Source organism: Streptomyces sp. NPDC101181 (assembly GCF_044767975.1).
Classification (GTDB): domain Bacteria; phylum Actinomycetota; class Actinomycetes; order Streptomycetales; family Streptomycetaceae; genus Streptomyces.
Genome location: NZ_JBIWOX010000011.1, coordinates 169,478 through 226,474 on the forward strand (window position 1 = coordinate 169,478; position 56,997 = coordinate 226,474).

The 56,997-nt window shown below is 72.2% G+C and carries 45 protein-coding genes and 2 pseudogenes (1 of these 47 running past the window's edge); 22 read left to right on the plus strand and 25 right to left on the minus strand.

All coding sequences use genetic code 11. The features are described from left to right. Positions 1 to 15 precede the first annotated feature (15 nt). Positions 16 to 345: pseudogene (locus ACIRRU_RS18405) on the minus strand (IS701 family transposase); the annotation flags it as partial. A gap of 209 nt (positions 346 to 554) precedes the next feature. Here ACIRRU_RS18405 and ACIRRU_RS18410 point away from each other — a divergent pair. Continuing rightward, entirely contained in the window at positions 555 to 1,058 is a 504-nt protein-coding gene (locus ACIRRU_RS18410) for an NUDIX hydrolase (protein WP_403681543.1), read from the plus strand. Positions 1,059 to 1,186: 128 nt separating this feature from the next. Here the strand turns inward: ACIRRU_RS18410 and ACIRRU_RS18415 are convergent, their stop codons facing one another. Continuing rightward, the gene (locus tag ACIRRU_RS18415; RefSeq protein ID WP_403681546.1) at positions 1,187 to 2,014 is read right to left on the minus strand and encodes a M55 family metallopeptidase; all 828 of its coding nucleotides are present in this window, start codon (positions 2,012 to 2,014) and stop codon (positions 1,187 to 1,189) included. A gap of 143 nt (positions 2,015 to 2,157) precedes the next feature. Next, positions 2,158 to 2,454 carry a hypothetical protein gene (locus tag ACIRRU_RS18420; RefSeq protein WP_363202594.1) on the minus strand — a complete coding sequence of 99 codons (297 nt, stop codon included), beginning with the start codon at positions 2,452 to 2,454 and terminating at the stop codon, positions 2,158 to 2,160. 119 nt (positions 2,455 to 2,573) lie between these two features. On the opposite strand from ACIRRU_RS18420, the gene ACIRRU_RS18425 reads away from it, so the two are divergent. The 3 genes from ACIRRU_RS18425 to ACIRRU_RS18435 all read left to right on the plus strand — a co-directional run bounded on the left by ACIRRU_RS18425 (position 2,574) and on the right by ACIRRU_RS18435 (position 5,525). Next, positions 2,574 to 2,939 (plus strand): arsenate reductase family protein, encoded by a 366-nt coding sequence (locus tag ACIRRU_RS18425; protein ID WP_403681549.1) that lies wholly within the window; start codon positions 2,574 to 2,576, stop codon positions 2,937 to 2,939. A 206-nt stretch (positions 2,940 to 3,145) separates the two neighbouring features. Next, the gene (locus ACIRRU_RS18430; protein WP_403681551.1) at positions 3,146 to 3,706 is read left to right on the plus strand and encodes a putative immunity protein; all 561 of its coding nucleotides are present in this window, start codon (positions 3,146 to 3,148) and stop codon (positions 3,704 to 3,706) included. 298 nt (positions 3,707 to 4,004) lie between these two features. Continuing rightward, on the plus strand, positions 4,005 to 5,525 hold the full coding sequence (locus tag ACIRRU_RS18435) for a PLP-dependent aminotransferase family protein (protein ID WP_403681554.1): 1,521 nt from the start codon (positions 4,005 to 4,007) through the stop codon (positions 5,523 to 5,525). Between the two features lie 45 nt (positions 5,526 to 5,570). Here the strand turns inward: ACIRRU_RS18435 and ACIRRU_RS18440 are convergent, their stop codons facing one another. Further along, the gene (locus tag ACIRRU_RS18440) at positions 5,571 to 6,488 is read right to left on the minus strand and encodes a Gfo/Idh/MocA family protein (RefSeq protein ID WP_403681557.1); all 918 of its coding nucleotides are present in this window, start codon (positions 6,486 to 6,488) and stop codon (positions 5,571 to 5,573) included. Between the two features lie 610 nt (positions 6,489 to 7,098). Between ACIRRU_RS18440 and glnII the strand changes: the two genes are divergently transcribed. From glnII to ACIRRU_RS18460, 4 genes are all read left to right on the plus strand, one after another. After that, the gene (gene glnII / locus ACIRRU_RS18445) at positions 7,099 to 8,133 is read left to right on the plus strand and encodes a glutamine synthetase (protein WP_403681560.1); all 1,035 of its coding nucleotides are present in this window, start codon (positions 7,099 to 7,101) and stop codon (positions 8,131 to 8,133) included. 431 nt (positions 8,134 to 8,564) lie between these two features. Continuing rightward, on the plus strand, positions 8,565 to 9,227 hold the full coding sequence (locus ACIRRU_RS18450) for a winged helix-turn-helix domain-containing protein (RefSeq protein WP_403681563.1): 663 nt from the start codon (positions 8,565 to 8,567) through the stop codon (positions 9,225 to 9,227). A 261-nt stretch (positions 9,228 to 9,488) separates the two neighbouring features. Further along, entirely contained in the window at positions 9,489 to 10,778 is a 1,290-nt protein-coding gene (locus ACIRRU_RS18455; RefSeq protein ID WP_403681566.1) for a sensor histidine kinase, read from the plus strand. Next, on the plus strand, positions 10,763 to 11,410 hold the full coding sequence (locus tag ACIRRU_RS18460; RefSeq protein WP_403681568.1) for a LuxR C-terminal-related transcriptional regulator: 648 nt from the start codon (positions 10,763 to 10,765) through the stop codon (positions 11,408 to 11,410). The genes ACIRRU_RS18455 and ACIRRU_RS18460 overlap by 16 nt, the downstream gene beginning before the upstream one ends. Positions 11,411 to 11,480: 70 nt before the next feature. Here the strand turns inward: ACIRRU_RS18460 and ACIRRU_RS18465 are convergent, their stop codons facing one another. Then, a complete protein-coding gene (locus tag ACIRRU_RS18465; RefSeq protein WP_403681571.1) occupies positions 11,481 to 12,233 on the minus strand; it encodes a class I SAM-dependent methyltransferase in 753 nt (250 codons plus the stop codon). 90 nt (positions 12,234 to 12,323) lie between these two features. Here ACIRRU_RS18465 and ACIRRU_RS18470 point away from each other — a divergent pair, with 90 nt between their 5' ends. From ACIRRU_RS18470 to ACIRRU_RS18480, 3 genes are read left to right on the plus strand one after another with little or no spacing between them, the layout of a single operon-like run. After that, on the plus strand, positions 12,324 to 13,229 hold the full coding sequence (locus ACIRRU_RS18470) for a metal-dependent hydrolase (protein WP_403681574.1): 906 nt from the start codon (positions 12,324 to 12,326) through the stop codon (positions 13,227 to 13,229). 3 nt (positions 13,230 to 13,232) lie between these two features. Then, positions 13,233 to 14,330 (plus strand): PDR/VanB family oxidoreductase, encoded by a 1,098-nt coding sequence (locus tag ACIRRU_RS18475; protein ID WP_403681576.1) that lies wholly within the window; start codon positions 13,233 to 13,235, stop codon positions 14,328 to 14,330. 35 nt (positions 14,331 to 14,365) lie between these two features. Continuing rightward, entirely contained in the window at positions 14,366 to 15,094 is a 729-nt protein-coding gene (locus tag ACIRRU_RS18480) for a TetR/AcrR family transcriptional regulator (RefSeq protein WP_363202614.1), read from the plus strand. A gap of 21 nt (positions 15,095 to 15,115) precedes the next feature. Here ACIRRU_RS18480 and ACIRRU_RS18485 read toward each other — a convergent pair whose 3' ends face one another. The 9 genes from ACIRRU_RS18485 to ACIRRU_RS18525 form a co-directional block, all read right to left on the minus strand. After that, positions 15,116 to 15,820 (minus strand): DUF2470 domain-containing protein, encoded by a 705-nt coding sequence (locus tag ACIRRU_RS18485; protein WP_403681578.1) that lies wholly within the window; start codon positions 15,818 to 15,820, stop codon positions 15,116 to 15,118. Positions 15,821 to 15,962: 142 nt separating this feature from the next. Further along, positions 15,963 to 18,065, minus strand: a complete 2,103-nt coding sequence (locus tag ACIRRU_RS18490; protein ID WP_403681665.1) for an ATP-binding protein — start codon at positions 18,063 to 18,065, stop codon at positions 15,963 to 15,965. Between the two features lie 183 nt (positions 18,066 to 18,248). Then, positions 18,249 to 23,567 (minus strand): pullulanase-type alpha-1,6-glucosidase, encoded by a 5,319-nt coding sequence (gene pulA, locus ACIRRU_RS18495; protein WP_403681580.1) that lies wholly within the window; start codon positions 23,565 to 23,567, stop codon positions 18,249 to 18,251. 244 nt (positions 23,568 to 23,811) lie between these two features. Then, entirely contained in the window at positions 23,812 to 25,533 is a 1,722-nt protein-coding gene (locus tag ACIRRU_RS18500; RefSeq protein WP_403681582.1) for a carbohydrate-binding module family 20 domain-containing protein, read from the minus strand. Positions 25,534 to 25,995: 462 nt separating this feature from the next. Next, complete coding sequence (locus ACIRRU_RS18505; protein ID WP_403681585.1) at positions 25,996 to 27,048, minus strand: LacI family DNA-binding transcriptional regulator; 1,053 nt, start codon at positions 27,046 to 27,048, stop codon at positions 25,996 to 25,998. Then, a complete protein-coding gene (locus ACIRRU_RS18510) occupies positions 27,033 to 28,757 on the minus strand; it encodes a glycoside hydrolase family 13 protein (protein WP_403681587.1) in 1,725 nt (574 codons plus the stop codon). The genes ACIRRU_RS18505 and ACIRRU_RS18510 overlap by 16 nt, the downstream gene beginning before the upstream one ends. Before the next feature lie 108 nt (positions 28,758 to 28,865). Next, the gene (locus ACIRRU_RS18515; protein WP_363202620.1) at positions 28,866 to 29,744 is read right to left on the minus strand and encodes a carbohydrate ABC transporter permease; all 879 of its coding nucleotides are present in this window, start codon (positions 29,742 to 29,744) and stop codon (positions 28,866 to 28,868) included. Beyond that, positions 29,741 to 30,760, minus strand: a complete 1,020-nt coding sequence (locus tag ACIRRU_RS18520; RefSeq protein WP_403681591.1) for a carbohydrate ABC transporter permease — start codon at positions 30,758 to 30,760, stop codon at positions 29,741 to 29,743. Before ACIRRU_RS18520 ends, ACIRRU_RS18515 begins: the two co-directional genes overlap by 4 nt. A 19-nt stretch (positions 30,761 to 30,779) precedes the next feature. Continuing rightward, a complete protein-coding gene (locus ACIRRU_RS18525) occupies positions 30,780 to 32,051 on the minus strand; it encodes an extracellular solute-binding protein (RefSeq protein ID WP_403681593.1) in 1,272 nt (423 codons plus the stop codon). 436 nt (positions 32,052 to 32,487) lie between these two features. Here ACIRRU_RS18525 and ACIRRU_RS18530 point away from each other — a divergent pair, with 436 nt between their 5' ends. Continuing rightward, complete coding sequence (locus ACIRRU_RS18530) at positions 32,488 to 33,546, plus strand: LacI family DNA-binding transcriptional regulator (protein ID WP_363202623.1); 1,059 nt, start codon at positions 32,488 to 32,490, stop codon at positions 33,544 to 33,546. A gap of 76 nt (positions 33,547 to 33,622) precedes the next feature. Next, a complete protein-coding gene (locus ACIRRU_RS18535) occupies positions 33,623 to 34,585 on the plus strand; it encodes a phosphatase PAP2 family protein (protein ID WP_403681597.1) in 963 nt (320 codons plus the stop codon). A gap of 312 nt (positions 34,586 to 34,897) precedes the next feature. On the opposite strand, the gene ACIRRU_RS18540 is transcribed toward ACIRRU_RS18535, so the two are convergent. Further along, positions 34,898 to 35,461, minus strand: a complete 564-nt coding sequence (locus ACIRRU_RS18540; RefSeq protein ID WP_403681600.1) for a TetR/AcrR family transcriptional regulator — start codon at positions 35,459 to 35,461, stop codon at positions 34,898 to 34,900. A 187-nt stretch (positions 35,462 to 35,648) separates the two neighbouring features. Here ACIRRU_RS18540 and ACIRRU_RS18545 point away from each other — a divergent pair. The 3 genes and pseudogenes from ACIRRU_RS18545 to ACIRRU_RS18555 form a co-directional block, all read left to right on the plus strand. Further along, positions 35,649 to 35,816, plus strand: a pseudogene (locus tag ACIRRU_RS18545) (oxidoreductase); the annotation flags it as partial. 202 nt (positions 35,817 to 36,018) lie between these two features. Continuing rightward, the gene (locus tag ACIRRU_RS18550) at positions 36,019 to 37,101 is read left to right on the plus strand and encodes an aldo/keto reductase (RefSeq protein WP_403681603.1); all 1,083 of its coding nucleotides are present in this window, start codon (positions 36,019 to 36,021) and stop codon (positions 37,099 to 37,101) included. 58 nt (positions 37,102 to 37,159) lie between these two features. Further along, positions 37,160 to 37,906, plus strand: a complete 747-nt coding sequence (locus ACIRRU_RS18555) for an SDR family oxidoreductase (protein ID WP_403681604.1) — start codon at positions 37,160 to 37,162, stop codon at positions 37,904 to 37,906. A gap of 557 nt (positions 37,907 to 38,463) precedes the next feature. Here ACIRRU_RS18555 and ACIRRU_RS18560 read toward each other — a convergent pair. The 3 genes from ACIRRU_RS18560 to ACIRRU_RS18570 form a co-directional block, all read right to left on the minus strand. Beyond that, entirely contained in the window at positions 38,464 to 41,460 is a 2,997-nt protein-coding gene (locus ACIRRU_RS18560) for a bifunctional [glutamine synthetase] adenylyltransferase/[glutamine synthetase]-adenylyl-L-tyrosine phosphorylase (protein ID WP_403681606.1), read from the minus strand. A gap of 232 nt (positions 41,461 to 41,692) precedes the next feature. Beyond that, positions 41,693 to 42,463 (minus strand): putative protein N(5)-glutamine methyltransferase, encoded by a 771-nt coding sequence (locus tag ACIRRU_RS18565; protein ID WP_403681608.1) that lies wholly within the window; start codon positions 42,461 to 42,463, stop codon positions 41,693 to 41,695. Between the two features lie 457 nt (positions 42,464 to 42,920). Continuing rightward, on the minus strand, positions 42,921 to 43,685 hold the full coding sequence (locus ACIRRU_RS18570; protein ID WP_403681611.1) for a GntR family transcriptional regulator: 765 nt from the start codon (positions 43,683 to 43,685) through the stop codon (positions 42,921 to 42,923). Positions 43,686 to 43,843: 158 nt separating this feature from the next. Between ACIRRU_RS18570 and ACIRRU_RS18575 the strand changes: the two genes are divergently transcribed. Together ACIRRU_RS18575 and ACIRRU_RS18580 are read left to right on the plus strand one after the other, a co-directional pair. After that, a complete protein-coding gene (locus ACIRRU_RS18575) occupies positions 43,844 to 44,182 on the plus strand; it encodes a hypothetical protein (protein ID WP_403681667.1) in 339 nt (112 codons plus the stop codon). A gap of 146 nt (positions 44,183 to 44,328) precedes the next feature. Further along, a complete protein-coding gene (locus ACIRRU_RS18580; protein WP_403681614.1) occupies positions 44,329 to 44,625 on the plus strand; it encodes a hypothetical protein in 297 nt (98 codons plus the stop codon). A gap of 384 nt (positions 44,626 to 45,009) precedes the next feature. Here the strand turns inward: ACIRRU_RS18580 and ACIRRU_RS18585 are convergent, their stop codons facing one another. The 5 genes from ACIRRU_RS18585 to glnA form a co-directional block, all read right to left on the minus strand. After that, positions 45,010 to 45,207: a ferredoxin gene (locus ACIRRU_RS18585; RefSeq protein ID WP_363202631.1), complete on the minus strand. Its 198-nt coding sequence runs from the start codon at positions 45,205 to 45,207 to the stop codon at positions 45,010 to 45,012. A gap of 5 nt (positions 45,208 to 45,212) precedes the next feature. Beyond that, the gene (locus ACIRRU_RS18590) at positions 45,213 to 46,490 is read right to left on the minus strand and encodes a cytochrome P450 (RefSeq protein WP_403681616.1); all 1,278 of its coding nucleotides are present in this window, start codon (positions 46,488 to 46,490) and stop codon (positions 45,213 to 45,215) included. A gap of 454 nt (positions 46,491 to 46,944) precedes the next feature. Further along, a complete protein-coding gene (locus tag ACIRRU_RS18595; protein ID WP_403681619.1) occupies positions 46,945 to 47,877 on the minus strand; it encodes a MerR family transcriptional regulator in 933 nt (310 codons plus the stop codon). Between the two features lie 81 nt (positions 47,878 to 47,958). Further along, positions 47,959 to 48,939, minus strand: a complete 981-nt coding sequence (locus ACIRRU_RS18600; protein WP_403681621.1) for an HNH endonuclease — start codon at positions 48,937 to 48,939, stop codon at positions 47,959 to 47,961. Between the two features lie 115 nt (positions 48,940 to 49,054). Beyond that, positions 49,055 to 50,416, minus strand: coding sequence for a type I glutamate--ammonia ligase (gene glnA, locus ACIRRU_RS18605; protein ID WP_363202635.1), 1,362 nt, complete (start codon positions 50,414 to 50,416; stop codon positions 49,055 to 49,057). Positions 50,417 to 50,694: 278 nt separating this feature from the next. Between glnA and ACIRRU_RS18610 the strand changes: the two genes are divergently transcribed. The 4 genes from ACIRRU_RS18610 (at position 50,695) to ACIRRU_RS18625 (ending at position 55,067) form a co-directional block, all read left to right on the plus strand. Further along, positions 50,695 to 51,387 carry a DUF3105 domain-containing protein gene (locus ACIRRU_RS18610; protein ID WP_403681624.1) on the plus strand — a complete coding sequence of 231 codons (693 nt, stop codon included), beginning with the start codon at positions 50,695 to 50,697 and terminating at the stop codon, positions 51,385 to 51,387. Continuing rightward, positions 51,384 to 52,178 (plus strand): DUF305 domain-containing protein, encoded by a 795-nt coding sequence (locus ACIRRU_RS18615; RefSeq protein WP_403681625.1) that lies wholly within the window; start codon positions 51,384 to 51,386, stop codon positions 52,176 to 52,178. The genes ACIRRU_RS18610 and ACIRRU_RS18615 overlap by 4 nt, the downstream gene beginning before the upstream one ends. Positions 52,179 to 52,481: 303 nt before the next feature. Continuing rightward, the gene (locus tag ACIRRU_RS18620) at positions 52,482 to 52,907 is read left to right on the plus strand and encodes a CBS domain-containing protein (protein WP_403681626.1); all 426 of its coding nucleotides are present in this window, start codon (positions 52,482 to 52,484) and stop codon (positions 52,905 to 52,907) included. Between the two features lie 405 nt (positions 52,908 to 53,312). Further along, positions 53,313 to 55,067, plus strand: a complete 1,755-nt coding sequence (locus ACIRRU_RS18625) for an NAD+ synthase (RefSeq protein WP_403681627.1) — start codon at positions 53,313 to 53,315, stop codon at positions 55,065 to 55,067. A 134-nt stretch (positions 55,068 to 55,201) separates the two neighbouring features. Here the strand turns inward: ACIRRU_RS18625 and ACIRRU_RS18630 are convergent, their stop codons facing one another. Next, the gene (locus ACIRRU_RS18630; RefSeq protein WP_403681630.1) at positions 55,202 to 56,512 is read right to left on the minus strand and encodes an MFS transporter; all 1,311 of its coding nucleotides are present in this window, start codon (positions 56,510 to 56,512) and stop codon (positions 55,202 to 55,204) included. 185 nt (positions 56,513 to 56,697) lie between these two features. Beyond that, a protein-coding gene (locus tag ACIRRU_RS18635; protein ID WP_403681631.1) for an endonuclease/exonuclease/phosphatase family protein crosses the window boundary here: on the minus strand, positions 56,698 to 56,997 show its 3' portion. It continues 726 nt past the right edge of the window; 300 of the gene's 1,026 nt are visible here — the last part of the coding sequence; its start codon lies beyond the right edge, outside the window; the stop codon is at positions 56,698 to 56,700.

Here is a 56,997-nt window from a genome sequence, read left to right on the forward strand (position 1 = left end):
TGAGGGCGAGACGAGGGCGGTCGCCGATGTTCTGCGATTGTGGCAGATCAACAGCTGATGGTGGCCCGAGGCTGTCTCGGCGAGGTCGATGACGGACCAGTCGTAGAACCGCTGCCCCTTCGCGCCGCGCCCGGCCGAGAGCTTCTGCCAGGCCCGCTTCGGCACCTTGCGCGCCAGGGCATGTGCGCGGAACGTGCCGAAGCCGGTGCCCACTTCGGCTGAGCAGGCCACCGCGAGGTGGTAGCCCCTGCCTCGTTCCTGCAGAGCCGTGCGGAGTTGCGGGTTGCCGCCGTAGACCTCGTCGCCAGTGACCCGGCCGACGTGGTGTCCGGCGTCCAGGAACCACTGGATCATCGTGCGGGCCAGGTCCGACAGCGGGCCCAGCACCAGCCGGCCCGCGACCGTGGTTCGGCTCGGGCGAACCGGCCCATGGCCACCTCGAACGCCTCCCGCCAACGACCGGGATCTGTGCTGTGGCCTGCGGCCACCGTCGCATCCTCAGTCCGCGGCGGCCCCAGCCACCGACGAACCGGCCATCACGTACGGTCTGCGGCATGACAGCAGAGGATGCGAAGACCCCCGAACCCCGCGTGCAGCTGGTCATCGGCATCATCCGCCAGGGCAACGAGATCCTGCTCGTGCGGGAGGGCCTGGGCGCCGACGGCGAGATGCGCTGGTCGCTGCCCGGCGGCGGAGTCGAGGACGGTGAGCTCATGCACGAAGCACTGCGCCGCGAACTGAGGGAAGAGACCGGGCTGCTGGTGGGCGACCCGGTGCGGACCGCGTTCCTCATGCACATCGACTCCGAGCGGCACCCCTCGGCAGTGGCCGCCGCCTTCGAGATCGGCAAGTGGGCAGGAGAGCTGGCGCCGCAGGACGACGACATCGAACAAGCGGCCTTCTTCCCCCTGCCCGACGCCCTGAAGCTGATCGGTGAACTGGACAGCGCGACACAGCGGGAGCCCATCATCGGCTACCTGTCCGGGACCGTCGCGCCGGGAACCACCTGGCTGTACCGCAACCGGGGCATGGAGGAGACGCTTGTCGGCCGCTGGTGACGCCAGACAGCGGCCACCACATCACCTGGAGTACCAACCTGCACTTCGACATCCAGGACCGCCGCGGGTCAGAGGTGATTTCCCTCCTCAGCTCCGAGGTGCTCGCGGAAACCTTCACCGCGCATGGTTCAGGCGGGCTTGAGCGTGGCGAGTTGCGCGAGCAGCAGGATCAGGCGGTACGCCGTCGCGTAATCCGGGGCCGTGAAGGCGACCGTACGGGCGCCCCCGGTGCGCGAGACGCCCGGGACGAGGGTCGCCAGGTCGACGGTGTGCGGGCTCGCGAGGTCGACCTCGATGTCCAGGGGGCACGGGAGGACCAGGGGCGGGATCTCCGTGCGGCGGGTCACCGCGTCCGCCGCCGCCCGGCGCAGGCGGTCCCGGGCCTCCTCCGGGTGCAGGGTCACGGCGGCCGCCATGCCCAGTGCCTCCTTGACCGGGACGGTGACCGTACCGGGGACCAACGCGGCCGCCTCGGCGCAGGCCGCGTCGTCGCCGCTGAGGAGGACGACCGGTACGCCGAGGTGGCCGGCCATGGCGGCATTGAGCCCGATCTCGCCCAGGGAGCGGCCGGTGATCCGTACGTCGAGGATCTCGCCGTTCATCGTGTGCGCCAGCACACCCGGGCCCTCGCCCGCGCGGACGTGGTAGCCGACGAACAGCGCCGCGTCGGTCTCCTCGTCGAGCCCGGCGAGCATGTTCAGTGCGCGCGGCTTCCCCCGGACCAGGCGGGCGCGGCGGTCGAGTTGCTCCGGCAGGAGGTTGCGGAAGGTGCCGTGCGCGTCCGCGACCAGGACGTCAGCCATGGGCTCGGCGTCCAGGACGCCCGCGATCACGGCGTTCGCCTCGGCCGTCATCAGCTCCCGGCCGCGCTGGTAGTCGTAGCGCTCGGGGTTCGTCTCGGAGGAGTGGACGATCCCCGAGACGCCTTCCATGTCGACCGAGATGAGTGTCTTCATGGGGGTGGGAGCCTACCCCGCGGTTCGGGCGACGCGTGGTCACCGTACGGACCGACGGTCGCCGACCGCTGCCCCCGGACACGTCTCTCGACGGTCCGGGGGCAGTCGTCCGGGCAGTGGCCGGGGGCAGTGGTCGGCAGAGGTCAGCGGCCGTAGCGGATCAGGGCGCGGACCATGCGGCAGGTGGTGTCGGACGGCGGGTGGATGCCCATGCGCTCGGCGGTGATCCGTATCCGGTGGTTGCTGGCGCTGGAAGGCTGGTAGACCCCGCTGTCGAGCAGGGCGATGGCCAGGCGCATGGCCTTGAGGCGGCGGTTGTGCGAGACGTACCACTCGCGGGGGCGGCCCGCGGGCAGTCGCTTCTTCGGGAGAGGGGCGGAGAAGACGGGGAGCGGGAGCTGTCGGTCGAGCGGCTCGGCGGTGACTGCGGCAACGGCCATCGGCATCCTCCTGGCAGCGTGGTGGAACCCTCACGAACTCCCTCCATTTTACCGCCCCCGACTGACAATCGCCCCTGCTCAGAGGCCATTTCAGCAGCCCCTCGCGTACCCTTGGCCCCATGGAGATCTGGATCAATCCCGCCTGTTCCAAGTGCCGCGGCGCGGTGACGGTGCTGGACGCCGAAGGGGCCGACTACACCGTTCGCCGCTACCTGGAGGACGTGCCCTCGCCCGAGGAGATCCGGGACGTGCTGGACCGGCTCGGACTGGAGCCGTGGGACATCACGCGGACGCAGGAGGCGGCGGCGAAGGAGCTCGGGCTCAAGGACTGGCCGCGGGACGCCGGTTCGCGGGAGCGGTGGATCGCCGCCCTGTCCGGGCACCCGAAGCTGATCCAGCGGCCCATCATCACCGCCGATGACGGCAGCGCCGTGGTGGCGCGGAGCGAGGAGGCCGTACGGGAGGCACTGCGGCGCGGTGCCTGAGGGCCCACCATCCCGGCCGTCCCACCGGTTCCTCGGTCCGGGAAGAGTTCGGAGGGGGTCGGGAAGGGTTCGGAGGGGGTCGGGAAGAATTCGGAGGGGGTCGGGAAGGGTTCAAAGGGTCCGAGAGCGCTCGCGGGGGTTTCCGGGAGACGGGGAAAAGCCGCCGACCGGGACGCCCGGGGCCGGCCGGTGGGAGGATCGGCTCCATGGCCGTCGGCTCCGGTGACTTCGTACTGACCATGGACGAACTGCGCGTCGTCGCGGGCTACGTCCTGCACAGCGCGGAGGAGGTCCTTCCGGTGTTCGAGGCCGCCAGACCCGACGATCCCCGGCCCTGGGCCGCCGTCGACGCCGCGCGGGAGTTCGCGGGAGGCGCCAGAAGGACCAGGCTGCAACGGGTCACGTCCCTGGACGCCCACCGGGCCGCGAAAGAGGCACCCACGGAGGCCGCGCGGCTGGCCGCGCGCGCCGCCGGTGACGCCGCCTCCGCGGCCTATCTCCACCCGATCGCGAAGGCCACCCAGGTGGGTCACATCCTGAGAGCCGCCGCGAGCGCGGCGCGCGTCGCAGAGCTGAACGCGGACGGTGATCCCGCCGTCGGGCTCCGGTCGATCGAGCAGGCCCGGCGACGCGCCACCCCCGTCCTGGTCGACGTGCTGCGCAGGTACCCCCCGGCCCCCACGGGCCCGAGCCGCACCGCCCAGCTCATGGCCGCCCTGGACGCGTCGTTGCGCGGCCGTTCCGCGACCCCGCTCCGTCTGCCATGAGGCCGCTTGTGGAGCCGGAGAACCCGCCCGCCGTCCGAGCCTCCCGCGCCGCCGGGTGGCTCTGCCTCGCCGCCCGGCCGTAGACCTCGTCCGGGACCAGTTCCACGAGCGGGGGCTCCAGGCCCTCACGGGCCGCCGCGTCCAGTCCGACGACCGCCCGGAAGACCTCCGGCACCGCCTTCGCGAGATTGCGCCGAGCGGTGGGGCGGGGGCCGTGGTGCGGTCGTTCGTCTTGATCTCCGTCGTCGTCATGGGTACGAATCCAGAAGGACGGGCGACCGGTAACGGGGTGCATTTGATGACGGGTTCATGGGTCAATTCGGCGGAGATCCTGGGCAGTGACCTGCCGTCGGAGCTGTCCGGTGCGGGCAACCGGCGCTCCGTTCTCACCGGCGCCCTGCGCGAGGCCATCAGCGGCGGGCGGCTCGCCCCGGGCACCCGGCTGCCGCCCTACCGTTCTCTCGCCGCCGATCTGGGCCTGGCCCGCAACACCGTCGCCGACGCCTACGCGGAGCTGGTCGCGGAGGGGTGGCTGGCGGCCCGGCAGGGCTCGGGCACCCGGGTCGCCGAGCGGGCCGCCCCCGTCGCCCCGGCGCGGGGAGCGCGTGCCCCCGAGCGCGCCGCCCGCCCGGTCCACGACCTGGTCCAGGGGCGGCCGGACCCCGCCGCGTTCCCGCGTACCGCCTGGCTGGCCTCCGCCCGGCGCGCCCTGGCTACCGCCCCCGACGACGCGTTCGGGCCCGGCGATCCGCACGGGCGGCTTGAGCTGCGGCGGGCGCTCGCCGGGTATCTGGCCCGGGTACGCGGGGTGCGGACCGCGCCGGAGCGCATCGTCCTGTGTTCGGGCACCGCGCACGGGCTGCGGCTGCTGGCGGAGGTGGTGGGCGGCCCCTGGGCGGCGGAGGAGTACGGGCTGCCGTTCCACCGGGGGCTGCTCGCCTCGCACCGGGTCGGCACCCGGGCGGTCGGGGTGGACGGGGACGGCGCCCGGGTCGGCGAACTCACCCGCCGCGACCGGGCCGTTCTGCTCACGCCCGCCCACCAGTTCCCGACGGGCGGGCCGCTGCACCCGGCGCGGCGGGCGGCTGTCGTCGACTGGGCCCGCTCCACCGGCGGGCTCGTCGTCGAGGACGACTACGACGGGGAGTTCCGCTACGACCGGCAGCCCGTGGGGGCCGTTCAGGGACTCGACCCGGAGCATGTGGTGCTGCTGGGGTCGGTCAGCAAGAGCCTCTCCCCCACCCTGCGGATCGGCTGGATGGTGCTGCCCCAGCGGCTGGTGGGACCCGTCGTCGCGGCGAAGGGCGAGCGCGAGCCGTTCTCCAGCGCCACCGAGCAGTTGACTCTCGCGGACTTCGTCGACTCGGGCGCGTACGACCGGCATGTCCGCCGGATGCGGCAGCGCCACCGGCGGCGACGGGACCGGCTGGTGGCCGCGCTGGCCGAACGGGCCCCGCACGTGCGGGTCACCGGGATCGCGGCGGGACTGCACGCGGTGGTGACGCTGCCGCCCGGCACCGAGCGTTCGGTGGTCCGGGAGGCGGCCCGGCAGGGACTCGCGGTCGAGGGCCTCGCCGACTACCGGCACCCGGAGGCCACGGCGCGCGGAGCGGCCACCGCCTACCGGGAAGCCACTGCACGCGGAGCGGCCACCGGCTGCCTGGAGGCCGCCGCGCACGGACGAGCCTCAGCGCACGAGGAGGCCACCGGCGGCGCGGGCGGTGCCCGGGACGGGCTTGTCGTCGGGTACGCCACGCCCGCCGAACACGCCTACCCGGAGGCTCTGGAGGCCCTGTGCCGGGTGCTGCCGCCGGGGTGAGGACCCCTGCCCCGGCACGGCACGGCGCGGTACGTCGTCCGGCCGCTACCGGGTCCGGAGCTGGGTCTCCGCCCGCGCCAGCAGCTCCGTCAGGCGCAGGCCGAAGCGGGCGTCGCAGGCGTGCGGGGTTCCCGTGCGTACCGCGTCCGCCAGGGCGTCCACCGCTCCCCGGAACGCGGTTCGCGCTCCGTCCCAGCCCGGGACGGCGGTCGTGCCCCGCTCGCCCCGGAACTCGATCTCCACGCCCGCCGCGCCCGCCGGGGCGCTCAGGCCGAGGGTCACCGTGCTGGACGCGCCGGAGGTGTGGCGCAGGATCAGGTGGACCGTGTCCACGGGGCCCGGGGCGGCGGTCAGGTGCTCGACGTCGCCCAGGACCGGGATCAGCACCGAGAGCGCGTGCGGGCCGACGTCCCACAGGCCGCCCTTCTCCCGCCGCCACGGCGACTCGGCGTACTCGCTGGTGGAACCGGCGGCGTAGAGCGAGCCGAGCCACTGCGCGCGGGCGGTGAACCAGCCGCCCACCGCAGCCTGTTCGGCGATCCACGCCGAGGTCTCGGGCGCGAAGCGCAGGGTGCAGAAGACCACCGAGGCCACCCCCGCCTCCGCCACCGCGTCGGCCACCTCCCGGGCCCCGTCGACCGTGGTGGCCACCGGCTTGTCCATCAGCAGATGGCGGCCCGCCCGCGCCGCCCGGACCGCGAGCGGGGCCTGTACGTCCGGCGGCAGCGCGAAGGCCACCGCGTCGCTCGCCTCCAGCAGCGCGTCGACACCCTCCTCACCCGTGTACGCCGGGGCCCCGTGGCCCGTCGCGAGCGCCTCGGCCGCCTCCGCCCGGCGACCCCACACCCCGCTCAGTTCGACGCCGGGGTGGGCGGCGAGCGCGGGGGCCTGGGTGTTGCGCGCCCAGGGGCCGGTTCCGAGGAGGCCGATACGCAGCGGAGGGGTGGTGCCGGGAGTCGTCATGGACGTCAGTGTGCCCGGCGCCCGGACGGGGGCGGCAGCACCCCCGGGTGAACGGATCCCGAAGGAAGGGCGGGGACAGCGCCCCTGTGGACGGCTGGGACGGCGGCCCGGCCGGGCTCCCGGGCGAGGTGCCGCGGCTGTGTCGCGGGCGGCCGGCCCCGGCGCGCCGGACGACGACGGTCCACCCCGATCCCGCGCGACCCAGCCCCCGTATACGACGCGGACGGTGCGGACGGTTCCGGTGCGCGGCGGCCGGCGGCGGGGTGTCTCGCGCCGCGTTTCGGCGGTCCGTCGGCCGCCCGGGAGTGGCTCGGGGAGGAGCCGGGAGAGTTGGTGCGGAACGTCCGGGCGGCCGGGACCGGGGGTCCGCTCAAGGGCGGCTGCCGCGTGTGACCGGTCCGGGCGGCGCCCCCCTGCGGCCGGTCATGCCAGGCCACGCGCGACCGGTCCGGCCAGGTCCCGCGCGACCGGTCCGCGCAGGCCTCCGTACACACCGGGGACACCGGGGAAAACCCCGGTAACACGGGGTTCACACTCGGGCAACGGACGGGAAATCGCGTCTTGCCAAGCTGCGCGGCATAGACCGCTGCACCCGCAAAGGATGGCGTCCGTGACGTTCAAGGCTGAGTACATCTGGATCGACGGCACCGAGCCGACCGCCAAGCTTCGCTCGAAGACGAAGATCATGGACGGTGCGCCGTCGGGGGGCGTGGCGGACCTGCCCGTCTGGGGCTTCGACGGCTCCAGCACCAACCAGGCCGAGGGGCACGCCTCCGACCGGGTGCTGAAGCCCGTCTTCAGCTGCCCGGACCCGATCCGCGGCGGCGGCGACATCCTGGTCCTGTGCGAGGTCTTCAACATCGACATGACCCCGCACGAGTCCAACACCCGGGCCGCGCTGCGGCCGGTCGCCGAGCGGTTCGCCGGTCAGGCCCCGGTCTTCGGCATCGAGCAGGAGTACACCTTCTTCGACGGCCACCGCCCGCTCGGCTTCCCCGAGGGCGGCTTCCCGGCCGCGCAGGGCGGCTACTACTGCGGGGTCGGCGCCGACGAGATCTTCGGCCGTCAGATCGTGGAGAAGCACCTCGACAACTGCCTGAAGGCGGGGCTCGGGATCTCCGGCATCAACGCCGAGGTCATGCCCGGCCAGTGGGAGTTCCAGGTGGGCCCGCTGTCCCCGCTGGACGTCTCCGACCAACTGTGGGTGGCCCGGTGGCTGCTCTACCGCACCGCCGAGGACTTCGACGTGTCCGCGACGCTGGACCCGAAGCCGGTCAAGGGCGACTGGAACGGCGCGGGCGCGCACACCAACTTCTCCACCAGGGCGATGCGCGAGGGCTACGACGCGATCATCACCGCGTGCGAGTCGTTGGGTGAGGGCTCCAAGCCGCTGGACCACGTGAAGAACTACGGTGCGGGCATCGACGACCGGCTCACCGGTCTGCACGAGACCGCCCCGTGGAACGAGTACAGCTACGGCGTCTCCAACCGCGGCGCCTCGGTCCGTATCCCCTGGCAGGTCGAGCAGGACCAGAAGGGCTACATCGAGGACCGCCGCCCGAACGCCAACGTCGACCCGTACGTCGTCACGCGGCTGATCGTCGACACCTGCTGCACCGCGCTGGAGAAGGCCGACCAGGTCTGATCGCGCTGCGCACGTCACCGAAGGGCCCGCCGGCCGACCGGACCGGCGGGCCTTGGGGGTTCCGGGGGCCGCGTGGAGTTCCGGGGCTCCGGGGCCGCGTGGAGTTCCGGAGTTCCGGGGGCGCGTGGAGTTCCGGGGGCGCGTCGAGTGAGGAACGTAACGCGCAGGGTCCGTATCGGAGAGTGAGAGGAGTCTGATGCGCGGCCGTGATCTCTGCTTCAATGGGGCCATGGCCAGCTTCCCGCACATCTCATCAGGTCGCAGCGACCTTGAGCCGTTCTGGCCCTCCCGTCAGCACCATGACTTCGACCGGGTGTGTTGCCGCGCGTGGAACGCGCAGGCCCACTAACGCCGCTCACCCCGGCCTTCGGTCCGCGCGCACGACGCACGTCCGTCCCTGACGACTCCTCGCGCGAAAGAGCTGACCCCTCATGGCGAACACCCGTACTCTCTCCGCCGCGTCCGCCGCCACCGCGGCGTCCCCGGCTCCCGCTGCGGCCACCCCCTCCGCCCGCTCCCTCTCCTCCCACCCGAACCGGCACCGGCTGCGCGCCGTCGACCGGGACGAGGTGCCCCGGCCCGCCGACGTGGCGGGTTTCCTGCCGCCCGGGGCCACCTGGCTGCCCGCACCGCCGCACACCCTGCCGACGCTGCCCGGCCAGCCGCCGATGATCGGCTACCTGGTGCTCGTCCCGGCCGACCAGCAGCCCGCGATCGCGGCGCTCGCCGCGGACCGGGCCCGTCCGGGCCACGCGACCCCGTCGCCGTACCCGGCGCACTCCGCGCCGGACCCCGCCGGGGAGGCGGTGGCCGCCGGTCCGGTCCGGATCGACGCGACCCGGCGTACGGCGTCGGTGGACGGGGTCACGCTCGATCTGACGTACCTGGAGTTCGAGCTGCTGGCCCACCTGGTGGCGCACCCGCACCGGGTGCACACCCGCGATCACCTGGTGACGACGGTGTGGGGCTACGGGCACGTGGGCGACGGGCGCACCGTCGACGTCCATGTCGCCCGGCTGCGCCGCAAGCTGGGCGCGGAGTACCGGCGCTCGATCCAGACGGTGCGGCGCGTCGGGTACAAGTACACGCCCTGACCGGAGGGTTTCCCCGGCGTACGTCCGGCGGCCCCGGACCGCGGTTTTCTGCCGCGGTCCGGGGCCGTCCCCGTCCCGGGGGTGGGGCGGGCCGGGGCCGCGGGGGTGGTGCTGGCCACACCCTCCGTCGGGTGGTGGACCGGCTGATGTCGCGGGGTCGTCCCGGGTGAGACTTGCGGCAGACCGGGGACCGCCCCGGTCGGCCGGTGAGCGTCTTTCGTCCCGATGGGCAGGCGGAGGACCTCGAAGAGGGAGGGACCCATGAGGGTAGCGTTCACGGAGCGGGTCGGATCGTCGATGCTGACGGCGGGGCGCGGGCTGTTGCTGTCGGTGGTGGGCCTGGCGGTCTCCGTCGCGCTGTTCGTTCTCACCGTGGTCTCCCTCTCCTTCATCCTGCTGGGCATCGGGGTGTTCACCACGCCGGTCGTGCTGGAGGCGGTCCGCAAGCACGCCAACCAGCGGCGGCTGTGGGCGGCGACCTGGTCGGACGTGCGGATTCCGGTGCCCTACCGGCCCTTCCCCCGGGACCTGCGGACGGGGGTGACCGGCCAGGTGGAGCGGACCACGCTGCTGCTGAAGGACCCGGCGACCTGGCGGGACCTCCAGTGGCTGCTGGTCGACATGACAGCGGGCCTGGTGCTGGCCGTCCTGCCCGCGGCCCTGATGATCTACCCGGTGGAGGGGCTCGCCCTGGCGGCGGGCCTGTGGCGGGTGTTCCGGGACGACCCGTACTGGTACACGTTCGTGCCGGTCGACAGTCAGCTGACGGGGCTGGCGGCCCTGGCGCTGGGGGTCGTCCTCTTCCACGTGGGGCTGCGGTTCGGCGGGCCGCTGCTGCGGCTGCACTTCGTGCTCGCCCGTACGCTGCTGGCGCCCACCCAGGACCAGGCGATGGAGCGGCGCATCGAGCGGCTGACCGAGACCCGCCACGAGGCGGTGGACACCGCCGCGTCGGAGCTGCGCCGGATCGAGCGGGACCTGCACGACGGGGCGCAGGCCCGGCTGGTCGCGATGGGCATGAACCTGGGGACGATCGAGGCGCTGATCGAGAAGGACCCGGCGCGGGCGAAGAAGCTGCTGGCGACGGCCCGGGAGTCCTCTGCGGAGGCCCTGACCGAACTGCGTGACCTGGTCCGCGGCATCCACCCGCCGGTCCTCGCCGAACGGGGCCTGGGCGACGCGGTGAAGGCACTGGCCCTGCGGCTGCCGGTCGCCACCGAGGTGACCGTGGAGTTGCCGGGGCGGGCCGAGGCGCCGGTGGAGTCGGCAGCGTACTTCGCGGTGAGCGAGGCCCTGACGAACGCGGCGAAGCACGCGGCGGCCGAGCGGATCTACGTGGACCTGCACCACGCGGAGGGGATGCTGCGGATCTCCGTGACGGACGACGGCAGGGGCGGCGCGGCCATCGGCGGGGGGTCGGGGCCGCACTCGGGGTCGGGGCTGCGCGGCATCGAACGGCGACTGGGTACATTCGACGGCGTCCTGGCCGTCAGCAGCCCCGCGGGCGGTCCCACCATGGTGACCATGGAGATTCCTTGCGCGTTGTCCTAGCCGAAGACCTCTTCCTGCTGCGCGACGGGCTGGTGCGCATGCTGGAGGCGTACGACTTCGAGATCGCCGCCGCCGTGGAGACCGGACCCGAACTGACCAAGGCGCTGGCCGAGCTGGAGCCGGACGTCGCCGTCGTCGATGTCCGGCTCCCGCCGTCCCACACCGACGAGGGCCTCCAGTGCGCCCTCGCCGCCCGCCGGGCCCGCCCGGGGCTCCCGGTGCTGGTGCTCTCGCAGCACGTGGAGCAGTTGTACGCACGGGAGTTGCTGGCGGACGGCCACGGGGGCATCGGCTACCTGCTGAAGGACCGGGTCTTCGACGCGGACCAGTTCGTGGACGCGGTGCGCCGGGTCGCGGCGGGCGGCACGGCGATGGATCCGCAGGTCATCTCCCAGCTCCTGTCGCGCCGTTCGCAGGACAAGCCGATGGGGCATCTCACCCCGCGCGAGCGGGAGGTGATGGAGCTGATGGCCCAGGGGCGCTCGAACACCGCGATCGCCACGCAGATGGTGATCACGGAGCGGGCGGTCGCCAAGCACACGTCGAACATCTTCGGCAAGCTCGGCCTGCCTCCCTCGGACGACGACAACCGCCGGGTGCTGGCGGTACTGGCCTATCTGGACCACGGGTGAGCGCACCCCGGCGGCCGGCTCCACCGCACCCGGCCAGGAGCGCCGTCCCGGCCCGCGCCCGGAGCGGGGCTCAGGGGTGCGCTACGGCGAGACTCACCACGTACGCCTCCTCCACCTGGCCGTCCGGGAACAGGTCGCCCAGCAGGGCCCGTTCGCGGTCGAGGCAGCCCCGGACCGCGGCCGGGTCGCCGACCAGGAAGTCGGAGTGGGTGGCCAGGTTGGCGATGTGGCGCTCCAGGGGTACGCGGCGGCTCCACGCGACCTGCCGGGTGCGGAAGCCGAGCCCGTCGGGCAGCACGTCCCGGTAGCGGGCCCGGACGTCGGGTGCGGCGGGTGTCCGCGCTCCGAGGAAGCGGCGCAGCCGGTGTTCCTGCTCTTGGAGCCAGGGCACCGACGGGTCGCCGTCGTTCCACCACAGGGCGAGTGCCCCGCCGGGACGCAGTACCCGCCGCGCCTCGGGGACCGCGCGGGCGTGGTCGGTCCAGTGCCAGGACTGGGCGTAGGTGATCAGGTCCATCGAACCGGTGCGCAGCGGCAGGCTGTTGCCGTCGCCCCGGACCACCGGGACACCGGGCAGGCTCCGGCGGAACTGCTCCGCCATCCCGTCGCCCGGCTCCACCGCGGTGACCCGGGCCCCGCGCTCCCGCAGCCGTGCCGTGCCGAGCCCCGTCCCGGCCCCGACGTCCGCGACCCGGGCTCCGGCGAGCGGCGCTCCGGACAGTTCCTCCAGGGCTTCGAACAGGGCGGGCGGGTAGGAGGGGCGGTTCGCGTCGTAGGCGGCGGCCACCGCGTCGAAGGACCGCGCCCGAACTGGTTTCGTCATACAGCCGATCATCGCGCGATGCCCGTGGCCCCGCCGGGAATTGCGTGCACGCCTCTGGTCCCCCGACGTACCCGTCAGTACATTGACAGCATGTCTAACACGCAGCCAGGGGCGGTCGCGTCGGAGCGGACGCCCCTCAAGGCCCGCAAGGTGTCCTTCGCCTGGGAGAAGACCCCCCTGCACTGGGTGCCGGGCGACCCGTTCACCACGCACACCATCAACGTGCTGCATCTGCTGCTCCCGGCCGGGGAACGCTGGTTCGTCCACGTCTACCGGCAGATCCTCCCCCACCTCCACGACGAACAACTCCGCGAGGACGTCATCGGGTTCATCGGGCAGGAGGCCGTCCACTCGCAGGCGCACGACGATGTGCTGCCGCACCTGCGGGAGTTGGGCCTCGACCCGACCCCGTACACCGCGCAGGTCGACTGGTTCTTCGAGAAGCTGCTCGGTGACCGGACGCTGCCGCCGGGGCGGGCGTCGAGGTGGTGGCTGATGGAGCGCGTGGCGACGATCGCGGCGATCGAGCACTACACCGCATTCCTCGGCGACTGGGTGCTGAGCGCACAGGCGCTGGACCGCAAGGGCGCCGACCCGGTCATGCTGGACCTGCTCCGCTGGCACGGCGCGGAGGAGGTGGAGCACCGGTCGGTGGCCTTCGACGTCTTCACGCACGTCGACGGCGGTTACGCCCGCCGGGTGCGGACCTGGGCCGCGGCCTTCTCCGCGCTGGTCTTCCTCTGGCAGCGCGGCACCCGCTTCTTCATGGAGAACGACCCGACCCTGCGGGACGGCAGGGCCTCGTTCAGGGCGTTCCACGCCAGCGGCAGGCAGGGCACGCTGCCCACCACGGGAGCGATCCTGCGGTCCGTGCCGAGCTATCTCAGCCGCTCCTACCACCCCTCGCGGGAGTTCAGCACGGCCCAGGCCGTGGACTACCTGGCCCATTCGCCCGCTGCCCTCGCCGCCGAGGCCGCCACCGCGAAGGGGGTCTGACCCGTGACCGCGCCCCGGCCGTTCACGGTCGCACTCGTCACCGGTGCCGCCGTGCTCACCCGGCGCGCCCTGAAGCGCCGGATCGCCCGCTCCCCGCTGTGGCCGATGCCCGCCCTGCCCGAGCCGGTGTCCGGGCACTCCCGGCGGCGCGCGACGACGGTCCGCCGCCTGCTGGTCACCGGGCGCACCGAGATCGCCGAGGGCGTCGTCCAGCTCCGGCTCGAAGGGGCGGGGCTGCCGCGCTGGCAGCCGGGCGCGCATCTGGACCTGGTGCTGCCGTCCGGGCTGGTCCGGCAGTACTCGCTGTGCGGCGACCCCGCGGACACCGGTGCGTACACGGTGGCGGCCCGGCTGGTGACGGACGGCCGGGGTGGTTCGCGCGAGGTGCACGAACAGCTCCGGGAGGGGCTGGAGGTCAAGGTCCGCGGGCCGCGCAACCGGTTCCCGCTGACCGAGGCCCCCGGTTACGTCTTCGTCGTCGGCGGCATCGGCATCACCCCGGTCCTGCCGATGCTGCGGTCACTGGCCGCGTCGGGGGCCCACTGGCGGCTGCTGTACGGGGGGCGGTCGCGGGTCTCGATGCCGTTCCTGGCAGAGGTCGAGAAGCTGGGTGCGGACGGGGACCGGGTCACGGTCGTCCCGCAGGACGAGGCGGGTCACCCGGATGTGGCGGCCGCCCTGACCGGCCTCGCCCCGGGCACCGCGGTGTACTGCTGCGGGCCCGAGCCCCTGACGGCCGCCGTCACCGCCGCGCTTCCCGAGGGCTGCGTCCTCCACCTGGAGCGGTTCTCGGCGGCGGGCGGCGCGACGGGCTCCGGTGCCGACTCCGGTGCCGGTTCGGGGGCGTTCGAGGTGGAGCTGCGGCGCACCGGACGCACCGTGCCGGTCGCGGCCGGGCAGTCGGTGCTGGCCGCGGTCCGCGCGGAGCTGCCCCATGTCGCGTACTCCTGCGAGCAGGGCTTCTGCGGAACCTGCCAACAGCGCGTCCTGGCGGGCGAGGTCGACCACCGCGACACGTTGCTGACGGACGACGAGCGGGGCGACGCGATGCTGATCTGTGTCTCGCGCTGCCGGAGCCGACGCCTCGTCCTGGACCTCTAGGACCTGTCGGCGGGCGCCCCCGATAGGCTGTCGGCATGACGACCGGGGTGCGGCGCAGGATGGGCGTCGACGAGCGCAGACAGCAACTGATCGGCGTCGCGCTGGACTTGTTCAGCCGCCGCTCGCCGGAGGATGTGTCGATCGACGAGATCGCCGCCGCCGCGGGGATCTCGCGACCGCTCGTCTACCACTACTTCCCCGGGAAGCAGAGCCTGTACGAGGCGGCGTTGAGCCGGGCCGCCGACGAGTTGGCGGCCCGCTTCCTGGAACCTCTCGAAGGGCCCCTGGGGGCACGGCTGCTGCGGGTGATGGGGCGGTTCTTCGACTTCGTCGACGAGCACGGCCCGGGGTTCTCGGCGCTGATGCGCGGCGGGCCCGCGGTCGGCTCCTCGGCGGCGAACGCGATGATCGACGGGGTGCGGCAGGCCGCGTACGAGCAGATCATCACGCACCTCGGAGTGAGCGAACCGCCCGCCCGGCTGGAGCTGGTGGTCCGTTCCTGGGTTTCGCTCGCCGAGTCGACGGCCCTGATCTGGCTGGACGGGCGGCGCGTGCCGCGCGAGGAGCTGGAGACGCAGCTGGTGCACGACTTCGCCGCGCTGGCCGCCGTCAGCGCCGCGTACGACGAGGAGATGGCGGGGATCGTGCTGCGGGTGCTGTCCCGGGAGCCGGCGGACGGCCCGTTCGGCGAGCTGCTGGCCCGGCTCTCCGCACTCGCCCCGGCCGTGCCGACGGTCCCGGCCCAGCGGCTGCCGGAGCGGTAGCGGCCCGGCAGGGCGGCGGGCTCAGGCAGGCAGCCCGTTGCGGTGGGAGACGCGGCGGGCGGCGGCCAGCAGGGCGTGGATCTGCGGGCCCGCCTGGTCGATCTCGGTGACGGGGCGGGGGAACGGCAGCCGCACGTCCTGGTGGGCGCCCGGGTACTCCAGACGCAGGGTCAGCCCGAAGCGGTCCATCGCCAGCGGCACGGCCCGGGTCATGCCGCGCTCCGGGCGCGGGCGGATCAGGCGCAGCAGCAGCGGGACGAGCTCGGCGTGGTCGTCCACCAGGTGGGTGAGCATCCCCGCCTCGCACGCGGCGATCGGGTCGGTCTCAGCGTCCTCCAGCTCCTCCAGGGTGACGAAGGCGCGCCCCTCGCCGTCCTCCAGCACGGCCTGCCCGAACTCCATGCAGGTGGACTGCTCGGTGTCGGTGCTGTACGGGGCGGCCAGCAGCCCGGTGACCGTGACCCGGGCGCGCAGCCGGTCGCGTACGGGGGTGGGCGCGATGTCGGTGAACTCCAGCCGGGCCGGGACCCGTTCGGCGGACGGCGCGTGGCCGCCGTCGTTCGGGGCGTGCAGGTGGATGTGGCCCATCGCGCCCGTGCCGTCCAGCCGGCGGACCTCGGTGTGCAGACCGTCGCTGACCACCGTCATGGAGTGGGCGACGGTCAGGATCGACCGGACGCGCTCGGCGCGGGTCGGCTGCGTGGCGCGGGAGCTGAAGGGACGCATCCGGGTTCTCCAGGGACAGTCAGCGGCACCCAAGCGGCTACTTAGGCATGCCTAACCTTACCTGCATGCTCGGGGGGCCGGTAGTCCGGGAACACGGACGCCGTCCGCGACAGGCCGGAGCTGACGGGCCAGAGCCGACGGCTCAGAGCTGGAGTCCGGTGCGCAGGGCGTCGGCGAGACCGACCTCCGCGTTGTCCGACTGACCGCGCTCGAAGGCGCGCTGATAGGCCTCGTCACCCACGGCCGCCCGCGCCTGGAGCTCGCACCGCTCGCGGACCGGGCCCAGCTCGGGCGTGCCGCGCTGGGGGTGGCCGACCATCCGCCAGTACGCGTGCCCAGTGCCGTAGACCCGGGCCGCTCGGGCACCGGCGCCCTGGGCGGCGATCGCGGCGGCCAGCAGGTCCAGACCCAGCGCGATGCCGAAGCTGTCCCGCAGCAGGTGCTTGCCCGCGAGCATCGCGCGGGCGTGCGTGGCGGAGGTTTCGGGGTCGTCCCGGAGCAGGGCGATCAGCGAGAGCTGGTAGTCCGCGTAGGAGCGGGTCCAGAACTCGCCGCCGCGCTCGCAGGCCCGGCGCAGCGCGGTGGCGGCCGCCTCGGACTCGGCCAGCCTGCCGAGGGCGGTGAGCGCGAAGACGGTGACGAGGCGGCAGCGCAGCCGGTGCGCGGAGTCGGCGGGCACCCGGTCGGTCATCCGCAGGACGCGTTCGGCGCTCTCCAACGCGGCGGCGGGCTCCCCGGTCATCAGCTGGGTGATGCCGGAGAGGTAGGTGGCGCCGAGCATGCCCTCGTCGTCCCGGTCGTACAGGGCGATCGCCGTGCACAGGGCGCCGTACTTCTCGGCGGTCGCGAAGTCGCCCTGGAGCAGCGCCGCGACGCCGAACACCCACTGCAACCGGGTCCGGTGGGGGCCGTCGACCGGGGCGGCGTCCAGGGCCCGCCGGGCGTAGCCGCGCGCCTCGGAGAGGTGCCCGCAGCAGGCCCAGAAGAAGCCGACCCGGCCCGCCATCTCCTGGGCCGCCTCGACGTCGTGGGCGAGCAGGTGGTCCAGGGCGGCGCACAGGTCGAGATGGGCGTCGGACACCCGGTGGTACCAGGAGACCTGGTCCTGACCGGTCCAGCCGTCGTGGGCGCGGCGGGCCAGGTCCAGGAAGCTGGCGGCGTGCCGGTCGGCCGCCGCCTTCTCCTCGCCCAGTTCGACGAGCCACATCCCGCCGTACTCGCGCAGGGTGTCGAGCATCCGGTAGCGGTCGCCGTCGCGCTGGACGACGGACTGGGCGACGAGGCCCTGGAGCGCCCGGTCCACCGCGTCCGGGGTGAGCGGGCCCGCCGCGCAGACCTCGCGGGCCGTCTCCGCGTCGAAGTCGGTGCGCAGCGGGGTGAGGCGGGCCCACAGCAGGCGTTCGACCGGGGAGCACAGCTCGTGGGACCAGCCGATGGCGGTGCGCAGGGTGCGGTGGCGGCGGGGCCAAACCGAGGCGTCGGCGAGCAGGTCGAGCCGGGCCGCGCCGGCGGCGGGGGCGTCCTCGGGACCGCCGCCTGGACCGGCCGTCTCGAAGCGGCTGCCGATCCGGGCGGCGAGCTGGGCGACGCTGTGGCGGCCGATGCCCGCGGCGGCCAGTTCGATGGCGAGCGGGATGCCTTCGAGGCGGCGGCAGATCTCGACGGCGGCGGCCTCGTCCCCGGGGGCGTCGAGACCGGCGCCGGGGTCGGCGGCGCGCAGCCGGTCGGCGAAGAGCTGGAGCGCGTCGGAGGCGCCGTCGACCGGGAGCGGCGGCACCTCGACGGCGTACTCGCCCCGGGTGCCGAGCGGTTGCCTGCTGGTGACCAGGACGGTCAGCGCGGGCGAGGTGGTGAGGAGCTCCCCCAGCAGGTGCGAGCAGGGGCCCCGGAGGTGTTCGGCGGAGTCCAGGACCAGCAGGAGGCGTTTGTCGCTGAGCCATTCGCAGAGCGCGTCGACGGGCATCCGCAGGGTGTGGTCGGCGAGCCCGACGGCGTCGGAGACGGTGGGGAGCAGGAGGGCGTCGTCGTACAGCGGGGAGAGGTCCGCCCACCAGGCGCCGTCCGGGTAGTGACCGGCGGCGGCGCGGGCGGCGCGCAGCGCGAGCCGGGTCTTGCCGACGCCGCCGGGGCCGATCAGGGTGGTCATCCGCCGGGTGGTCAACGCGGTGTGCAGCCGGGCCAGTTCGGGCCGCCTCCCGACGAAGCTGGTCGTCTCGTCGGGCAGGTATCCCACCTTGGTCATCATCACCGTCCGCACGCTGGGGCAGGGGGCGCCGGTGAGTGGTGCGGCCGTCCCGGGCGGACCTCCTGCCGCGCACCGGGGCAGGCCTCGCTCAGCCCGAGGAGTGAGCGAGGCCGGCCCGGGTGGACCGGGACGGCGCCGCGGCTTCTTCACCGACGCCTGCCGTCACCGTAGTGCCGCCGGAGGTCAGCGCAGAGTGAAGACGGCCACCGTGCGTCCCGGGACGGCGAAAGTGGCCGATTTCGCGTCGTATCTGGCTCGTTTGACCGTAGAGTCCGCGCCGTCGGCCTGGACCGGGTGCAGGGCGTACGTCTTCCCGGCGGGTGCGGCAAGCCGCTGGGACGCGGAGTCCGGTCCCGCGTTGAGGACGACGACCAGCCCGCCCAGGCGCATGGTGATCACGCCGGGGGTCTCGTCCGTGCCGGAGAGCGGGAAGGACAGAGCCGAGCGCACCTGCTCGGTGGTGCGCAGCGAGAACTCCTTCTCGGTGGCGCGGATGGTGAGCAGGTCGCGGTAGGCGGCGGACGCCCCGCCGATCTCGGCGCAGCCGGGCGCGATCGTCCCGGCGGCGGCCAGCAGCGGCTTCGCGTACGGCCACTTGTCCTGGTTGTCGGCGGCGGGCGGCAGGCCCCGGCCGAAGCCGTTGCCGTCGCGGCAGTCCCAGTGCAGGGCGTTGAACCAGTCGCCGCTGTCGTAGGAGTTGCGGTCCAGGGACTTGGAGCGCAGCAGGTCGGTGCCCGCCTGGGAGAGCGAGGGCCCCTGGGAGAGGACGGAGACGCCCATCGCGACCACCTGGGCCCTGGCCCGTTCGGCGGCCGTGGTGCCCGCCGGGAGCTTGAAGGCGAGGGCGTCGAAGAGCGTCTCGTTGTCGTGGGCGTCGGAGTAGGCCAGCGCGTCGCCGGGGGCGGCCGCGTATCCGGCGGGCGCCCCGTTGTAGTCGACGTCCGCGCCCCGGACCGTGCGCCCGGTGGTGTCGGTGAAGGTGTAGTCCGCGAGGCTGCCGGTGAGGCCGACCTTGATCAGGTCCTGGTAGTGCAGCAGCCGGGCCCGCTGCTCGGCGCTGGTGCCGTTGGCGGGCGAGGAGTTGGGGTCGGTGTAGAGGCCCGAGGCGAAGCCCTGGACGCCGGGGTCCTCGTCGAAGGGGCCGCCGCCGCGGACGGCGTCCCGGGCCCGGTCGGAGAAGGTCGCGACGCCGGTGGAGGCCATGTTCTTCTGGGTGGCCTGGACGAAGCGGGCGTCGTCCGCGACCTCGCCGAAGTTCCAGCCCTCCCCGTACAGGATGATCTTCTTCCCGTCGACGCCGTCCTTGGCGAGGGTGAGCCGGTCCAGCGCCTTGCGGACGGCGAGGATGTTCTCCTTGGGGTGGTGGCCCATCAGGTCGAAGCGGAAGCCGTCGACCTTGTACTCCTTCGCCCAGGTGACGACGGAGTCGACGACGAGCTTGCCCATCATGGTGTTCTCGGGCGCGGTGTTGGCGCAGCAGGTGGAGGTGGCGACGGTGCCGTCCGCCAGGAGCCGCTGGTAGTAGCCGGGCACGATCCGGTCGAGGACCGACTTGTCGTCCTGCCCGGAGGCGACGGTGTGGTTGTAGACGACGTCCATGACCGTGCGCAGGCCGGCCTTGTTGAGGCCCTGGACCATCTGCCGGAACTCGACCGTACGCTCGGTGCCGTCCGGGTCGGAGGCGTAGGAGCCCTCGGGGACGGTGTAGTGCAGCGGGTCGTAGCCCCAGTTGAAGCCGTCCTTGGCGGCGGCCCTGCTCACACAGGCCTGCTGCTCCTCGGAGTCGGGGGCCAGGACGTGCAGGTCGCAGGCGGGCCGGGTCTGGTCCTTCTTCCTCTCCGGGATGGTCCCGATGTCGAAGACGGGCAGCAGGTGGACGTAGCTCGTGCCGGAGTCGGCGAGCTTCTTGAGGTGCCGCATGCCCTGCGAGCGGGTGTCGGTGAAGGCCCGGTACTCACCGGGGTGCTTCGCCGTGCGGTCGGTGACCGAGAAGTCCCGGACGTGCAGCTCCTGGATCTGGGCGTCCCGCAGCGGGGTGGCGGCGGGCTTCCGCAGGCCGGACCAGCCGCGCGGCGCGAGCTCCGGGTCGGCGAGGTCCACGACGAGGCTGCGGGCGGAGTCGGCGGTCAGGGCGGTGGAGTAGGGGTCGGTGACCTTGTTGGTGACCAGCTTCTGCACGGTGGGCGCCCAGACGGTCACGGCGTACCGGTAGGGCTTGCCCTGCCAGCTCTTCCTGCCGGTGACCGACCAGACGCCGGTGCGGTCGTCGCGCTTCATCGGGACGCTGCGGCCGTCGAGTTCGAGGGCGACGGTCTGTGCGGTCGGGGCCCACACGGAGAGCGTGGGTGTCGACTTGTTGAAGACGGGGCCGAGTTCGGCGGAGGCGGCCTTCTTCCCGTACAGGTCGTCCAGGATTCCTGCCGTCTGTACGCCGGTGGCGGCGAGCAGGGCGCCGTTGGCGGCGCGCTGGGTGGCGAGGAGCTGGCCGCGCAGGGACTCCCGGACGCGGTCGCGGTCGCGCGGGTCGACGGTGAAGGCCGGATAGTCCTTCAGGTGGGGGAACTTCGCCTTCTGGGCGTCACTCAGCGCGCCCGGGGCGAGCCGCAGCCACTGGCCCTCGCCGGTCAGCGCGCCGTCGGCGACGGAGATGCCGCCCTTCTTCGCGTACACGAGCTGCTGGCTGGTGGCGTCGGTGGTCTTCACCTTCCAGACGACGGTGTTCGCGTCGATCCACTGCGCCTCGGCCTTGGACAGGTCGGGGGCCGCCCCGCCGCCGGTCTGCGGGAGGAGGTAGCCGGGCCTGCCGCCGAGCATCCAGACCTCGTGGCCGTAGGTGGCGAGGTCGAGGGACTGGTCGCCGGGCAGGTCCTTCTCGTCGCCCTTGTGCAGGATGTAGCTGAGGGAGGTCGCCCCGTCCACGAGCGGCACCTCGAAGGTGACCCCGTAGGCGTCCCTCCTCACCGGCGCCAGCGGCTTGGACCAGTCGGTGGGCTCCTCGGCCCCGGTCCAGGTGTGCAGCCCCCAGCCGTCGTAGTCCCCGTCCGGGCGGTGGTAGTTGAGGACGGCCTTCGAGGTGTCCTGCGGCGGGGACGGCGGGGCCTCGGCGCTCTGTCCGTCCCGGCCCTGCTCGATCCACACCTGCCCGGTGACGCCGAGGTCGATGGTGCGCGGCGGGCCGTCCGCCGTGCCGTTCTTCTCGACGGTGTACGGGACGGAGTCGGCGCCCTTCTCCAGGTCGATCCAGGCGAACGCGCCGTAGGCGTCCCGCCCGATGAACTCGGCTGTCCTCTCACCGGACTTCAGCTGCCAGCCGTCGTAGTCCCCGTCGGCGCGCCGGTAGTGGACGACGGCCCGGTCGCGCTCGACGGCGACGGGCTTGCCGGGCGGCGGGGTCCGACCGGCGGTGGTGGCGGCGAGGGCCCCGGCGGTGCGGCCCGTACGGTCCACCACCACGGCCTTGTAGCGCAGCGGCGTTCCGGCCCCGACGCTCGCGTCGAGGTGCTGGGTGACCTGGTACGGGGCGTGGTCCGCGGTGCCGAGGGTCTGCCACGTCCCGTTGCCGACCTGGGCGGCGAAGACGACCCGGTTGAGCTGGCCGCCGTCCACGTCGGCGGCGATCTCGACGGTGCCGGTGGCCCCGGCCTCCGGGGCCTTCAGCGAGAGGGCGGGCCGGGCGGCGGGGGCGCCGACGGTCCGGTCCGCCTTCAGCACGAGGCTGGTCAGGGCGGGCACGGTGACGGTGACCTTCTTGTCCTTGCCGCTGCGGACCGTGCCGGAACCGCCGTACAGCGTACGGAAGTTCATGTCGGCCGACTCGGTGGCGAGCTGAACCGTCCTCGGGCTCGTGCCGTTGTTGGAGGCGACCAGGTACTCGTACGGGCGCCGGGTGTCGATGCGCGAGGCCGCGTACACCGGGCCCTCCGCGAGCCGCTGGATCTGGGTGCCGTCGCGCAGCGCCGGGTGGTCCCGGGTGAGCTGGGAGAGGGCGGCGATCGAGCGGTAGAGCGGGTGCTTCGTGTCGTACGCGTCCGACGCGTGCGTGCGGTCGGTGCCGAGCTGGTCGTCGTCGAGGTAGTCGGTGGTCTTCGAGGCGAAGAGGGTCTGGCGGGAGTCCTTGTCGCCTCCCGCTCCGGTGAAGCCCTGCTCGTCGCCGTAGTAGATCACCGGGTTGCCCCGGCCGAGGAACATCAGCTCGTGGGCGAGGCGGGACCGCTTCAGCAGCTCGGCGTCGCCGGCGTCGGGGTTGTCCTGCTCGAGGAAGGTCCCGATGCGGCCCATGTCGTGGTTGCCGAGGAAGGTGACCTGCTCGTAGGCGTTGGCCTTGTCGGTGGTGTAGCGGTAGTCCTGGCCGTACACCGAGGCGAGCCTGTCGGCGGACGCGCCCTGGGAGGCGAACTGCCGGGCGGCTTCCTGGAAGGGGAAGTCCAGCGTGGCGTCCAGGCGGCCCCGGGTGACGTAGGGGGAGGTGATCGCCGGGTCGGCGGAGTAGACCTCGCCGAACAGGAAGAAGTCGTCGCGGCCGCGCCGCGCCGCGTAGGCGTCGAGCGCGGTGGCCCACTGGGTCCAGAAGTCCAGGTCGACGTGTTTGACGGTGTCGACCCGGAAGCCGTCGATGCCGAAGTCGCGGACCCACGTCTCGTAGATCTTCTCCATGCCCTTCACGACCTCGGGACGCTCGGTCCACAGATCGTCGAGCCCGGAGAAGTCGCCGTACTCGTTGGACTCACCGGCCCACGTCGAGTCGCCCCGGTTGTGGTACATCGTCGGGTCGTTGAGCCAGGACGGGACCTTCTTCTGCGCGCCGGGCGCCTGCACCGGGGTGTAGGGGAAGGAGTTCCGGTCCACCTTCCGCATGCCCGCGCGGTCGTCGAAGGGGCGGCCGTCCTCGTCGAGGTAGGGGAAGGCGCCCTTGGGCTTGTAGCCGTAGGCCTTCTCGGCGTAGTCGACGGTGTCGGCGGTGTGGTTGGTGATGACGTCGAAGAAGACCTTCATGCCCTTGGCGTGGGCCTTGTCGATCAGCTTCTCCAGGTCGGCGTTGGTGCCGAAGTGCGGGTCGACCTGGGTGAAGTCGGTGATCCAGTAGCCGTGGTAGCCCGCCGAGGCGTCCTTGCCGGTGCCCTGGACGGGCCGGTTCTTGAAGATCGGGGCGAGCCAGATCGCGGTGGTGCCGAGGCCCTTGATGTAGTCGAGTTTCCGGGCGAGGCCCTTGAGGTCGCCGCCCTGGTAGAACCCCTTGTCGGTGGGGTCGAAGCCGTGGTCCAGCCGCGAACCGGTCAGCCCGCCGCGGTCGTTGGCGGTGTCGCCGTTGGCGAACCGGTCGGGCAGCACGAAGTAGAACTGCTCCCGGGTGAGGTCGTGCCGGGGCGCCTCACGGGCGAGCTCGGCGTCCGAGGGCGGGGCCGGCGGCCGGGGCGACGCGGTGGCGGTGGCCGCGGGGACGACGGGCAGCAGCGCCGCGCACAGTACGGCGATCACCCCTCGTCCGAGGGTGGTTGGGGACACGGGAGGGCGCTCCTCGGCTGGGACGGCGGGAGGGGGGGGTGGACCGCGGGGGGGGGGGGGGGGCCCCCCCCCCCCGGGGTGGGGGGGGGGGGGCCGCGCCCCCCCGCGGGGGGGGGCCCGGCCATTCCCGCGGGGGGGGGGGGGGGGGGGGGGGGGGGGGGGCCGCGGGGGGGGGGGGGGGGGGGGGGGGGGGGGGCCCGGGGGGCGGGGGGGGCCCCCCCCGCCCCGCGGGTTTCGGCAGGGGTCAGCCGCGCCACACGTCGGCGGTGAGCATGACCTTTCCGGAGGCGGGGACGGTGGCGGCGCGGTTGGCGCCGCTCTCCCACGTGACGTTGCCCTGGGCGTCCTTGCGGACGTACTTGTACGCGAACGTGGTCCCGGCGGGGAGGCTCACGTCCAGCTTCCAGACCGGGTAGGCGGCCGGGTCGAGCTTGGGGGCGTTCGCCGGGTTCCAGTTGCCGAGGGCGGCCTGGTCGCCGGTGACGTGGATGTTCTGGCCGGGCCGGGTGGTGGCGTCGACGCCGAAGGACGCGCCGGAGGAGCCGTTGCCGGGACCGGTGCCGCCGCCCGGGGAGCACGTACGGGCGCCCGTGTGCAGGGCGACGGCGGTGCCGGCCGGGACGGTGACGGTGAACTGGCCGGAGCCGTTGACGGTGACGCCCCTGCCCGACTGGACATCGCAGTAGTCACCGGCGGGCAGCGAGGTCTGGAAGGTCCGGTTCAGCGCGGAGCCCTCGTGGTTGATGGCGACGTACGCCTTGTCGCCCCGGCCGAAGGCGATCTGGTCCCCGCCGTTGTCCCACCAGCCGGTGACGGCCTGGCCGCGCGCGGTGTTGCGGAAGGCGACCATGGAGGAGATCTCGCGCCAGGCGTGCTGGCACTTCCAGCCGTCGCTGTAGCAGGCGTTGACCTGGCCGTTGCCGGGCGGACCGGCGTCGTGGTCGCTGAACTCGTAGCCTGAGTGGACGTCCGGGGAGCCGTAGGGGTAGGCCAGCATGAAGACGTTGGCGAGGGTGTAGGCGGAGCCGTTTCTGTAGTTCAGGGTGTCGCCGCCGCGCTCGGTGTCGTGGTTGTCGACGAAGACCCCGGACTTCCCGGACTCCATGAAGCCCCAGCCCTCGCCGAAGTTCTTCAGGTGGGCCAGGTTCTCGTTGAGGAAGACCTGCTTGAGGCTGCGCCCGTACCGGAACTCCTGGACGTCCCCGGTGCCGAGGTACTCGGAGGGCGAGACGGCCTCCCCGGCCCCGTAGATCGCCTCCTGCTTCCAGTAGACGTCCGGCTTGGTCAGCCGGGACTTGACGGCGGCCAGGTCGGCGGCGGGCATGTGCTTGGCGGCGTCGATCCGGAAGCCGTCGACGCCGAGCGAGAGCAGGTCGTTGAGGTAACCGGCGATCCGGCCCCGGACGTGGTCCTCGCCGGTGTCCAGGTCGGCGAGGCCGACGAGTTCGCAGTTCTGGACATTGGCGCGGTCGTTGTAGTTGCTGATCGGGGACCGGCAGTCGTCCATGTCGTTGCCGGAGTAGATGCCCGGGTAGTCGTACTTGGTGTACGAAGTGCCGCCCGTACCGGTGCCGTTGCCCGCCGCCATGTGGTTGATGACGGCGTCGGCGACGACCTTCACGCCCGCCGAGTGACACGTGTTGACCATGGCGGAGAAGGCGGCCCGGTCGCCGAGCCGCCCGGCGATCCGGTAGCTGACGGGCTGGTAGGAGGTCCACCACTGGCCGCCCTGGATGTGCTCCTGGGGAGGGGAGACCTGGACGTAGCCGTAGCCCGCCGGACCGAGGGTGTCCGTACAGGCCTTGGCTATGGAGGCGAACTTCCACTCGAACATCACGGCCGTGACGTCCTTGTCGCCCGGGGCGGCGGCCTGGGCGGCGGGTGCGGTGCCGAATCCGGTGGGGACGACGAGGGCGGCGGCGCCTGCCACGAGGGCGAGCGCGGCAGACAGTGGTCTGCGTGCCATGTCTTTCCTCCTGCGGGTGGGGGAAACGCGGATGACCGTGCAGCCTCAGCCGGCAACGCGCCATGCCCTCAAGGCTCCTGAATGTTCTTGCTGCAAGAATGCAAACCTTGCCGCGGAGCAGACCGTACGAGCCCGCCCGTCAGCGGTCAACCCTTTGGACATCTCCCGCTCACATCCATGAAACAGCGCGGATTTCCGCCCGGTTCCCCGCCGATTTCTCGCTGCAAGGACTTTCGCAAGATATTGCGGGCTGTTACGTTGCCTGTGACTCCGGTCCGGCCGGCCGGGGGATCCGGACCCGTCCGCACGGGCCCCGGACCCCACGCGCCCGGCCGGCCGGGCCGGTCACGGTGGCAGCGGCACCCGGATCACGGCGGGAAACGGGAGAGACGCCCGGAGTCGCGCCACCCCTCCCCGGGCCGACTCCCGGCGCATTGCGATCCGTCCCTCGCGGGCCCCGGTCTACGCGGGCGCCGCCGCCGTCGAGCCCCGGACCACCAGCTCCGGCTGGAAGACGTACTCGGTGCGCTGCACCGGGCTCCCGCCGATCTCCTCCAGCAGCGCGCCCACCGCGGCCGCCGCCATCGCCTGCACGGGCTGGCGCACCGTGGTCAGCGGCGGGTCGGTGAACGCGATGAGCTGCGAGTCGTCAAAGCCGACGACCGACACGTCCCGGGGCACGTCGAGCCCCCTCCCCCGGGCGGCGCGCACGACGCCCAGGGCCATCAGGTCGCTGCCGCAGACGATGCCGGTGCACCCCGCGTCCAGCAGCGCGCCCGCCGCCACCTGGCCGCCCTCGACGCTGAACAGCGTGGAGCGGACGAGCTGTTCGGCCTCCGCCGGCGCCATCCCGAGCACGGACCCCGCGGCCGCCACGAACCCCTCGCGCTTGCGGCGCGAGGGGACGTAGCGCTGCGGGCCGACGGCCAGGCCGACCCGGCGGTGGCCGAGGTCGGCGAGGTGCCCGAGGGCCATCCGGACGGCAGCGTTGTCATCGGGCGAGACGAACGGGGCGCTGATGCGCTCGTTGTACCCGTTGACCAGGACGAACGGCACGCCGCGCTCGGTGAGCGCGGCGTAGCGGGCCGGGTCGGCGGAGGTGTCCGCGTGCAGCCCGGAGAGGAAGACGATGCCGCCGACGCCGCGCTCCACGAGCTGTTCGACCAGTTCGTCCTCCGTCGCCCCGCCCGGGAGCTGGGTGCAGAGCACGGGGGTGTAGCCGTGCCCGGCCAGCACCTGCTCCACGGACTGGGCGAACGCCGGGAAGATCGGGTTGGTGAGTTCGGGCGTCACCAGCCCGATGAGTCCGGCGCTGCGCCGCCGCAGCCGTACGGGCCGTTCGTAGCCCAGGATGTCGAGCGCCGCGAGCACCCGCTGACGGGTGGTGTCCGCGACGCCCTGCTTCCCGTTGAGGACCCGGCTGACCGTGGCCTCGCTGACCGCCGCCTGTCCGGCGATGTCGGAGAGGCGGGGGGCGGCGGCCCTGGCGGCGGGGAGGGTCACACCGTCCACCACACCGTGGTGTCGGCGGGCAGCACGGCCTCGGCACCGTCCAGGCTGACCGGGGAACTGGCCAGCAGCACCCGGCCCGGGGCAGGGAGGCGCGCCGGGGCACCGGTGGTGTTGACGGTGCAGACGAAGCCGGGGCGGGCGAAGACCAGGACGCCCTCGGGACCCTCAAGCCACTCGACGTCGGTGCCCACGCCGAGGCCCGGGTGGTCCCGGCGGGCGGCGATCGCGGCCCGATACAGCTCCAGGGTGGAGCCCGCCACCCCGGTCTGCGCCTCGATGGACAGCTCGCCCCAGCCCGCGGGCTGCGGGAGCCAGCTGCCGCCGTCGCCGAACCCGTACGAGGTGCCCTCGCGGGTCCACGGGATCGGGACGCGGCAGCCGTCGCGGAAGCCGTCCTGGCCCGCGGCGCGGAAGAACGAGGGGTCCTGGCGGGCCTCGTCGGGCAGGTCGGTGACGTCGGGCAGCCCCAGCTCCTCGCCCTGGTAGACGTAGGCGGAGCCGGGCAGGGCGAGCATCAGCAGGGACGCGGCGCGGGCCCGGCGCAGGCCCAGCTCGCGGTCGCCGGGGGTGCGGAGCTGGGTGCCGAGTCCGGGCGGGTTGGCGAAGCGGGTGGCGTGCCGGGTGACGTCGTGGTTGGAGAGCACCCAGGTGGTGGGGGCGCCGACCGGGCGCATCGCGTCGAGCGAGGAGTCGATGACCTGGCGCAGTGCTGCGGCGTCCCAGTCGGTGGCCAGGTACTGGAAGTTGAACGCCTGGTGCATCTCGTCGGGGCGTACGTAGTTGGCGGTGCGCTCGACGGTCGGCGTCCAGGCCTCGGCGACGGCGATCCGCCCGCCCGTCACCCGCCGCCCCGCCGCGAGGGGTCCGCCGGGCTCCATGGTGTCGGGGTACTCGTCCAGGATGGTGCGCCAGCTGCGGTAGATCGCGTGGACGCCGTCCTGGTCGAAGAACGGCATGACGTCGTTGCCGAGCAGCTTGAGCTGGTCGTGGGTGCCGAGGTCGGGCAGGCCCTGGGCCTTGACGAGCCCGTGGGCGACGTCGACGCGGAAGCCGTCGACGCCCATGTCGAGCCAGAAGCGCAGGATGGAGCGGAACTCGTCGGCGACGGCCGGATGTTCCCAGTTGAAGTCGGGCTGCTCGGGGGCGAAGAGGTGGAGGTACCAGTCGCCGGGGGTGCCGTCGGGGTCGACTGTACGGGTCCAGGCGGGACCGCCGAAGATGGACTCCCAGTCGTTGGGCGGGAGTTCGCCGCCCGCGCCCTTGCCGGGGCGGAAGTGGTAGCGCTCGCGCAGGGCGGAGCCGGGGCCTTCGGCGAGGGCGCGTTTGAACCACTCGTGCTGGTCGGAGGAGTGGTTGGGGACCAGGTCGACGATGATGCGCAGGCCGAGAGCGTGGGCCTCGCGGATCAGCGCGTCGGCGTCCAGCAGGTTGCCGAACATCGGGTCGATGGCCCGGTAGTCGGAGACGTCGTAGCCCGCGTCGGCCTGCGGGGAGGCGTAGAAGGGGGAGAGCCAGACCGCGTCGACGCCGAGGTCCCTCAGGTGGGGCAGACGGGCGGTGACACCGGCGAGGTCGCCCATGCCGTCGCCGTCGGCGTCGGCGAAGCTCCGCGGATAGACCTGGTAGATCACCGCGTCCTGCCACCAGCCGGCGGGGTGGCCCGGGGCGTCGTCGGACGTGCCGGTGGAGGGGGCAGCGAGGTGCTGGGTCATGTCGTCCCTGGGTTTCTGGGTGGGAGGCGGCGCCGGTGACCGGATCGGGGTGTCCGGCGCCGCCGTGACGAATGCGGTGGTGCGTGCGGGTGCTGCCGTGCGGCGGCCTCAGCCCTTGACGGCTCCGGCGGACACCCCGGTGACCAGGTGCTTCTGCGCGAACAGGAAGACCAGGGCGGCCGGGATGGCGATGAGGACGGAGGCGGCGGTCATCGGGCCCCACTGGGCCCCGTACTGGTTGACGAACTTCTGGAGTCCGCCCGCCAGCGTGAGGTTCTCGTCGCCGACCAGGAAGGCGGAGGCGTAGGCCACTTCGCCCCAGGCGGTGATGAAGGAGTAGAACGCGGTGACCGCGAGGCCCGGCTTGGCCAGCGGCAGGATCAGCCGCCAGAACGTGCCGAACGGGGTGAGGCCGTCGACCTCGCCCGACTCGTCGATCTCGCGCGGGATGGTGTCGAAGAAGCCCTTCATCATCCAGGCGCAGAACGGCACCGAGATGGTGAGGTAGGTGATGACGAGCCCGGTCGGCTGGTTGAGCAGCCCCAGGCTCGACATGATGTTGTAGATCGGCACGATGAGGACGGCCACCGGGAACATCTGGGTGATCAGCAGCGTCCACATCAGCCCGCGCTTGCCGGGGAAGCGGAAGCGGCTGACCGCATAGCCGGTGGTGGCGGCGACGAAGACGCCGATCACGGTGGAGAGTCCGGCGATGACCACGGAGTTGGCGAACCAGCTGAGGAACTCGGTGTCGCGGATCAGGTTCGTGTAGTTGACGAACGTGGTCTCGCGGAAGAAGTCCGTGGTGGTCGCGTACTTGGCGGGCTTCAGCGAGGTCAGCAGGACCCACAGCACCGGGAAGACCGCGATCACCGAGGCGGTGATCAGGGTGAGGTGGAGGCCCACGGAGGCGAGCGGGGAGCGCTCGCCGCGCCGCCGGGGCGTGGGCACGGCGCGCCGGGCGGGGGTGTCGGTCGCGGTGGTCACCAGTTGTCTCCCTGGGAGCGCAGGACCCGCCGGTAGACGACGGCGAAGAGCATCAGGAGTACGAGGATCAGCACGCCCCACGTGGAGGACTGCGCGTAGTCGCGCGGGCTGATCTCGAAGGAGAACTTGTACGCCTGGGTCACCAGGATCTGGGTGGCCTCACCGGGTCCGCCGCGGGTCAGCAGGAAGATCACCGGGAACATGTTGAAGGTCCAGATGGTGGAGAGCAGGATCACCGTGGTGGAGACCGGGCGCAGTCCGGGGAGCGTGATGTGGCGGAAGCGCTGCCAGGGGGTCGCGCCGTCCATCTCGGCCGCCTCGTACTGCTCGGAGGGGATGGACTGGAGTCCGCCGAGCAGGGCGACCATCATGAACGGGATGCCGAGCCAGACGTTGACGGCGATGACCGCGAACTTCGCCCAGGTGGGGTCGTTCAGCCACGGGACGGCGTCGATGCCGGCGCCGCCGAGGACCTTGTTGAGCAGGCCGCGCTCCTCGTTGTAGAGGAAGCGCCAGGCGAAGACGGAGACGAAGCCGGGGATGGCCCAGGGCAGGATGAGGGCCATCCGGTAGGCGGAGCGTCCGGCTATACGGCGGTTGAGGAGATTCGCCAGGCCCATGCCGAGGGCGAAGGTGATGCTCACGCAGGAGACGGTCCACACCAGCGTCCAGCCGAGCGTGCCGAGGAACTGCGAACCGGTCAGCGCGTCGACGTAGTTGTCCGCGCCGACGAACTCGTAGGTGGCGGGGATGTCGTTGACCCCGATCGAGCGCGCGACGTTGCGCTCGTCGGCGTCGGTCATCGAGAGGAAGATCCCGCGGACCAGCGGATAGCCGATGATCACGCCGATGACGACGACGACCGGGGCGACCATGGCCCAGGCGTACCAGTGGACCGACAGGGCCCGCCGGAGACGGCCGGGGGTCGGCGGTGGGGTGCCGGTACCGCGGCTCCGGCCGCGGGCGGTGTTCCCGCCCGCGGCCTTCACCACCGACCGGCCGGTGTGGACAGCCATCAGTCGGCCAGCCTTCCTGTTACTTCCAGTCCTTCAGGAGCTTGCGGTAGGAGTCGCCGGTGGCCTTGGCGGCCTTCTCCGGCGTGGTCTGGCCGGTGAGGACCTTGGTGTACTCGATGCCCAGCGGGGCGAAGAGGCTGCCGCCCTCGGGGATCCACGGCCGCTCGACGGCGGTCTCGACGACCGGCTTGAAGAAGCCGACGATCTCGCTGTTGACGGCTTCCTTCTTGGCGTACGCGGAGGTGCGCGTCGGCAGCAGGTTCAGCTCGCCGGCGGCGGTGGCCTGGGACTCCACAGACGTCATGTACTCGACGAAGGCGTAGGAGGCGTCCAGGTTCTTCGAACCGGCGTAGACGGCGAGGTTGTGCCCGCCCTGCGGGGCGCCCTGGCCCGCGGAGCCGGCCGGGACCGTGGCGATGCCCAGGTTGGCCTTGTCCGTGAACTCACTTCCGGTCAGGGTGTCGGCGACGGCCCAGGGGCCGTTGATCATCATCGCGACGTCGCCGTTCTTGAACGCCTGCATCATGTTCTCCCAGCCGTCCGAGGCGTCCGTCTTCGCGGTACCGTCGTCGACCAGTTCCTTGACCGCGGTGAAGGCCTTGACGCCCTCCGGCTTGTCCACGGTGACCGTCTTGGACCCGGCGTCGACCAGGTCGCCGCCCTCGCCGTAGAGGAAGGAGAGGAAGTAGTAGGGGTCGTCGCCGCGGAGGTAGAGGCCGGTCTTGCCGGTCTTGTCCTTGATCTTCTTCGCGGCGCTCTTCAGCTCGCCCAGGTCGGTCGGCGCCTCGACGCCCGCGTCGGCCAGCAGCTTCTTGTTGTAGAAGACGCCCATGGAATCGATGACCTGCGGCACGGCGTAGGTCTTGTCGTCGTACTTCGTGGACGCGACGGCCTGGTCGAGGAAGTCGTCCTGGTTCTTGAGGGCGGCGGTGCCGTCCAGCGGGGCCAGGTAGCCGAGGTTGGCGAAGTCGGGCGTCCAGGCGACCTCGGAGCGGATCACGTCGGGGGCGCCGTCACCGGCCTGCGCGGCGTTCTTGAACTTGTTCTGCGCGTCACCGAAGGGCACGTTGACGTACTTGACGTCGACCTTCGGGTGCTTCTTCTCGAAGCCCTCGGCCAGCTTCTTGAAGACCTTGTCCTCGCTGCCGACGCTGGAGGTGTCCCACCAGGTCACGGTCCCGGAGAGCTCACCCGAGCTCGAACCGCCGTCGGACTTGTCATCGCTGCCGCAGGCGGTCGCCGCGAGCGCCAGGGCCGCGACCAGGGCGGTGGCCGTTATGCCACGTCGCATCTGAACTCCTTCAACTGCCGTACCGCTCCGTCGCGGCGCCGGGTCGACGTGAACGTAACAAGGATGAAAGACGACCGAAAGACCTTGCGGAAGATTTCTGCAAGGGCTGGTGATCGTTACATCCACGTGTCCTCAAGGTTGCCGTCACGCCCCTTGACGAGGGCCCGACACCCCGGACAGGGCCAGGCCAGACCCGGCGTACGTACGGCGCGACGGCTCGACCGCCCTTCACCTCCCCGGCCCGCAAGTCCTTGCAAGAGATTGCCGAAGCGGCCGCCACCGCGCCCCGCGCCCCGGCCCGCGCGCCGATCACGGCGGGGTCGCACGACCGATCGCGGCAAGGCCGTACGACTGATCGCGAAGGGGTCGCACGACTGATCGCGGAGAGGCCGTACGCGGTGGGCAATCCGACACCGGGCCGGTACAGTCCCATCCCATGACCGCACGGCTTGCCGATATCGCAACTCAGGCGGGGGTCAGCGAGGCGACGGTCAGCCGAGTCCTGAACGGCAAGCCCGGAGTCGCCACGGCCACCCGCGAATCCGTCCTCGCGGCCCTCGACGTCCTCGGCTACGAACGCCCCGTACGGCTGCGCAGGCGCAGCGCCGGACTGGTCGGCCTGATCACCCCGGAGCTGGAGAACCCGATCTTCCCGGCGCTGGCGCAGGTGATCGGCCAGGCTCTGACCCGGCAGGGCTACACCCCGGTCCTCGCCACTCAGACCCCCGGCGGCTCCACCGAGGACGAACTCACCGAGATGCTGGTGGACCGGGGCGTCTCCGGCATCATCTTCGTCTCCGGGCTGCACGCGGACACCTCCGCCGACATGCAGCGCTACGAGCAACTGCGCGGCCAGGGCGTCCCGTTCGTCCTGGTGAACGGCTTCTCCGAGAAGGTCCAGGCGCCGTTCATCTCCCCCGACGACCGGGCGGCGATGCGGCTGGCGGTGACGCACCTGGTGGCGCTGGGCCACACCCGGATCGGGCTCGCGGTCGGCCCCGTGCGCTTCGTGCCGGTCCTCCGCAAGATCGAGGGCTTCCACGCCACGATGCGGGAGCAGCTGGATCTGACCCCCGACGACGTGGAGGAGTTGGTCCAGCACTCCCTGTACACCCTGGAGGGCGGGCAGGCCGCCGCCTCCGCCCTGATGGCACGCGGCTGCACGGCGGTCGTGTGCGCGAGCGACATGATGGCGCTCGGAGCGATCCGGGCGGCCCGCCGGGAGTCCCGGGAGGTCCCCCGCGACCTCTCCGTGGTCGGCTACGACGACTCGCCCCTCATAGCGTTCACGGACCCGCCGCTGACCACCATCCGGCAGCCGGTGACGGCGATGGGTCAGGCGGCGGTGCGCACGCTGCTGGAGGAGATCGGCGGAACCCCCGCCCCGCACAGCGAGTTCGTCTTCATGCCCGAGCTGGTGGTCCGCGGCTCGACCGCGTCGTGCCCCGGGCCCTCCTCCCCCGGACCCTCCTCAGGGTCCCACGCTCATCCTTGAGGCGCAGGACGTGCGGGCCGGACCCGACCGGAGGATGATCGAGCGCAGGGGGGCGTATCTGGCAGACTCTGTGCCTATGGGTGAAACACACGTGACAGCACACGAAGGCAGGTCGGCGACCAGCCCGTCACCCATCGTGGACGAGGCGCGGCCCGCGACCCGTCCACACGAACGCGCCCTCGCCCGCCTGCGTTCGCTGCGCTCCCCGCGCCGCCCACGCCTCTGGTTCGAGATCCTGCTCATCGCGGTGAGTTACTGGCTGTACTCCCTGGTGCGCAACGCCGTCCCGGAGCAGAAGGCCGCCGCTCTCGCCAACGCCGACTGGATCTGGGCGGCGGAGAAGTCCATCGGTCTCGCTTTCGAGGAAACGGTCAATCACGCGGTCAATTCCGTGACATGGCTGATCGTTTCGATGAACTACTACTACGCCACGCTGCACTTCATCGTCACCATCGGGGTGCTCGTGTGGCTGTTCCGCCGCCACCCCGGCCGGTACGCCGCGACCCGTCTGGTGCTCTTCTCCACCACGGCGGTGGCCCTGCTCGGCTACTACCTCTACCCGCTCGCCCCGCCCCGCCTGATGAACGGGACGAACTTCATCGACACGGTCCTGGTCCACGAGACCTGGGGGTCGATGGCCTCGGGCAACTTCAAGAACATGTCCAACCAGTACGCGGCGATGCCCTCGATGCACATCGGCTGGTCGCTCTGGTGCGGGCTGACGATCTTCGCCCTGGCCTCGGCGCCCTGGGCCCGCATCCTGGGCCTGCTCTACCCGACGGCCACCCTCGTCGTGATCGTGGCCACCGCCAACCACTTCTGGCTGGACGCGGTGGGCGGCATGGCCTGCCTGGCCTTCGGTTACGCGGTCTCCCGCGCCTGGTACGGCGCGCTGCCGCACCGGCTGCCCAGGCGGGTCCCGGCCGGGACGTCCCGGCTGACCGGGATCCGCCGGACCCGGCCACCCCACGGGACCCCGGCGGACGACGCCCCGTCCCGTGAGGGCGACCCGGCCCCGGTGGCGGCCCGCCGCGTCTAGCCCGGCTCCAGGGGTGTTCGTCATGCCGGGTAGCGATGCCGTGCCAGTGTTCGGGACGGCGGAAGCAGCGTTCGACGACGTTGCGGCGCCGATCGACGCCCTTGTCGAATCCGCAGGGCCACGCGAACGAGGCTGATGACGGCTCCGGTCTGCGGTTGCCGCTGGTGACCAGGAAGGCCAGGGGACGGCCCCGGCCGTCGCAGGCGGGGTGTTTCTGCTGGTCGGCCCGCTGCGGGGACGTCCCAGGCAACGTCGGAAATCTCCCCATCCCGCACGGCCGGACCAACGATCCGACGATCGGAAAGAAATCCCCTAGCGGGGCCTGAGTCCGTCGACGACGACGTCCAGCATGCGGTTCAGCTGCGGACGCTGCTCTGGTGCGCCGGCCACGGAGAGCAGACCGGCGAGGATGCCGCCCACCTCGACCGGGTCGATGTCGCCGCGCACTTCTCCTGCTGCGACGCCGGCCTCGAGCACGATCGCCAGAACCTGCTGGACCTCGTCGCAGACCGGTCCGGTGCCGAAGCGGCCGGAAGCGCTCATGGCGACCAGGGCCTCGCAGATGCCGCGTCGTTCACCGGCCCAGTCGGCGAATCGGAGCATCCACGCGTGGAGGGCCTGCGCGGGCGGCTTGGCGGCCAGCAGGGTGCGCGCATCTTCGCGCAGGGGCCGGATCTGGTCCCGGTAGACCTCTTCGACCAGATCCTCCCGAGTGGGGAAGTGCCGGTACAGGGTGGCGTTCCCCACTCCCGCGCGTTTGGCGATCGCGTCCAGCGAGACCGCGCGTCCGGACGCGAAGGCTTCGGCGGCCGTGGCGATCAGCTGCTCGCGGTTGCGCTGCGCGTCGGCGCGCAGGTTGCTGCGTGGAGGTGTCATGACCTTCGCGATCGTGAGTGTCGGATGAGGCTCGGAAACGATTCGGGGATGTCCCCGTTTCAGTGTACGGTGGAGATAACCGGGGAGTTCCCCGATTGCGAGTGGTCTCACCCATCCCTTCAGCGACGAAAGGTGTGCCGTACTGACCGTCGGTATCGAATCCCGCCACGGCGCCCCTGGCGCCACGGTGGGGGCGGCGGCGACACGCGGCCCGCTACCGACCATGCCGCCCTCCCTCGCGCTCGAACTGGCCCCGCGCAGGATTCGCGTCGACGCCGTGAGCCCCGGGACCAGCGACACCCCGCCGCTCAACAAGCTGGGGGTGCCCGAGAGCGGCCGGGGTGCCATGCGCTCGAAGATCCCCTTCAAGCGCTTCGGAACCAGCCAGGAGGTCGAAGAAGCAGTCGCCTTCCTGGGCCTTGGACACTCCCTGCCACATCACCGGCCAGGACACCACCGTGGCCGGCGGCTACCGGCTCGGCGCCTGAAACCCGGGCGGGTCGACCACCGATCCGCACTTCTCGAACGCCACGACCGCACCTCACAGGAGAACCACGATGGCACTCACTCTCGACACCTATCGGCTGCTGGGCCGTTCCGGACTCCGGGTCTCACCGCTGGCGCTGGGCACAGCGACCTTCGGCACCGAGTGGGGCTGGGGCGCCGAGCGCGACGAGGCGCGCAAGCTGTTCGACCGCTACACCGAGCTCGGCGGCAACTTCTTCGACACCGCCAGCACCTACACCAACGGCAGCTCCGAGCGACTGCTCGGCGAATTCGTCCACACCAACCGCGACAGGATGGTGCTGGCGACGAAGTACTCGACGCTGCGTCAGCCCGGTGACCCGAATTCCGGGGGCACCCACCGCAAGAGCATGCTGGCGTCGGTGGAAGCCAGTCTGCGGCAGCTGAACACCGACTACATCGATGTGCTCTACGTGAACGTCTGGGACTTCACGACGCCGGTGGAGGAGATCCTGCGGGGCCTGGACGACCTGGTGAGGCAGGGCAAGGTGCTGTACGTGGCGATCTCCAGCGCCCCGGCCTGGCAGGTGTCGCGCATGCAGGCGATAGCCGACCTGCGAGGCTGGTCACCACTGGTCGCGCTGGAGACCGAGTACAGCCTGATCGAGCGCACCGCCGAGCGTGACCTGATCCCGATGGCACGCGAGATGGGACTCGGCGTGGTCCCCTTCTCCCCCTTGGGCGGCGGAGTGCTCACCGGCAAGTACAGCCGGGAGGACCGGCACCAGGCGGACTCGGTCGCCGGCGAAACCGCCAGCAACCGCAAGAGCCTCAACGTCGCCCTCGGATGGGTCACCGATCGCAACCTTGCCATGGCCGATGTGGTGAAGGAAGTGGCCTCCGAGCTGGGTCGCACACCCGCCCAGGTCGCACTGGCCTGGACCCTGAACGCCCCGGGCGTGACGGCCCCCATCGTCGGTGCCCGCACCATCGCGCAGCTGGAGGACAACCTGGGTGCCCTGCAGGTCGACCTCACTCCTTCCCAGCTGGCCCGCCTCGACGAGGTCAGCGCCATCGGCCTCGGCAATCCGCACGACCTGCTCGCGAGCGATCACATCCGCACGGTCACCACAGGCGACATGAAGATCGAACCCCTCGACCGACTCGCTTCATGAGCAGTGGCATCCAGTCTTATCGACATGCTTTTGACGACGGAACGGAGCAACCTCGGTCATGGGTGAGTACAGCGACAAGAACGTGGTGATCACGGGTGGCAGCAGCGGCATGGGGCTCGCGCTGGCGGAACTGCTGGTGCAAGGCGGAGCCCGCGTGGTGATCACCGGCCGTTCTCAGGCCAAGCTCGACGCGGCACGCGAGCGGCTCGATGAGCATGCCGTGGCCGTCCGGGCGGATGTGGCCTCACTGTCCGACCTGGATATGCTTGTCGGCCGTGTACAGAGCGAGCTCGGCTCGATCGAGGCATTGTTCGTCAACGCCGGCATCTCACCCCTCACGCCCCTCGAATCGACCACCGAGGACGTGTATGACGAGCTGTTCGCGATCAACGTCAAGGGCGCCTTCTTCACTGTGCAGAAGCTCGCTCCGCTGCTGAGCGCGAACGCCGGCGTCGTCCTCACCACCTCGATCGCCAACGTCATCGGCATGGTGGACACCAGCGTCTATGCGGCCGGCAAGGCGGCGCTGCGCTCGATGGCCCGCACCTTCTCCCGGGAGCTGCTTCCGCGGGGAATCCGTGTCAATGCGATCAGCCCGGGTCCCATCGACTCGGGGATTCTGGAAACGATGAACCTGTCCGAAGAGGCCGCTGACCAGTTCAGGGCGGAGCGGACCGCGAGCAACCCCATGAAGCGCTACGGCACCGTCGAGGAGTTCGCCAAGGCGGCGGCGTTCCTCGCCTTCGATGCCACGTACACCACCGGCATCGAGCTCGCCGTGGACGGTGGCGAAACCCAGCTCTGAGCTCGTCCGCCGCCACGAGCCCAAGGCCCACGGCCGCGGCGGTTTCAGCGGGGAGCTGCAACACGTTGTCGTGTGGATCAGGCCGCGAGCAGTTCACGCAGGCGGTCGGCCGGGGTTTCCCAGCCGACCGTTTCGTGTGGGCGGCCATCGAGTTCGGGGCGACGGCGTCAAGATGCTCTGTCCGGAGCGACCGGATGATGCGGCTGCCAACGCCGCCCAGGGGCTACGGCCCGAAGGGCGGCCCGCCGCCGAGACACGGTCCGGAACTCCGCTTCGCCAAACCCGGGACCTGGCCCGAGCCCGCCATCACCACCCGCACCGCCACCACGCGCTACGGCCAAACCACCGAGCGGGCCCGGACCGGGTCCATCCACACCTCACCCACCGGGCCGCCCAAGGGGTGTCCCGTAATCCCTGGTGGATCAGCGTGCGGCGTCGGATGCGGTGCACCGCAAGGCGGAGGGACGTCCGAATACTGGATGTATTCGGGCGTTCCGACAATGCGGCGAGGTGCCGTAGCTGTCGTCGCGCGCCCACCAGGGATGACGGGACAGCCCTTAGGAGCCCGCCCCGTAGAACCGCTCCTCCACCACCGCGCGGGCCCGCCGGGTGATCCGCCGGTAGTCGTCCAGCATGTCCCCGACGTGCCCCGGCTCGTACCCCAGGTAGCGTCCCACCGCCGTCATCTCGCGCGGCTCGGACGGGAACGTGTCGCCCGGCCGCCCCCGTACCAGCATCACCGCGTTACGGACCCGGGTGGCCAGCACCCAGGCCTCGTCCAGGGTCCGCGCGTCCTCCGCCGGGATCAGCTCCGCGGCGCACGCGGCGGCCAGCGCCTCCCGGGTGCGGGTGGTGCGCAGGCCGGGCTCCGCCCAGCCGTGGCGCATCTGGATCAGCTGCACGGTCCACTCGACGTCGCTCAGCCCGCCCCGGCCCAGCTTCGCGTGGAGCGTGGGGTCCGCGCCGCGCGGCATCCGCTCGGACTCCATGCGCGCCTTGAGGCGGCGGATCTCGCGGACGGCGTCCTCGCCGAGGCCCTCCGCCGGGTAGCGCAGCGGGTCGATCAGCTCGACGAAGTCCCGGCCCAGCTCCTCGTCGCCCGCCATCGGTTCCGCCCGCAGCAGGGCCTGGCTCTCCCAGACAAGGGACCAGCGCCGGTAGTAGGCCGCGTAGGACTTCAGGGTGCGCACCATCGGCCCGGTCCGGCCCTCGGGGCGCAGATCGGCGTCGATCAGCAGCGGCGGGTCGGCGGTCGGCAGCTGGAGCAGCCGCCGCATCTCGGAGACGACCTCGGTCGCGGCCCGGCCCGCCTCCTCGTCGCTCACCCCCTCGCGCGGCCGGTGGACGAAGAGGACGTCCGCGTCGGAGCCGTACCCCTGCTCGTGCCCGCCGAAGCGGCCCATGCCGATGACGGCGAACCGGGTCGGCAGGGTGTCGCCCCAGCGCTCCCGTACGGCGGCCCGCAGCGCGCCCGCGAGGGTGGCCGCGTTGAGGTCGGTGACGGCGGAGCCGACACGGTCGACCAGGGCCCCGTGGTCCTGCTCGGCGGGGCTGTCCTCGGTGCCGTAGGAGCCGATGAGGTCGGCGGCCGTCGTCCGGAACAGCTCGCGCCGCCGCACCCCGCGCACCACGGCGACCGCCGACTCGGCGTCCTCCGCGCGCCCCACCGCGGCGACCACCTCCTGCTCCAGGTGGTCCCGGGTGCGCGGCCGCAGCCCCTCCGGGTCGCCGAGGATCGTCACTGCCTCCGGGGCCCGCATCAGCAGGTCCGGGGCGAGGCGGCCGGCGGAGAGGACCCGGGCGAGGTTCTCCGCGGCGGCGCCCTCGTCGCGCAGCAGCCGCAGATACCACGGGGTCTTGCCGAGCGCGTCGGACACCTTCCGGAAGCCGAGGAGCCCGGCGTCGGGATCGGCGGAGTCCGCGAACCAGCCGAGCAGCACCGGCAGCAGCGTCCGCTGGATCGCCGCCTTGCGGGACACCCCGGAGGACAGGGCCTCCAGATGGCGCAGCGCGGCCGCCGGGTCCGCGTAGCCGAGGGCCTCCAGCCGGATCGCGGCGGCCTTGGCGCTGAGCCGGGACTCGGCGGGGGCGAGCTGGGCGACGGCGTCCAGCAGCGGGCGGTAGAAGATCTTCTCGTGCAGCCGCCGTACGACGGAGGCGTGCCGCCGCCACGCCTTGTTCAGCTCGGCGACCGGGTCGGTCCGCATACCGAGCGACCGCCCGAGCCGCCGCAGGTCCGCCTCGTCCTCGGGGACCAGGTGGGTGCGGCGCAGCTTGTGGAGCTGGATGCGGTGCTCCATGGAGCGCAGGAAACGGTAGGCCTCGTCGAGCTGTGCGGCGTCCGCGCGCCCCACGTAACCGCCGTCGGCGAGCGCCCGCAGGGCCTCCAGGGTGGTGCCGCTGCGCAGCGAGCCGTCGCTGCGGCCGTGCACCAGCTGGAGGAGCTGTACGGCGAACTCGACGTCCCGCAGCCCGCCGGGTCCGAGCTTCAGTTCGCGGTCGATCCGGTCGACGGGGATGTTGTCGACGACGCGGCGGCGCATCTGCTGGACGTCGGGGACGAAGTTCTCCCGGTCGGCGGCCTGCCACACCAGCGGGGACACCGCGTCGACGTACTCCGCGCCCAGCTCCGGGTCCCCGGCGACCGCGCGCGCCTTCAGCAGCGCCTGGAACTCCCAGGTCTTGGCCCACCGCTGGTAGTAGGCGAGGTGGGAGGTGACGGTGCGCACGAGCGGGCCGTTACGCCCCTCGGGGCGGAGGTTGGCGTCGACGGGCCAGATGGTGCCCTCGACGGTGGTGTCGGAGCAGATGCGCATCATGTGGGCGGCCAGCCGGGTGGCCGCCTGAACGGCCTTGGTCTCGTCGACGCCCTCGCGGGCCTCACCGACGAAGATCACGTCCACGTCCGAGACGTAGTTCAGCTCCTGGCCTCCGCACTTGCCCATCGCGATGACGGCGAGGCGGCACTGCGCGGCGTCCTCGGGGGCGGCGGTCCGGGCGATGGCGAGGGCGGCGCGGAGGGTGGCGGTGGCGAGGTCGGCCAGCTCGGAGGCGGTCTGGGCGAGGCCGGTCGTCCCGCAGACGTCGCGGGCGGCGAGGGTGAGCAGGCACCGGCGGTAGGCGACGCGCAGCGAGTCCGGATCGTCGGCGTCGGCGAGCCCGCGCTCGAACTCGGCGACCCCGGGGTGCAGGTCCGCCGACTCGTACGTCACGAGCGCCTGCCAGTCGCGCGGGTGCCGGGCTAGGTGGTCGCCGAGCGCCTCGGAGGCACCGAGCACCCCGAGGAGCCGGTCGCGCAGGGGCTTGGCGGTGACGAGCGTGTCGAGCAGCACCTGCCGCTCGCCCTCCTCCTCGGCCTCGACGAGCCGGACCAGGCCGCGCAGGGCGAGGTCGGGGTCGGCGGTGGCGCCGAGCGCCTCCAGGAGGACGGGATCGGACCGCACGGAGGCGAGGGCGTCCAGGTACAGGAGCTGTTCGGCGGCGGACGGGTCGGTGAATCCGTGCCGCAGCAGTCTGGTGAACGTGCTGCTTCTGCGTCCCGGCGCGGTCGTCATCGCTCAGCTCCCCTGCACCCGTACGTCATCCTTCGGCTCCCTGCGTCCCGCGCGTCATCTCGTGACTCCCTGCGTCCCGCGCTCACCCGTGGTGCGTGTGCCCCGCGCCCCGGGAAGGGGGCCGGGCGCGGGTGCCCCCGGGCCCGTGCGCTGGGCGTTCACCGTGTCGCGGCCCTTCGAGCCTAGTCCTGTGCGGGTGGATTCGGGACGGGGCCCACGGCGTCCCCGGCGGCTACCCGCCCGCCGTGCCGATGACGACGGTGGCGTACAGCTCATCGCTGACCTCCACACGCGCGACGAGCCCGGCGGCGCCCACCATCCGCACGGCCGCCTCCCGCTGCCGCTCACCCGCCTCGACCAGCAGGCTCCCGCCGGGCGCGAGCCACCCGGGGGCCTCGGCGGCGACCCGGCGCAGGACGTCGAGCCCGTCCCCGCCCCCGTCCAGGGCGAGGCGCGGTTCGTGGACGCGGGCCTCGGCGGGCAGCAACTCGACGTCACCGGCCGGGACATAGGGCACGTTGGCCAGCAGGACGTCGACCCGGCCGCGCAGGGCGGCGGGCAACGGCTCGAACAGGTCGCCCTGGTAGACCCGCCCGTGGCCGTCGACGTTGCGCCGGGCGCAGCGGACGGCGGCGGGTTCGATGTCGCAGGCGTGCAGTTCGGCGGCGTCCGCCTCGGCGGCGAGGGCGAGGCCGAGCGCGCCCGATCCGCAGCAGAGATCGACGACGACGGCCCTCCGGGGCGCGAGGGCGACGGCCCGCGCGACGAGGAACTCCGTACGGCGGCGGGGCACGAAGACGCCCCGGTCGACGGCGTAGCGACGCCCCCGGAACTCGGCCCAGCCCAGCACGTGTTCGAGCGGCAGCCCGGCGGCACGGAGTTCGACGAGGCGGGCGAGGTGGTGCGGGGAGGAGGCCGCGGCGTCCAGGTGCGCGGCCTCCTCCTCGGCGAAGACGCAACCGGCGCGGCGCAGAATTGCGACGGTGGCGGAGAGCGGGTCCACGGGGTGACCGGGCGGACCGGTCCGAACGGACGGGGCGGGCGGGGCGGGCTCTGCGGAACGAGCCGGACGAGCGGTACCAGCGGAATGAACGGACATACGGGCGAAGCCTTTCGGGACATCCGATGGGCGCTCCGCGATCGGCTAGACCGTCCGTCCGGCGTTCCCGGTCCGTGACCTGTGCACGGTCCGTACGGCGCGATCCTGCGAGGTGAGCACCCGGCCTGATCCAGCGGTAATGGGTCTCACCTCCTCGGTCCGTCCCCGTCCCCGTACTCGTGTACGAGGGCTGGCAACACTACAGCAGCCCACCCCGCCCAGCGCGGCGGGAACGGGCTGGGGGGCGGGGCGCTCCGCACGTCGTCGCCGACGGGCGGTTCGGCCGGGGTCAGGGGGCCGGGGTCAGGGGGCCGGGGTCCGACCGGCCGCCTTCGCGGGACTCCCGCCCCGGACCATCGGATCAGAAACGGGATCCGTCGACCTCGATCTCGTACGCGATCTCCCAGCGGCTGTCTGGGACGATGATGTCGGCGGTCTCCACCGGGCGGCCCTCCGCGTCGAAGTACGTCCGCTCCAGCCTGGTGACCAGATCGCCCAGCGGGATGCCGAGCAGATTGGCGTGCTCGCGGGTGGCGCGGGCCGGGCGGGGCACTTCGATGGCGGTGACGATGTGCACGTCGATGGAGCGCATCCGCTCGACGACGCCGATCTTGCCCTTCGGCCCCATCTCGGGGAGCAGGACGGGCGTACCGTCGGTGATGGCCATCGGCTCCCAGCTCCGGGCGAGTTGCACCGGCTGGCCGTCGGCGAGGAATTCGTAGTCGGTCATGACGCACAGGTCGCCGGGCTCGATCGCGAGCCGTCCGGCGATGTCCTCGGTGGCCGGGACCCGGGCGGTGCTGTCGCACTCCCAGACGCCCGCGGCACCCTGGTCCCGCATGTGGGCGCGGAACGGGCTGTCGCCGCGCAGTTCGCGGAGGCGTGAGCGGAGCATCCTGCGGCGCTCGCGGGCCCGGCGGACGTACGTGCCCGAACCGGCACGGCCCTCCAGGATGCCCTCGGCGATCAGGCGCTCCACCGCGCGTTGGGCGACGGACTGGCCCACGCCGTACTCCTCGGCGAAGCGGGCGCGGGACGGCAGCTTGTCGCCGACCTTCCATTCACCTGCCCGCAGCCGAGCACGGAGAGCGTCGGCGACCTGCAAGTACGGCGTATCGCGAGGCATTTCAGCGGCTCCGTGAGGGGTGCGGCGTTACGAGCTCGATATTGACAAAGCTAACCCATCAGGTTGAAGCTGAGTATTCAGCATTACTTGGAGTGACATCAGCTTCACAGGGGAGAAGTGTGCGCTCAGCAGAAGCGCGGGCAGCGGCTCTGACCGGCATGCTCACCGCGGCCATCGACACCGAGCCACGCGTCACCGACACCGCGACCGGCATCCGGATCGAGGCGGATCTCCCCGACGAGCTGACCGCGATCGAACACGCGGCGGTCCTCGCCGCCCTGGCCACGGCCGACCGCTTCGGACACTCCCTGACCCGCACCACCGAATTCGTCTGGGCCGAGATCAGTAGTGAGGTGACCATGACCACGACCGAATCCCCCGACGCGGCCTACCGCGCCCTGCTCGGTCACACGACGACCTGCGGCGCCTGCCGGGCGGGCGCGATCTGCGACGACGCCACGAAGCTGGTCCGCGCCTGGCGCGACACGCGCGGATGAGGCGGGGGGGGGACGGACCGGGGCCGCACCGCCCCGCCCCGCCCCGCCGGAACGCCGACTGCCGAATCGCCATCCACCAACCAGAGATGGAGGCTTCTGATGCTCAGAACACCCCACGCCTTACCCGCACCGCCCGGGAGGCACCGATGATCGCTCTCTCCGCGACGGACGTCCGTATCTGCGAGGCGTGCTGGATCGCCCCGGTCGCCGCCGCCCGGTACACCCCCGCGGGCCGCGACCTGCTCTGCGAGGAGTGCGCGGAGGGCGACTACCCGCGCCGCGTCGACCTGTTCCCGCCGTACGGCGTCTACGGCCTGACGCCCCGTAAGGTCACGGCCGACGGCAGACACGGCAGCGGCCCCCCGAAACTTCCGCCCGACCCGGGCCCGCAGTTGCCCACACCACCCCCGACGCCGTCGCCTCCGGGGACACCGCCGGTGTGACGGAGGCGTCCGGGTCCGCACGCGCAGGGACCGGCGCGAACAACGCGGAGTACCGGAGGCCTGTGGAGTGCCGGAGGCCCGCGGAGTACCGGAGGCCCGTTTGTTTCGGACCTCCGGTGCTCCGCGCGTTCCACACGTTCCGCGCGGGGTCGTGCAGCTGCGCCTAGCGGGGCGGGGGCCCCGCCCACCCGCGCCGGGCCTTCGCGTACCGGGCCGGGGGCACCGCCCACCACCGGCGGGAGCACTGCTGACCGGCCGAGGCACTTCTTACCGACCGGGGTACTTCCTGCCGGTCGGCTCACTGCCCGCCGAACGGGGAGCACTTCCCACCGGCCGGGGGGCAGTGAGCCGACCGGGGGGGGCGCTTCCGGCCGACGGGGCCCCTCAGTCGGCGGTGAGCGAGACCGCCCCTACGGGGCAGGCCCGTACCGCCTCCCTCACCAGCGGGTGCCCGCCGGACGTCTCGCCGCCGCCCGGCAGCACCTCGCTCAGCCCGTCGTCGTCCTGCGTGAAGACGTCGGGTGCGGTCAGTGCGCACATACCAGCCCCCACGCACCGTTCCCGGTCGACCTGGATCTCCATGCCGCTCACCAGGCCACGGGCAGTTCGAGCATGCCCTGGATCGTGTCGCCCGGTTTGTGGGGGATCTCGTCCGCCGGTACCGCGAGGCGGAGGCCCGGCAGCCGGGTGAAGAGCGAACTCATCGCGATGTCCAGCTCGGCACGGGCCAGGTTCTGGCCAAGGCACTGGTGGACGCCGAACCCGAAGGCGAGGTGGTGGCGGGAGGGCCGGTCCCAGTCGAGGGCGTCGGCGTGCTCGAACACGTCGGCGTCACGGTTGATGAGGGAGGTCGAGAACAGAACGCCCTCCCCCTTGCGGATCGTCACGTCCTCGACCTCGATGTCCTCGACGGCCAGGCGCTGAAGGCCGTCGGCGATGGAGAGGAAGCGCAGCAGCTCCTCGACGACCGTGGCGGTCGTGGTCTCCCCCGCCCGCAGCGCGGCCAGTTGCTCGGGATGGTGGAGCAGGGTGAACGTACCGAGCGAGATCATGTTCGCCGTCGTCTCGTGTCCGGCGATGAGCAGGATCAGGGCGAACGAGACGAGTTGCTCGCGGTCGACCGGTCCGTCGGGGTGGTCCCGGTGGATCAGCTCGTCCAGCAGCCCCTCCCCCGGGTTCGTGCGCTTGCGGTCGATCAGTGCGCCGAGATACTCCTCCAGCTCCTCCCGGGCGGCGTCCACGTCCTCGGCTCCGGGCCCGCGCAGGAGCCGTTGCGAGCACCCTTCGAAGAAGGCGTGGTCGGCGTAGGGCACACCCAGGAGCGCACAGATCACCATCGACGGCACGGGCAGCGCGTACGCGGTGACCAGCTCGGCGGGCGGCCCCTGCCGCTCCATCGCGTCGAGCAGCCGGTCCGCGGTCTGCTGGATGCCGGGGCGCAGCGCGTTGATCCGCTTCACGGAGAAGCTCGGGATGAGCATCCTGCGCTGGGTGTTGTGCTCGGGGTCGTCGACCCCGAGCAGCGCGGTGGTCCGCCGCTCCCTGATCTGGGCGAACCGTGCCGCAGGGTTGGGGAAGTCGGGGTGGGTGCGGTCCGTGGAGAGCCGCGGGTCGGCCAGCAGACGGCGGCTCAGCGCGTGCCCGGTGACCGCCCAGACCGGGCGCCCGTCGAAGAGCGAGACCCGGCTGATGGGGCGCTCCTCGCGCAGCGCGTCGTACCCGGCGGGCGGGTGGTAGGGACAGCCGCGGTCCTGGGGGAACGCGGTCGGCGCGTCCGGCGTGGCGGCGGGGGCCGGGGCCAGGTCGTGGGGGTCCCGGGGATCCCGGGGGTCGTGGCGGGCCGGGTCCAGCGTGGATTCCGTCATGGGGTCGGTCGCCTCGCAACGTTCGATGGTGCGCGCGGAGCCGGTCGCTCCGCACTCACTTCCCATTGGATGCCTCAGGCATCTAAATGGTCGATGCGTAGACCAGCCAGTTGCCTCGGCGGCGTGACCTGGCTTGTGCTTTTCGCACACGTTCGAACCGGGCTACGTCGACCCCGGCGGTCACTGGCCGCTGTTGGAGGTCCGGCGGAACGAGGGCGTGCTCGACGGCCGGAAGGCGTCGGGAGAACGGGGCCGAATCCGTACCCCGGCTGCGGAGTGGGTGGTGCGGAGGCTGCGCACGGGAACGCGGACACGGCGCGGGCGCGGCCGGGGCCGGAGCGAGTCCGGGGGGGCGGGGGCCGGAGAGCGAGGGGCCGGAGCGCCCCGGGGGCCGAAGCGCGGGGCCCCGGGGAGGCCGGGGGCCAAAGGCAAGTCTCGTGCCCCGCCCGTCCGATCAGGTGGCGGGGGAATCCTGGGCGGACAGCTCTTCGGCCAGTTCGATGCAGCGCAGGCGGGCCGGGGAGAAGTCGTAGGGCATCTTGCCGACGGCCTCGGCCAGGCTCATGGTGCCCGCCTCCCGCCCACTGGAGCAGGCGCCGGTCGCGTCCTCGCCGTCACCGCAGGCGTCGGCGGGGTGCAGGGCGTCCCAGGCGTCGAAAAGGGCATCCTCCTCCTCATTCAGGCCGGACTCCTCGATGACGGCATGGAGGGCGGTTTCGAAGGCGTGCCGTTCGAGGGCCACCTGAGCCACCCGCGGATCGTCGACGGCAACGCTGTCGTCGAGCGCCTCCTCGGCGTCATCGACACGATCGGATTCCTCCCGCAGCGCGGGATGCCTGGCCAGGGCGATGAAGCGCGCGGCCTGGGCGGCAGCGCCGAGCGGGCCGAAGATCCGCTCGGTGACCAGCAGAGTGTCCAGGTCGGCCTGGCGCAGGGAGCCCGCGGGCAGCCCGTTGAGGCGTCCGGTGACGAGGTCGGAGAGCAGGCCCATCCGGCTGCCTTCGGCACGCATCCGCCGCACAGCGGCCCGTTGTCGCCGCACTTCCGCCTCCTGCGCGGCCAGGGTCGCCTCCAACCGCCCCAGGACGTCCGCGACCCCGTCCTCGCCGCCCGCGCCGTCCGCACCGTTCGCGCCGGAAGACGCCGTACCGGCCGTGAAGGCGTCCCGGATGTCGTCCAAGGCGATCGCGGCGTCGGCCATCTTGCGAATCCACAGCAGGCGGATCATGTCCTCGTACCCGTAGCGACGCCGGTCGTCGCCGCCCCGCTCGGGCTCGGGAAGCAGGCCGATCTCGTGGTAGTGGCGAATCGCCCGCGGCGTCGTACCGACGAAGGCCGCCGCGTCACCGATCTTGACCTGACGGGGCGGCATGAAAGACGCGGACATGAGAGGGACCTTTCTCCGGACTTCGGAACGTGGGTCCACCGCACCACATGCCGCTACGGAACGTGCAACTATCCGACGAGGTCACCAGGTGGCGACGGTCGCGGCGTGGTGGTCCGCGACCACGGTCCGGTCTATCGGGGCGTCCCGCGGAATGCGCAGAGGCACACCGCTCAGGGCGCTGTAGACCTCGTGTCCTGCGAGGCTCGGCGCGACGTGCACGACCAGTTCGGAGTCGATGGCGAGCAGACCGCTGTCGAACAGGCGGTGCACGTCCGAGCGCAGTATCAGCCCCTCTTCCACGCGGTGCTGCTCCGTCTCGGCAAAGGGGCGCAGATGGGCTGCTTCCAGGACCTCTGCCGGGGCGGCGCCGGTGACGGCGCAGATCAGCCCGTACTGATGCACCAGGGCCCGGCGGAATCCGTCCTGACCACGTCGCGCCGTAGCCTCCGCCCTCCGGCGCCCGCCGGGCAGTTGCTGTGGCCCTTCCCCATTCGCCTGGCTGATTTCGCGACGGGGCGGAAGGCGGACTCCACGGACCTCGATGGCGTCCAGGGTCCGGTGTCGGTGCATCTTCTTGATCGACTGCTGGTCGGACCTGCTCAGGCTGAGCTCGCCCAGATGCGTCTTGTCCAGACACCCGTCCAGCGGCTGCCAGGTCCCTCCGTAGTGGGCCCGGAAAGCGGTGACCCGAAGAGTCTCGGTGTCCGGGGCGTCGAAAGCGTGCTTACAGCGACTGCACCAGAACCGGGGCTGCATGGTGACCCGCTCCTTGAACCCGGTGCTTCGGCAGTAGGGGCACCGGCTGCGGACCTTCTCCTGATCGGGCAGCACGTGGAGCGCTTCCACGAACCCGGCTCCGAGGGCTTCCTTGCCGTTCCGAACCACCACGAGGTCACCGACTCCTACGTGCTGGTGGTTCCCCACCGTCGAGTCGTAGCTGTACGACTCCTCGATGATGTCCTCGTAGCCGGTGTTTCCCTGGAACTGGCGTTCCTCACCGGCCACGAGAAAGGACCATGCTCTGCCGAGGGTGTCCGATGCCTCGTTCTCCGCGTCCATCATGGTCAGAAGGATACGAACGACCACTGACAACGGGCCCGGCAGCACTCAGCTGCGGGCCCGTCGCCTGCCGTCGACACCTGCGCCCCGGGGAACACGGGCGCTCCGGAGAAAGGAGTTACAGCACCGGCAGCAGCGCCTTCAGTTCGAAGGCGGTGACCTCGCTGCGGTACTCCTCCCACTCCTGCTTCTTGTTGCGGAGGAAGAAGTCGAAGACGTGCTCGCCCAGGGTCTCGGCGACCAGTTCGCTCTTCTCCATCAGCGAGATCGCCTCGCCCAGGTTCTGCGGCAGCGGTTCGATGCCCATCGCGCGGCGTTCGGCGTCGGAGAGGGCCCAGACGTCGTCGTCGGCGCCGGCCGGGAGTTCGTAGCCCTCCTCGATGCCCTTGAGGCCCGCGGCGAGCAGCACCGCGTAGGTGAGGTACGGGTTGGCCCCGGAGTCGATGGAGCGGACCTCCACGCGAGCCGAGCCGGTCTTGCCGGGCTTGTACATCGGGACGCGGATGAGGGCGGAGCGGTTGTTGTGGCCCCAGCAGATGTACGAGGGGGCCTCGCCGCCCGCGCCCGCGGCCCGGGAGGACCCGCCCCAGATGCGCTTGTAGGAGTTGACCCACTGGTTGGTGACGGCCGAGATCTCCGCCGCGTGCTTCAGCAGGCCCGCGATGAACGAGCGGCCCACCTTGGAGAGTTGGTACTCCGCGCCGGACTCGTAGAACGCGTTGCGGTCGCCCTCGAAGAGGGAGAGGTGGGTGTGCATGCCCGAACCCGGGTACTCCGAGAAGGGCTTCGGCATGAACGAGGCCTGCACGCCCTGTTCCAGCGCGACCTGCTTCATCACCAGGCGGAACGTCATGATGTTGTCCGCCGTGGACAGCGCGTCCGCGTAGCGCAGGTCGATCTCCTGCTGGCCGGGGGCTCCCTCGTGGTGGCTGAACTCGACCGAGATGCCCATCGATTCGAGCATGGTGATCGCCTGGCGGCGGAAGTCCATGCCGACGTTCTGCGGGGTGTGGTCGAAGTACCCCGAGCTGTCCGCCGGGGTCGGGCGGGTGCCGTCGACCGGCTTGTTCTTCAGCAGGAAGAACTCGATCTCGGGGTGGGTGTAGAAGGTGAAGCCCAGGTCGGACGTCTTGGCCAGGATGCGCTTCAGGACGTAGCGCGGGTCCGCGAAGGACGGGGAGCCGTCGGGCATCAGGATGTCGCAGAACATGCGCGCCGTGCCGGGGGCCTCCGCGCGCCAGGGCAGGATCTGGAAGGTGCCCGGGTCCGGCTTGGCGATCATGTCCGACTCGTACACCCGGGCGAAGCCCTCGATCGCGGAGCCGTCGAAGCCGATGCCCTCGTCGAAGGCCTGCTCCAGCTCGGCCGGGGCCACGGCGACGGACTTGAGGAACCCGAGGACGTCGGTGAACCACAGCCTCACGAACCGGATGTCGCGCTCCTCAAGGGTCCTGAGGACGAATTCCTGCTGCTTGTCCATTGCCACATCCTTGCAGTTCAGACGGTCCGTGCACCACCGCCCGGGGTAGGGGGGACACTGCCAGTATCGCGACCCGGGATTTCACCCACATTACGCACTCGGTGTGAGAGGGAGCACGCGGCCACCCACTACGATCGGCGACCGAGCAGCGGGCGGCTTCCGGGCCCGCTCTCCCTCGGTTCCCGCCCGTCCGCGCGCGGGTTCCCGTCCGTCCGCGCGCGGCGGTCCACGGACCGTTCTCCCGCCCTCCGGCCCCCTTCGCAGAAGGACTCCACGACATGAGCCTCGACCCCCGGCACCCTCAGCCCCAGGCCCCCGACGACCGTGCGCGCTCGACCCGCAACCGGGCGATCGCCATAGGGGCGGGAGCCGTCGTCGTCGCCGGTCTCGTCGCCTTCGGCTCGTACCTGCTGCTGGGGAACTCCGCGGCGGACGAGAAGTCCGGCGGTACCGCCGCCGCCCAGGACGGCAAGCACCCGAGCGGGCACGGCGACGCCCACGGCGACCACGCGGACGCCACCATCGACGGGCTGAAGTCCTGGGACGCCGCGAAGCTGGGCCGCGACCACGTGGCGGGCGCGGTCGACTATCCGATGAGGCCCCCGGTCGGCGGCGACCACAACCAGTCCTGGATGAACTGCGACGGCGACGTATACGAAAAGGCGCTCCCGGACGTCAACGCCGTCCACTCCCTGGAGCACGGCGCGGTGTGGGTCACCTACAACGGCAAGGCCGCCGACGCCGATGTCGCCAAGCTCGCCGAGCGCGTCAAGAAGACCCCGTTCACCCTGATGAGCCCCTACGAGGGTCAGGAGGGCGCGATCGTCCTCAGCGCCTGGGGCAAGCAGGTGACCGTGGACGGCGCCGATGACGAGCGGGTGGACCACTTCTTCGGCCAGTTCGTCCAAGGCGCCCAGACGCCCGAGCCCGGCGCCCCCTGCACCGGTGGGCTGGCGACGGTGCCGCAGTGACCGGCGCGAAGGAGCCGGGCGCCGTGGGCGCGGATGCCACGGACGCGGATGCCACAGACGCGGCCGACGCGGACGGGGCAGCCGCCGCAGCCGGTGCCGAACGGCGCAGGACCGCGCGCGTCCGGTGGGCGGCCGGGACGGCCGTCGTCCTCGCGCTGCTCTTCGCGGGAGCGGCCGCCGTCGCCTCCGCCCGCGAGGACGGGGCGGCGCCCGGGGCGACCGCCGCACCCTCGGCGGACTCCACGGACGCCGGGTTCGCCCGGGACATGGCCGTCCACCACCAGCAGGCCGTCGAGATGTCGTTCATCGTCCGCGACCGTACGGAGGACGAGGACGTACGGCGTCTCGCGTACGACATCGCCAACACCCAGGCCAACCAGCGCGGCATGCTCCTCGGTTGGCTCGACCTGTGGGGGCTCCCCAAGGTCGCCACCGGCGACGAGTCCCCCATGGCCTGGATGGGCGGCGACGGCGACGCGCATGGTCATGCGCACGAGGGGGACCACCCGGACGGGAACGGGGACGGTGGCGGTGCGCTCATGCCGGGCATGGCCAGCCGCTCCGAACTGGAGCGGCTGGGACGCCTCGACGGCAGACCGGCCGAGGTCTTCTTCCTCCAGCTGATGACGGATCACCACAAGAGCGGCGTCGCCATGGCCCAGGCCTGCGCGGCCCGGTGCGGCGTCCCGGTGGAGAAGCGGCTCGCCCAGGGCATGGTCGAGGGGCAGCAGTCCGAGCTGGGGCTCATGCGCGACCTGCTCACCGAGCGCGGGGCGAAGCCTCGCGGCTGAGCCGGCGCGGGGCGCGCCCGCCCGACCCGGTACGGAGCCGCGCGCCCGACCCGGTGCGGAGCCGCGCATCCGAACCGGCGCGGATCCCCCTTCCTGACTCGGCGCCGGGGGCTCGTACCGCCGCCACCCGATACCCTCCCGGCGGTGGCGGTACGTAAGGGGCATACCGCCCCGCGTCACCTTGCGTCCCCACCCCAACGCACCCGAACGGGTGACTGCGGTCGCGCCCGGCCTCCGCGCCGCCGACGATGGGGGCGCTCGGGGCCGTACGGCAGTGCCACCGGCACGCAGGAGGACATCCCCATGACGACCGCCAAAGACATCATGCACAGCGGGGCTCGCTGGATCCCGGCCCACGAGACCCTCGACCGGGCGGCGCAGCTGATGCGCGAGCACAACGTAGGTGCGCTGCCCGTCTCCGCCAGCGGCGACCAGGACCGGATGGTCGGCATCATCACCGACCGCGACATCGTCGTCGGCTGTGTCGCCCAGGGGCACGATCCGTCGAAGGTCACGGCGGGCGACCTCGCCCAGGGCACCCCGCGCTGGATCGAGGCGGGGGCGGACGTGGAGGCGGTCCTCACGGAGATGCAGACCCACCGTATCCGCCGACTGCCGGTCGTGGAGAACAAGAAGCTGGTCGGGATGATCAGCGAGGCCGACCTCGCGCACCACCTCACCGAGGAGCAGATCGCGGGCTGGGCCGAGAAGGTCTACGCCCGCGGCTGAGCGACCCGGAACACCCGCGCCGGTGGCCCGGCGCCCCCGACCCGCCACGGCTCAGGGGCGCCGGGCCACCGCCGTAGGACCACAACCCCTGGCCTCCGCCGTACGACCCACACGCCCCCGGCCTCCGCCGTACGACCGCGCGCCCCGGGCCACCGCCGTACGACCACACACGCCGAGCCGCCGCCGTACGACCACGCGCCCCGGGCCGACGCCGTCCGCAGCGGTGGCGGTGGCCGCAACCGGTCGGTGGGCGCGCGGAGACGGGGGCGTCTCCGGCGATGGGGCGGGCGTCCGGCACCCGGCCTACCGGCGCCACCCACTCCGACCTGCGGTTCCGTCGGGTCCCGGCAGATTTTTCCCGGCCCGCCGGGACATCGCGTCAGAAAGACGATTACACTGGCGGACGTGCCTCAACTACGCCTCGCACTGAATCAGATCGACTCGACCGTCGGCGACCTCGCCGGCAACTCCGAGGCGATCGTCCACTGGACCCGGCACGCCGCCGAGCAGGGCGCCCACCTCGTGGCGTTCCCCGAGATGGTGCTGACCGGATACCCCGTCGAAGACCTGGCCCTGCGGTCCTCCTTCGTCGAGGCCTCGCGGCAGGCGCTGCGCGCGCTCGCCGCCCGTCTCGACGCGGAGGGCTTCGGCGAGCTGCCGGTCGTCGTGGGCTATCTGGACCGCTCCGAGCACGCCGCCGCGCGGTACGGGCAGCCCGCCGGGTCCCCGCGCAACGCCGCCGCCGTGCTGCACCGCGGCGGGATCGCGCTCAACTTCGCCAAGCACCACCTGCCGAACTACGGCGTCTTCGACGAGTTCCGGTACTTCGTGCCGGGCGACTCGATGCCCGTCGTGCGCGTGCACGGCGTCGACGTGGCCCTCGCGATCTGTGAGGACCTGTGGCAGGACGGCGGGCGCGTCCCGGCCGCCCGCGCCGCCGGGGCCGGGCTGCTGCTGTCGGTCAACGCCTCGCCGTACGAGCGGGACAAGGACGACACCCGGCTGGAGCTGGTCCGCAAGCGGGCCCAGGAGGCCGGGTGCACGACGGCCTACCTGGCGATGATCGGCGGTCAGGACGAGCTGGTCTTCGACGGTGACTCGATCGTCGTCGACAAGGAGGGCGAGGTCATCGCCCGCGCCCCGCAGTTCTCCGAGGGCAGCGTGATCCTCGATCTGGAGCTGCCCGCCGCGGCGGCCGAAGCGCCGTCGGGAATCGTGGACGACGGGCTGCGCATCGACCACGTCGTGCTGTCGGCCGAGCCGGTCGCCGCGTACGAGCCGGAGCTGGCGGGCGGCTACGCGGAGCGGCTGGACGACGACGAGGAGGTCTACTCGGCGCTGGTCGTCGGGCTGCGCGCGTACGCCGCGAAGAACGGTTTCAGCAGTGTGCTGATCGGGCTCTCCGGCGGGATCGACTCCGCTCTCTGCGCGGCCATCGCGTGCGACGCGCTCGGCGCGGGGAACGTGTACGGGGTCTCCATGCCGTCGAAGTACTCCTCGGACCACTCCAAGGGCGACGCGGCGGAGCTGGCGCGGCGGACCGGGCTCAACTTCCGTACGGTGCCGATCGAGCCGATGTTCGACGCGTACATGGGGTCGCTCCAGCTCACCGGGCTGGCGGAGGAGAACCTCCAGGCGCGGCTGCGCGGCACGATGCTGATGGCCCTGTCCAACCAGGAGGGGCAGATCGTGCTGGCGCCCGGCAACAAGTCGGAGCTGGCGGTCGGTTACTCGACGCTCTACGGGGACGCGGTCGGCGCGTACGGGCCGATCAAGGACGTCTACAAGTCGTCGGTGTTCCGGCTGGCGAGGTGGCGCAACCGGGCCGCCGAGGAGCGGGGCCAGACCCCGCCGATCCCCGAGGCCTCGATCACCAAGCCGCCCAGCGCGGAGCTGCGGCCGGGGCAGGTCGACACGGACTCGCTGCCGGACTACGACGTCCTCGACGCGATCCTGGAGCTGTACGTGGACCGCGACCAGGGGCTGGAGGCGATCGTGTCGGCCGGGTTCGACGCGGAGCTGGTCGCGAAGACGCTGCGGATGGTGGACACCGCGGAGTACAAGCGGCGGCAGTACCCGCCGGGGACGAAGATCTCGCCGAAGGGGTTCGGGAAGGACCGGCGGCTGCCGATCACGAACCGCTGGCGCGAGTCGTCGTAGGCAGGCGGACCGGAGGCGGGCGAACCGGAGGCGGGCGGTCGCCGGGAGGGGGCCGTCACCCGGCCGGTGGCCGCCCCCGGGAGCACTGAGGACGAGGGCGGTCACCCCCGGGCGGGCGGTGGTCGCCCTCGTCCTCAGTCGCCGGACGGGCCGGAACGGCTGCCGGACGGGCCGGACGCGGACGCCCGGGATGTCTTCTGCACCGACGCCGACGCCCGGGTCGTGTCCTGCACCGACGCGGGTACCCGGGTCGTCCCGTGCGGGGAGGCGGATGCGCCCATGACCACCCGCGACGCCTTCCCCGGGCCCCGGTCCAGGTAGCCCGCCGTGGCCGCGATCGCCAGGCCGATCACCGCGAGGGCCGCACCCACCAGGGCCGGGGAGGTCCAGCCCCAGCCCGCCGCGATGGCGATGCCGCCCGCCCAGGCGCCGCCCGCGTTGGCCAGGTTGAACGCGGAGTGGTTGGAGGCGGACGCCAGGGTCGGGGCGTCCTTCGCCTTGTTCATCACCAGCATCTGGAGCGGGGTCGTCGTCATGAACCCGACCGCGCCCAGCAGCACCACCATCACCAGCGCCGCCCACCGCACGTGCGCCGTGAACGGGAAGGCCACCAGGACCACCGCGAGCGCGCCGAGCGAGCCGTACAGGGTGGGGCGCAGGGCCCGGTCGGTGAGGGGGCCCGCGGCGAGGGCGCCCAGGGTCATCCCGATGCCGAAGAGCGCCAGGACCAGGGTGACGGAGGACTCGCCGAAGCCCATCGCCTTCGTGGTCATCGCCGAGAGGTACGAGTACACCGCGAAGACCCCGGCGAAGCCGAAGACCGCGGTGAGCAGGCCGAGGATCACCTGGCGGTCGCCGAGGGCCCGCACCTCGCGGCGTACGTCCTGGTGGGCCTCGACGGGGATACGGGGCACCAGCCGGGCCAGGGCGGCCATCGCGGCCAGGCCGATCGCCGCGACGACGAGGAAGGTGGCCCGCCAGCCGAGGTGCTGGCCGAGCAGGGTGGCGGCGGGTACGCCGACGATGTTGGCGACCGTCAGGCCGAGGAACATCGTGGCCACCGCCCGCGCCTGACGGCCCTCGGAGACCAGCCGGGCGGCGACGACCGCGCCGACGCCGAAGAACGCGCCGTGCGGCAGTCCGGCGAGGAAGCGGCCCGCCAGCAGCCAGCCGAAGTCGGGGGCGAGCGCCGAGGCCAGGTTCCCGACGGTGAACAGGGCCATCAGGAGCAGCAGCATCTTCTTGCGCGGGACGCGGGATCCGAGGCCGGTGAGCAGGGGCGCGCCCAGGACGACGCCGATCGCGTACGCCGAGACGAGGTGGCCGGCGGTCGGCACGGACGTGTCCAGGTCGTCCGCCACGTTGGGCAGCAGCCCCATCATGACGAACTCGGTCGTGCCTATGCCGAAGGCGCTCACGGCCAGGGCGAGCAGGGCCAGGGGCATGGGAGGGGAACCTTTCGCGATCGCTCGGTGCGGTGGGGGGCAACGAAGAGCCGTCGCCTCGGCGGAGCGCCGGGCGACGGCTGGGTCTTCTTATGTATGCGACTTGAACAAATTGTCGCAGATGATTTATGCCGGGAGGTGAACGCCCGATTGCGTGAAGAAGGTCACCCCTCGCACACCGGCGGTCACAGCTTCACGCGGGCGGCGACCGGCAGGTGGTCGCTGTCGGTCGCCGCGAGGGTCCAGGAGGACGTCGGCTCGACGCCCTTGACCATGATCTGGTCGATCCGGGCCATCGGGAACGAGGCGGGCCAGCTGAAGCCGAAGCCGTCGCCCGCCGCGCCCTGGGTGGAGCGCATCTGGGAGGTGACCGCGTTGAGCGAGCGGTCGTTCATCGTGCCGTTCAGGTCGCCGAGCAGCACGACCCGCCCGACGGGTTCGTCGGCGATGGCCTCGCCGAGCGCGTCGGCGCTGTTGTCGCGCTG

Excerpts from the sequence above, each read along its gene's own strand:
- ACIRRU_RS18410 (WP_403681543.1), top strand. The coding sequence starts at position 555 with ATGACAGCAGAGGATGCGAAGACCCCCGAACCCCGCGTGCAGCTGGTC.
- ACIRRU_RS18415 (WP_403681546.1), bottom strand. The coding sequence starts at position 2,014 with ATGAAGACACTCATCTCGGTCGACATGGAAGGCGTCTCGGGGATCGTC.
- ACIRRU_RS18420 (WP_363202594.1), bottom strand. The coding sequence starts at position 2,454 with ATGGCCGTTGCCGCAGTCACCGCCGAGCCGCTCGACCGACAGCTCCCG.
- ACIRRU_RS18425 (WP_403681549.1), top strand. The coding sequence starts at position 2,574 with ATGGAGATCTGGATCAATCCCGCCTGTTCCAAGTGCCGCGGCGCGGTG.
- ACIRRU_RS18430 (WP_403681551.1), top strand. The coding sequence starts at position 3,146 with ATGGCCGTCGGCTCCGGTGACTTCGTACTGACCATGGACGAACTGCGC.
- ACIRRU_RS18435 (WP_403681554.1), top strand. The coding sequence starts at position 4,005 with ATGACGGGTTCATGGGTCAATTCGGCGGAGATCCTGGGCAGTGACCTG.
- ACIRRU_RS18440 (WP_403681557.1), bottom strand. The coding sequence starts at position 6,488 with ATGACGACTCCCGGCACCACCCCTCCGCTGCGTATCGGCCTCCTCGGA.
- ACIRRU_RS18450 (WP_403681563.1), top strand. The coding sequence starts at position 8,565 with ATGGCGAACACCCGTACTCTCTCCGCCGCGTCCGCCGCCACCGCGGCG.
- ACIRRU_RS18455 (WP_403681566.1), top strand. The coding sequence starts at position 9,489 with ATGAGGGTAGCGTTCACGGAGCGGGTCGGATCGTCGATGCTGACGGCG.
- ACIRRU_RS18465 (WP_403681571.1), bottom strand. The coding sequence starts at position 12,233 with ATGACGAAACCAGTTCGGGCGCGGTCCTTCGACGCGGTGGCCGCCGCC.
- ACIRRU_RS18470 (WP_403681574.1), top strand. The coding sequence starts at position 12,324 with ATGTCTAACACGCAGCCAGGGGCGGTCGCGTCGGAGCGGACGCCCCTC.
- ACIRRU_RS18480 (WP_363202614.1), top strand. The coding sequence starts at position 14,366 with ATGACGACCGGGGTGCGGCGCAGGATGGGCGTCGACGAGCGCAGACAG.
- ACIRRU_RS18485 (WP_403681578.1), bottom strand. The coding sequence starts at position 15,820 with ATGCGTCCCTTCAGCTCCCGCGCCACGCAGCCGACCCGCGCCGAGCGC.
- ACIRRU_RS18490 (WP_403681665.1), bottom strand. The coding sequence starts at position 18,065 with ATGATGACCAAGGTGGGATACCTGCCCGACGAGACGACCAGCTTCGTC.
- ACIRRU_RS18500 (WP_403681582.1), bottom strand. The coding sequence starts at position 25,533 with ATGGCACGCAGACCACTGTCTGCCGCGCTCGCCCTCGTGGCAGGCGCC.
- ACIRRU_RS18510 (WP_403681587.1), bottom strand. The coding sequence starts at position 28,757 with ATGACCCAGCACCTCGCTGCCCCCTCCACCGGCACGTCCGACGACGCC.
- ACIRRU_RS18520 (WP_403681591.1), bottom strand. The coding sequence starts at position 30,760 with ATGGCTGTCCACACCGGCCGGTCGGTGGTGAAGGCCGCGGGCGGGAAC.
- ACIRRU_RS18525 (WP_403681593.1), bottom strand. The coding sequence starts at position 32,051 with ATGCGACGTGGCATAACGGCCACCGCCCTGGTCGCGGCCCTGGCGCTC.
- ACIRRU_RS18530 (WP_363202623.1), top strand. The coding sequence starts at position 32,488 with ATGACCGCACGGCTTGCCGATATCGCAACTCAGGCGGGGGTCAGCGAG.
- ACIRRU_RS18535 (WP_403681597.1), top strand. The coding sequence starts at position 33,623 with ATGGGTGAAACACACGTGACAGCACACGAAGGCAGGTCGGCGACCAGC.
- ACIRRU_RS18540 (WP_403681600.1), bottom strand. The coding sequence starts at position 35,461 with ATGACACCTCCACGCAGCAACCTGCGCGCCGACGCGCAGCGCAACCGC.
- ACIRRU_RS18550 (WP_403681603.1), top strand. The coding sequence starts at position 36,019 with ATGGCACTCACTCTCGACACCTATCGGCTGCTGGGCCGTTCCGGACTC.
- ACIRRU_RS18555 (WP_403681604.1), top strand. The coding sequence starts at position 37,160 with ATGGGTGAGTACAGCGACAAGAACGTGGTGATCACGGGTGGCAGCAGC.
- ACIRRU_RS18560 (WP_403681606.1), bottom strand. The coding sequence starts at position 41,460 with ATGACGACCGCGCCGGGACGCAGAAGCAGCACGTTCACCAGACTGCTG.
- ACIRRU_RS18570 (WP_403681611.1), bottom strand. The coding sequence starts at position 43,685 with ATGCCTCGCGATACGCCGTACTTGCAGGTCGCCGACGCTCTCCGTGCT.
- ACIRRU_RS18575 (WP_403681667.1), top strand. The coding sequence starts at position 43,844 with ATGCTCACCGCGGCCATCGACACCGAGCCACGCGTCACCGACACCGCG.
- ACIRRU_RS18580 (WP_403681614.1), top strand. The coding sequence starts at position 44,329 with ATGATCGCTCTCTCCGCGACGGACGTCCGTATCTGCGAGGCGTGCTGG.
- ACIRRU_RS18585 (WP_363202631.1), bottom strand. The coding sequence starts at position 45,207 with ATGGAGATCCAGGTCGACCGGGAACGGTGCGTGGGGGCTGGTATGTGC.
- ACIRRU_RS18590 (WP_403681616.1), bottom strand. The coding sequence starts at position 46,490 with ATGACGGAATCCACGCTGGACCCGGCCCGCCACGACCCCCGGGATCCC.
- ACIRRU_RS18595 (WP_403681619.1), bottom strand. The coding sequence starts at position 47,877 with ATGTCCGCGTCTTTCATGCCGCCCCGTCAGGTCAAGATCGGTGACGCG.
- ACIRRU_RS18600 (WP_403681621.1), bottom strand. The coding sequence starts at position 48,939 with ATGATGGACGCGGAGAACGAGGCATCGGACACCCTCGGCAGAGCATGG.
- glnA (WP_363202635.1), bottom strand. The coding sequence starts at position 50,416 with ATGGACAAGCAGCAGGAATTCGTCCTCAGGACCCTTGAGGAGCGCGAC.
- ACIRRU_RS18610 (WP_403681624.1), top strand. The coding sequence starts at position 50,695 with ATGAGCCTCGACCCCCGGCACCCTCAGCCCCAGGCCCCCGACGACCGT.
- ACIRRU_RS18620 (WP_403681626.1), top strand. The coding sequence starts at position 52,482 with ATGACGACCGCCAAAGACATCATGCACAGCGGGGCTCGCTGGATCCCG.
- ACIRRU_RS18630 (WP_403681630.1), bottom strand. The coding sequence starts at position 56,512 with ATGCCCCTGGCCCTGCTCGCCCTGGCCGTGAGCGCCTTCGGCATAGGC.